We start from the raw sequence: 57,671 nt of genomic DNA on the forward strand, positions 1-57,671 counted from the left end.
TTTTTGAAAGATACCAAACCAGGATAACATTTTCTCAAACCGGGCCGGGCCGGTTATCCTGCGATCTGCAAGCTTCGCCCCAATTGCCTTTTCTGCCCCTTCTCCTGCATACCGTTTTAAAAGTTCATCAACCTTATAAAGACGGTCTTTTCTGATCCTTCTTTGGATGTCATGTGTCAGACCAAGAGCCATGGCCATGCGCAGGCTGCATGATATGCTCCGGTTTTGAAGAAAGGAAAACAGGACGTCTCTGGAATCCATAAGCTTTGTATACAATAAAAAATCAAAGTATTCATAGGATTCTTCCCTGTCATCCTCCTTCGTCAGAAAACGGACCTTCTCCCTTGTGCCAAGAATCAGTCTCGCCGCCTCTTCACAGGATAAAGAAAGGGAGATCTCTCTGGCTCCTTCGTATTCTTCCGTATGCCTTGGGTAATCCCGGCAGGTCTTACAGAGCATCTCCGGTCCGGCCTCCACATACATATCGCAAAGGTTGTCCTTATTTAGAAATGCACACCGGCGGTTATACTGCTTAAAAGAGTTGTTCTTCCAGTCAATGGAGCGGCGAAGCCTCTCTCCAAACTCCCCCTTTTGCGTCCGGTACCGTCTTCTGGACCGGTCATCAATCATAATGAACCAGCCGGCACAGCAGGTATCGGAACAGGCTCCTGCCACACAGTGAAACTTATTATAATAATGAGGTATGGTATACTGCATCAATGGTTACTCCTGTTTTTGATATGGATTATACCGCATTTAAAAATGAGGTTCAACCCCAAAAGAGACAAACCTCATTTTTAATCCCCTATTTACAATTTTCCAAAAGCCAGGAACAAGAACAAAATGCCGCTGACCCAGGACAAATCCCAGTTTTTCCTGGCCGCCAGCTCATGCCCCAGATAGAGACCGAGATACATGACCGAAATTCCCACCAGGAGCGATATAAAAGCCGCCATACCGGGAGATATGAGCAAAAATCCGGATAGACCTCCTGCCACCAGACTGTCAATGGACATGGCCAGAGAAAACATCACAGTTTCTTTCCATGATAAGGATTTTGACTCATCCCAATCCGCTGCAATGGGGTTTCCATAAATATTTATGATGATGCTCAGACCAGAGATGGAAAATGTTAGATCTTTGCGAACATTCACATGATGATTGATGTATTTTTTAATAAAGTAATCCGAAAGTTTCATCACGCCCAAGAAGAACAGGCAAGCAAAGCCCAAACCTTTGGCAAAAGTTTCTGGTACCAATCCATGAAGTACATTGCCAAACATGAGGGCGGCTCCCAGGCAGCCGCTGCAGATAAGATTGACTGCGATCACCTTTGCAGGAGATATGCGGAGCCGGTTTGCTCCATAAGCAACGCTGGCAACAAAGCTGTCTGTAGAAAGTGCAAGCACCAGAATGAATATATCACGCATACGCCAATTAACTTACCTTTTTTCTTTTAATATATTCATTCTTCTTTCTTTTGGCCCCCTTAACATCAATGAATCACTTTGATTCCAGGAAAGTACCGGACCAAAACCTTGGCAAGAATCTTATCCTCCGGCACATACGGGTCCGGCCAATACCTGGCATCAGCAGAATTATTCCGATTGTCCCCAAGCATGAGATAACAGCCCTCCGGCACTTTAAAATGGTAGTCCTCCGTCTCCATCTCCTCCGGCAGATAGGGTTCATTGAGAGGAGTTTCCGAATCATTGATATAAATCCGATTGTTCCGGATATCCACAGTCTCTCCCGGAAGTCCGATGATCCGCTTTACTAAACGGGTTTCTTCCAAACCAGGTCCTGTCTCATGGTCAAAGATAACAATATCGCCCCGTTTGGGATCTTCGCCAAACTTATAAGCCAGCCGGAAGCCGAATATCCGGTCACCGGGCATAATGGTGGTCTCCATGGAGCCGGTAGGGACTCTGCTGTTGGCAATGATAAATGTATTGATGAAAAAAGCGATGGCAGACGCCATTACAATAATCTTAATCCATTCAAAAAGCTCTTTTTTCCAGTTGATCTGCTTATTTTCCTTCATATTCAGCTTGACCTTTCCCTGATCGTTTTTTCTATTGTACCAAATTTAAAATTATGGTTCAAGCATCTTTTCCGAACCGCATCTTTTCCGAACCGCAAAAAGCAGAGACCCGGCTTTGTCCCTGCTTTTGCTTTTTAAACACCATATTTTTTCAATTCTGCTCTCAAACGTTCCAGGGCCTTTTTTTCCAGTCTTGAAACATAAGATCTTGATATTCCCATTAAATCGGCAATTTCCCGCTGTGTATACTCTTTCTTACCGTGAAGGCCATAACGCATGCCAATAATGGTTTTTTCATTTTCCTTCAGGCAGCTGTCAAACGCCTGATACAGTTCCTTGATATCCTGTTTTAAAATAATGGTTTCCAGAGTCTCTTTATTTTCCATTTCAATTACATCAACAAGACTTACGGTCTCTCCATCCTTGTCTACGCCGATGGGTTCAAACAAAGAAACCTCTTTTGAATATTTTTTATTTGCACGAAGAAGCATTAGGATCTCATTTGCTATGGTCTCCCTGCGGCTCCTCTGCTCCAAAGTAATACAGATGTAGGTTCTTCCCATCCCATACTGCCTTTTTCACCAGTGCCCGGACCGCCATACGCTTCTGCTCTACATCCATAATATCTACGGTACTTTGAAAGGATACCAAGGTCTGCTTTACAAGTTCAAATTCCAGGTCGGATAGTTCTTTGCTTACCGCTGCTGCTTCCAGTTCTGCTAATCTCTGACAGTTTGTTTCTTTCTTTTGATGGAGTTCTTCAATCTGCTTTACAATATATTCTTCTGCAGCGGTCCCCCCGGCTTTTTTCAGGGAAGATACAAGACCTGAGATTTCAGCCTCCACATTTTCTGATTCCTCCTTCAGACGCTGGATATGGGATTCCATCTCTTCCTTATCCTCTTTAAAAATTTTTCTGATCTGATTCAGCTGCAGCTGAAATTCCTTCTGATCTTCAGAAATATTTTTAATTTCCTCAAGAACCAGTTGATCCAGAGCATTTCCATTGGGGTTATTCATGCGGCAGCACACCATGCGGCTTTTTTCCTTTGTGGAGCATAAATAAGAATAGATCTGCTCCCCTTTAGAATTAAACCGTCCCGAAAGCTTTGGCCGCATATAATCTCCACATGCTCCGCAAAACAAAATACCGGACATCAGTGCCACATTGCTGCGTGGCTTCCGGTAGTTTTTTGATTTATTCCTGTCCAGCATTTTCTGGACATTAACCCACAAAGCTCCCGGGATTATACCCTCATGCTTTCCAACGGCTACGATCCATTCCTCCATGTCTTTCATCTCATGGGACTTTCCCGGCTTTTGCAGGGTACGGTTATAGGCAATCACACCGGAGGAACCGTCAAATTCCTTTTCCTCCGCAAACAAAGCCACCTTTTTTTCTTTCAGATATGTAAAAGCCTCAGGATCAGCCACCATATAGACTGGATTGGTTAAGATTCCTTTTATGGCAAAACGGCTGAACTGGCGGTTATATTTTGTTTTATATCCGTTTTGAAGCAGATATGTTTCTGTTTTTGTAAGAGAACCGGTTTCCAGAAACTTGTCATAGATTGTCCGTACCAGCTTTGCTTCTTCCGGAATCAGCTTCAGGTGATACGCTTTCTTTACCTTTCCCTCAATGGTTACGGAGGAAATGCTTTCAGACTTATAGCCGGTGGGAGTATTGCCCCCCAGCCATCTTCCGCTTTTGGAAAGCTCATGCATATTATCCCGGATACGTTCTGCAATGGTTTCCCGCTCCAACTGGGAAAAAACAGAAGCAATATACATCATGGCCCTGCCCATGGGGGAGGAGGTGTCAAACTGCTCTTTAATGGAAATAAAGGCTATGTGAAGCTCATTGAGTTCTTCGATCAGACTGGCAAAGTCACCAATGTTACGGCTGATTCTGTCCAGCCGGTAGCAGACAATGGCTGTAAACTTCTTTTTTTTCGCATCCTGCATCATGATTTGAAACTGAGGGCGGTCTAAGTTGCCTCCCGAAAAGCCTTCATCCTCATAGACGTAAGCACGATTGGCAGAATCTTCTCCATAGTGCGAGGAAATATATTGTCTGCACAGCTCAATCTGATTTCCAATGCTTTCTCCTTTTCCTGTAAATTTGGATTTTCTAGAATAGATTGCAAACGGTTGGTTCTTTTCCATTGCTATGCCTCCCTGCTGTCAAATGCTCTCTTTACCCAAAACTCCGTTCCGCAAACATACCGGACACGCAGAACCTCATACATTATAATAACTATATTTCCGAAAGCATTTATCATGAATATGATCGTACACTACCCCAAAGCAGAAGCGGATCAAAAAGATTTGGGGAAAAAAGCAGCACTCATTCATAATCAGGCTGTCCTGCAGTATTTAAAACAGCTTTCTTGTCCCAATTATCAAAAACAAGCTCTTTTAAAAGAGATGTATCCAGATCATTTATAAATAAATAGTAAAAGCCTATCATACCCCACTCGGTTTCTAAAGGGTATGATAGGAGATATCTTTCCAATCCAAATGGAGTTCTTTATTCTGCTGCCAGAGTGCCCACGACCGGGAGAACGCTCAAAACAAGTGCACCAGGATGGCACATCTGAAACTCATAGCTCAAATCCCTTCCCGCAGTTAATCCAAAGAAATGATTTCCTCCAGCCCAAAGGGGATTGTTAGTTACATCATATACCACCCCATTTACCGCCACATAAGCCGGGGAACCATCTTTCCCAGTATATTGGGACAATTCAGCCAAGGTAAATACTCTTGGTTCTTCTGGAACGGTTCCTGCTCCCGGGGTTGTTCCTGCTCCTGGTACGGTTCCTGTTCCTGGGGCTGTTCCTGTTCCTGGTACGGTTCCTGTTCCTGGGGCTGTTTCTGCTCCCGGAGCCGTTCCTGTTCCTGGTACGGTTCCTGTTCCTGGGGCTGTTCCTACTCCCGGAGCCGTTCCTGTTCCCGGTACGGTTCCTGTTCCTGGTATGGTTCCTGTTCCTGGGGCTGTTTCTGCTCCCGGAGCCGTTCCTGTTCCTGGTACGGTTCCTGTTCCTGGGGCTGTTCCTGCTCCCGGAGCCGTTCCTGTTCCTGGGGCTGTTCCCACTCCCGGAGTCGTTCCCATTCCCGGTACTGTGCCTCCTCCCGGAACCATTCCGTTATCCTCTTCCAAGGCAGCCTGATTGATCTGGCTGAAATATTGAATATGGTTTTCAAGCATGATTACCTCACTGCTTATATGATCCAGAATATCATCATTGTTGTAAAGATTGGAATGCAGCTTTTCCACATCCGAATTGATCTTCTTCAAGCTGTTGCCTACATAATTCAAAAACAATTCTAATTCCATATCAATACCTCCATAAAAAGAATACAGGATTATTGCTTGACCCAAAAGGAGTTTGCAGCATTGGTTTAGTAAGATATATGCGGCAGTCTTCCGTTTAACTCTTAAATTCTTCTATTTATAAAAAAGACTTGAGGGTTTTTATTTACGGACTGCTGAAATGCTATAATTGTCCTTTTTCCTGCTTGCTATTGCTATGTATATGAAAATTCGTCAGGAATATTCTCCTGACGATTTTTCAGAGCCGTTGTGATAGGATATCATTTTCCACACATTTGGCTGCATATGTGGCCAGCCTTGAGCCTCTGTCCGGATGGAACGTATTGACGGCTTTGATCAGACCGATGGTTCCTACAGAAAGAAGATCTTCCATATCATAATCTGTATTTTGATATTTTTTCGCCACATGGGCTACCAGACGCATATTCCGCTCGATGAGTGTGGCTCTCGCCTCCTGATCCCCTTCCTGGTATCGTTCCAGACACTCTCGTTCCTCTCGCGCAGTTAAAGGTTTGGGAAAAGTTTTCAAAGAAAGCCACCTTAAACTTACTTACTCTCATTTTATGCCGTCCTTTCCATGAAAGTGCTTTTACAAGAAATATAGGCTGGTACTTCTTTTATTACCAACGCAAATGACACAAAAAAATAACCGGACAAAAGCTCCAGGCATTTCCTGGCTTCCTGTCCGGTTAAATAAAACTCCCTTAATGATGGAACAGACGGATCTCCGTAAACGCCATCGCCATTCCATATTTGTCACAGGTTTCTATCACCTGGTCATCACGAACAGAACCTCCCGGCTGAGCCACATACGTCACTCCGCTTTTAAACGCCCTGTCCACGTTGTCGCCAAATGGGAAAAATGCATCGGAGCCTAAAGAAACACCGGAAAGCTGATCCAGCCAGGCCCGTTTTTCTTCCCTTGTAAATACAGGAGGTTTCACCTTAAAAACCGACTCCCATCTGCCGTCAGCCAAGACATCCATATAGTCCTCACCGATGTAAACATCAATGGCATTGTCCCTGTCCGCCCGGCGGATTCCATCCACAAACAAAAGATCAAGAACCTGGGGTGCCTGACGCAAATACCAGTTATCCGCCTTATTTCCTGCAAGTCTGGTACAATGAACTCTTGACTGCTGCCCGGCCCCGATGCCGATGGCCTGTCCGTCTTTAGCGTAGCAGACAGAGTTTGACTGGGTGTATTTTAAGGTGATGAGGGAAATGATCAGATCCCTCTTTGCAGAGTCGGGAATCTCTTTATTTTGTGTAACCACCTTTGTTAAAAGTCCCTCATTGATCTTTAGTTCATTTCTTCCCTGCTCAAACACAATTCCATAAACCTGCTTTTTCTCAAGTGGTTCGGGCTTGTAATCCGGGTCAATTTCAATCACATTATAATTTCCATTCTTTTTTGCCTTTAAGATTGCCAGTGCTTCCGGTTCAAATCCGGGAGCGATGACACCATCAGAGACTTCACGCTTAATGATTTTCGCCGTATCCACATCACAGATATCAGACAGAGCAATAAAATCACCAAAGGAGGACATACGGTCAGCCCCTCTGGCGCGGGCATAGGCACAGGCCAGGGGAGAAAGTTCTCCCATATCGTCCACCCAGTAAATTTTCGCAAGAACCGGATCAAGGGGAAGACCTACGGCTGCTCCTGCAGGAGACACGTGTTTAAAAGAAGCCGCTGCAGGAAGTCCGGTTGCTTCCTTTAATTCTTTTACCAACTGCCAGCCGTTTAAGGCATCCAAAAAATTAATATATCCGGGACGCCCGCTTAATACCTGGATGGGGAGTTCCTTTTCTCCGGACATATAGATCCGTGATGGTTTCTGATTGGGGTTACAGCCATATTTTAATTCCAGTTCGTTCATCCTCAGCACTCCTGTTATTTGTTCTTATTTATAATTCGGGTTTCATACGTCTGGGTCTTTATATCAATATATCTTACAAACAGAGAAACTTTGTTTTCCTCGTTTAGATTCTCCCAGATCATTTCCGTAAATTCATCCAGATCATTCTTTGTCTCCACAAGCTTTGGTTCTCCTTCAAAACTGGGAAGCGGATTCCCGTCCTGCAGATAGGTATGGATAAAATGTGCCTCCCCTGCTGTGGGATTTTCATAAGCAAAGGTATAGCGGTTGCATGATTCCGGATTTCCATGGTTGCTCTTTAAGATGGACATGGCATAATGGAACTGTCCCCCTTCCATATGCAGAATGCCCGATATACGAGGGGTATAGTTGGGACTGTCCGGTTCAAATTCTCTGCTTCGGAGAGACTGCTCGAAGGTGAGCTGGGAATCCAATCCCTCATAAATGGTATCGGTCTGATCTCCATTGGTAACTATGGTCTTATTTCCCAAAACACGGACCGGTGCATAAATAATCAGGCTGGGGTCTGTCAGTTTGGAAGGATCAAATGCCTGGGTGCGGATGCCCTCCCCCTCTTCCACAAATATGCGGTTTCGGCTGTTCTCACTTCTTCCCATGATAAAATATGCGGCAACTGCCTTTGTTCCGTCCGGGGTTTTTCCGATCACAATTCCTCTTCCCGGATAAGAATTGCTTTTTAAATCGTCCTTTAAAGAAATCAAATTCATAAAATTTGGTCCTCCTTCATCGCTTATACGCAAAAAACCGCCTGGGCATCCCATAGCGGTGCCCAGGCGGTCGGCTTCAATTCGTAACGTGCTCCCCGTGGTTATCTCCACTTATCCGCCAGTCGCACGTACCATGTTAAACATCATATACGATACTTCTCTAAAAAGCAAGTACTTTTTCCAATTCAACTAATCGTTGCGGATCGCAGCAAGGGGACTCAGCTTCATAGCTCTTAACGCCGGAAAAAAGCCTGCCGCCATTCCCACAAAAACAGCAAACCCAATGGCAGTTATGGATAGCCAGGGTGGGATTCTCGACAAATCTCCCGGCATATCCGTCATCAAGCGGCCCGCCAAAAGCTTATTTATAAGGAGTGAAACACCATAACTGAATATAATTCCAGTCACCCCTCCCATAAAGCCTATAAATCCGGACTCCAGAAGAAACATGTTCCTGATATTATTCATATCGCAGCCCAATACCTTTAAAATTCCGATTTCCTTGGTTCTTTCATAAATGGACATCATCATGGTGTTGGCAATCCCAATCGCCGCAACGAACAGAGAAACTGCTCCGATCCCGCCCAAAAGAGCCTGAACCATCTGGGCCTGCTTCTGGGACTGTTCCAGCCATTCCATATTGCTGCTCGCCTGATACCCCATATCCGTAATGGCCTTTTGTACCGCAGATACATTGCTCATATCATCTACCTGAACAAATGCCTGATTATAGATAAAGTAATTATATGGTTTCCCTTTCTTGGTGGTAGGCTGGCCGGGAATGGGCTTTTTCTTAAAAATCTGCTTTAACTGGGTCTTTAAGGCATCAATATCCACATAAACACTGTAGCTGTAGTTATTGTATTCCTCCCCGCTGCCTTCCACCAGGCCGCTGGCAGATAATAAATACTTTTTGGGTGGTTTGACCGGAGTCTTATCATCAGACTCCCCGCCGCTCTGGGTCTGATAATATGCATCCACATCAAAGATAACAAACAGAGGCCGGTTCATAAAATCTATGTCAGGAACGTTAGAGGGATCATCGTAATAATCCACATTGCTTTTGGGATTGGAAAAATTTCTGGCAACCATATTTCCTATTACCATCTCAATTTCTTTTTTTCCTGGTTCCGGAAGCCTCCCCTCCTTTAAAGGAATGTTTTTTAAATACGACTGGCTGACCCCCATCAGGTTGATATTGCCCTGATAGATTCCCTGTTTCATCAGCACATTCATTTCCAGAATCGGTGAAACCCCGGTAACATGATCCAAATGTTCCATCTGCTTGATCACATCATCCGTCATATAACTGGGTTCCTTGCCGTTATCCCCCGGTCCCTGGCCTGCATCGGAATATACCGAAATCTCGGTAAGACTGCCATAGGAAGCAATCTGTTCCATGGTAAGCTGATTAAAACCGATCCCCAAAGACACCATAACCACAATGGAAGCTGTACCAATCAAAACTCCCAGAACCGTTAGAAATGTCCTCAGCTTCCTGCGTCTTAAATTATTCACACTCATGGAAAGCAAATCGCTAAATCTCATTCTCTATATCCTCTTGTTCTGTTTCCTTTTTCTTTTTCCGTCTTTTAAGAACAAGGACGGTACCTGCACCACCAATGACCAAAACTGCGGTCACACAGCCAATGATCACGTTCTTGTATCTTGCCATTCCCTTGGGCTCCGTATCGGCAGGCATTGCCCCGGGATCTTCCGCTCCCGATTCCATTTCCGCAGCCTCCGATACCATAAGGGTGATCTCTTTTTCAACCGGCTCACTGACCACTCCATTTTCATCCTCATAGGTAATCAGGACCTTGATTTTTCCGTCATCCATGGTTGGTGCTGTACCGGTGAGCATGGCATCCACATTGCCGGTCTCACCGGGTTTAATATTTCCCACATAGCTGCTGGTCTGCTGGATGGAGTCACCCACAAAATTAACCATGACATTGTAAAGAAGGACTTTTCCCGTGTTGTTGATAGGGAACATGACATTGGTTTCCGAACCAACGGAAATTGCGTCCGGCATAACATCTATGGTGCCTGTATTCAGCCGGGCAACCTGCCTGACCGGAATATTTACTGTAACTTTTTCTTCCGCATTCTTAAATTCGGGACTGTCATATTTTTCATTGATGGTCAGGGCATAGGTTCTCTGATCCACCCAGGCTCCTGCCCGCATCTTCACCTTGACATCCGTGGTCTGACCGGCAGAAAGCGAATTCACAACAATGGCAGACGAACTGGAATCCGTGGTAAATACCGCACTGTCCGAAACCTTTTCCGATTCCAGACTGAAAAGAATATTGCTGGCCGCTACATCTTCAGAAGCATTTTTCATATGAAGGATCAGTTCAAAGTCATCTCCCGCATAAACAGTCTCCGGATTTGTCTGAAATCCATCTACGATCAGCCTAGCTTTCGTTCTGTCATTGGCATTAAATTCTTTCGTATCTTCTTCTTTTTCCTTATTCTGAACTTTTACATAGAAGGTTCCCTGAGCCTTCTGGATATCTCCATCCGTACTGTCCCGGTACTCGATGGTAAAAGCGATAGGATAATATCCGCTGTAAACATCCTTACGGATGCTCATGCTGTAAGGAACAGATATCTTCTCTCCCCCACCGATCCGGTCATAATGTTTCGTATAGTTTCCATCATTAATGTCAAAAGGGAATTTGGTGCTGTCCGGGTCCACGGTCATTCTGATATTCACATCAAAAGCAGTTATATCAGAGGAATTGCGGACGTTCATATTGTAATTCATCACATCAGGGTAGGTTCCAAAAGGAGTGCTCTGATCCTCTCCCAGTTCAAACTGTATAGTGCCCTCGGTACTGCCTGATGCAGTCGTTCCGGAGGATTTTGTGATCCACACATTGACTTTTTCATAAGAGGCATGGGAACCTCCTACTTTTACTTCTAAAGGAACGGTATAATATCCTTCTGAAATATCTCTGCGTACTCTGGCACTAAGTGAAAAGTTTTTAGAACTTCCGCTCTTTACCTTTCCTAATATCTTTGCGTTGAATGTACTGGAAGTGATTTCAAAAGGAAACATATCACTGGTACGGGTGGTACTGTCCTCATCATCATCTTCAGTTGCCTCATACTCCGCTTCTGCTACAGACCGATCAAAAAGAACTGCCACACCATTCAGGTCATTGCTGGTATCATTTGTAAAAACCATATTAATCGTAATATTTTCTCCCGTCTTTCCGGAGGGAGTTTTCTTAACGTCTATGTATGTATTTTTACTTAAATCATACTGCCCAAACGCCGGCATATGCACAGCAGAAACCATCATGAGAACCGACAGCAGCCACACAATCCCCTTTCTAAACTTGTTCATTCCCATTCTCCTCCTTTGTATCCTCATGATGCTGTTCCTCAATCTTAAATATTTTTCCATCCACGATATGGAATTGCCTGTCCGCAAATTTTGCGATGTAATTGTCATGAGTAACCATAACCAGTGTCTGATTCTGTTCCCTTACAATCTTCTGCATCAGGTTTAAAATCTCTTTTGTTGTCTTGGAATCCAGATTCCCGGTGGGCTCATCGGCAAAGATGATCTTGGGATTCACCGCAAGGGCTCTGGCAATCCCCACCCGCTGCTGCTGCCCGCCTGACATCTCATTTGCCATATGCTTCATCTGCTTTTCGAGACCCACTAACTTTATGTATTCCCTTGCCTTTTCATTTCTGGCCTTTTTGGGGATTCCCCGGAACGAGAGAGGCATTGCAACATTTTCCTCTGCATTCATGGTTTTAATTAAATTGTAAGACTGAAAGATAAAGCCTACATGTTTTCTCCGAAATGCTACTAACTGGTTCTCCGTCAGCTTTTCTATATGATGCCCTCCAATAACGATCTCTCCCTTGGAAGGCTTTTCAAGACCAGCCATCATATTAAGAAGCGTTGACTTTCCTGAACCGGAAGGCCCTACAATCGCACAAAACTCCCCTTTATATATGGTAAAATCCACGCCGTTCAATGCATAGACCTTAGTATTCCCGACTTTATACACCTTGTATAGATCCTTTACTTCAATCATAGGTGTCTTACCTTCTGCCACCCCAGTTACCTCCTGACATTCATTTGCACTCACATTATACAACATGGGTTCCTTTTTGGTCATACTTTATTTTCTTAATCTTCCTTACAGATTCCTTACAGGAAATAGGGGAAAATCCGGATAAAATCCATGCAAAAAGATTATAGCATATTTTGAAAAAAAGTGTGGAAATATTCCAATGAATACTATATAATGGGATAGAATTTGAAACCATAACTCAGTGGATAAAGGAGATTCTTATGAGACATTTACTTAACCCGTTAGACTTTAGTGTGGAAGAAACCGAACGGCTTTTAGATCTGGCAAAAGATATTGAAGATAATCTTCCAAAATATTCCCACGTATGTGATGGAAAAAAATTAGCGACATTATTTTATGAGCCAAGTACAAGAACCCGCTTAAGTTTTGAAGCTGCAATGCTGAATCTGGGTGGGAGCGTACTGGGCTTTTCTTCTGCCGATTCAAGTTCTGCTGCAAAAGGCGAAAGTGTTTCCGATACCATTCGAGTCATTTCCTGCTATGCGGACATTTGTGCCATGAGACATCCTAAGGAAGGCGCACCGTTAGTGGCTGCCAGACATTCGGGAATTCCAGTGATCAATGCCGGCGACGGAGGACATCAGCATCCGACACAAACCCTTACCGATCTTCTTTCCATTCGTTCTTTAAAAGGCCGTTTAAACGATCTGACCATCGGATTATGCGGTGACTTAAAATTCGGACGTACCGTCCACTCTCTCATCAACGCTCTGGTTCGCTACGAGAACATCCGGTTTATCTTAATCTCTCCCCCTGAACTGCGTGTACCTGAATATATCCGGGAGGATGTACTGAGGGCCAATCATATTGAATTTATGGAAATGGACAGCCTTGATGATGCCATGCCGGAACTGGATATTCTCTACATGACTCGCGTTCAGAAGGAGCGTTTTTTTAACGAAGAAGATTATATTCGTTTAAAAAACTGTTACATTCTGGACCGGAAGAAACTGAAGCTGGCAAAAGAAGATATGTACGTTCTTCACCCTCTTCCCAGAGTCAATGAGATTTCTGTGGAGATCGACGAAGATCCAAGAGCCGCCTATTTTAAACAGGCACAATACGGCGTTTACGTGCGCATGGCTCTGATTATGACATTATTGGAGGTGGAAAAATCATGTTAAATATCAGCGGATTAAAAGAAGGAATTGTATTGGATCACATTGAAGCGGGAAAAAGTCTGGAAATCTATTATAATTTAAGCCTGGACAAGCTGGACTGTCAGGTTGCAATTATAAAAAATGTAAAAAGCAACAAAATGGGGAAAAAGGATATCATTAAAATTGAAGGCGGATTAAACCACATTGATTTGGATATTTTAGGCTACATTGACCACAATATCACAGTCAATATCATTCGGAATAATGAAATCGCTGAAAAAAGGGCACTGAGTCTTCCTCAGAAGATCACCAATGTGATCCAGTGCAAAAACCCCAGATGCATCACTTCCATCGAGCAGGAACTTCCTCATGTCTTCTATCTTTCCGATGAAGCAAAAGAAATCTACCGCTGCATGTACTGCGAAGAAAAGTATACCAAATAAAAATTACCCGGTGATTGAACCTGATCGTTCAGGGCACTCACCGGGTTTCATTCATTGATCTTCTTTAATAAAATATCTCTCACAAGGCCACCATACTTTTCTTTTGTCATAACCACTTCATAGCCCTGCCGGATCACATTTTCTTTGCTGTAGACGTTCTCCGGGTGGATGGTGCACATGAGATACCCATATCCCCTTTGTCTTAATTCTTTTTCTGCCGCCTGCATCAGAGCATACTGCAGACCATTCCCCCGATATTCCGGCAGGATGGCAACGGACTCCATATGAGCCACTTTTTCCAGTTCTTCTTCGGGCAATCCCATATCCCAGCCAAGGTTCTCTTCCTGTCTTCCGGGAAATGTGACAACAAATACCCCTGCAATGATTCCAGACTCCTTCACCATGGCCTTGTATCCGATCCCATTTTGGTGCTGCAGCAGATCATGGATAAAATCTGCATGATCCGCTACGAACCAGTCCTTATTTTCAATTTTCTCCCATACTGTATGGATCACATTTGCCAATGCCTGAAAATCCTGTGTTACTGCTCTCTCGATCGAAAATTCCATAAACCGGGCCTTTCCTATGGGGGAATCGCTTATGCATTTCTAGTGAACCGGCAGCTTGGAAAATTGGTACATCCGTAAAAATCACCAAACCTGCCGCTGCGCCGTCTCAATTCTCCTCCGCATTGAGGACAGACCTCTGCGGTCGGATTTCCGGCTCCCAGCAGTTTTCCTATCTGTTCATAACACTTCTGGTTCATGATACAGTCATTCAATGCCCTGTGAGCCCCCTCCGTACTTATATTAAAGTAAGCAGATAAATCCGTCAGCCTGTGGCGTCTCAGCTGAGGAAGACATTGCCTTGCCATATAAAGTGTATCTATGTAATCATTGGGTACATCTTTTTGAAGCAGTTTTTCTGCCGCGTTATAAATAAAAAGCAAATCAAAGGACTGAATATTGTGCCCGACCAGGATCTCTCCTTCAATAAAGGACAGAAAAGCAGGAAGTACCTGGATCAACAGGGGGGCCTCCTTTACCATGTCATCGGTTATGCCGTTTACCTTCGTAGCTCCGGCCGGTATATGGGTCTCCGGATTGATAAGAGCCGTAAATTCTTCCACCGGCTGATGCCCTTTCACCTTGATTGCTGAAATCTCAATTATCAAATCTTCCTGAACGCTGATCCCTGTTGTCTCCAAATCAAATACCACATAGTCTTCAGCGAATTCATTCAGACGTCTGCCTGTAATCTGCCTGACAGCCATAATTTCCTCCGTTCTGTATATAGATATGTATGCTCCCGTCCCTTGCCAGATGGGGAAAATCCCATTTCTCCCCCATGAAAAAGTCTTGGCAATACCTCTATTATACCGTCAGGCACTTGATCCTTCAAGCTTTCCGGCAAAATTCTTTTCTCCTGATAAAGTTCGTCATTAATCTTTTCTCCTTTGGTTCTTCCACCTCTATCCCTTCACCGCTCCTGCCATCATTCCCTCAATGAAATATTTCTGGAATGCTACAAACAAAAGAAATATGGGGATGACGGAAAAAACTGAACCTACGATCAAAAGGCTGTAATTATCCCCGTAAGGGTTGATAAGAGTATTCAATCCCAGCGTCAGCGGATATTTTTTAGAGGTACGGATAACCAGTAAGGGCCAAAGGTAATTGTTCCATGCATTCATTCCATTTAAAATAGCCATTGCAGAAAATGCAGGCTTCATCAGAGGTACGATCAGTCTGAAAAAAATTCCATATTCTGTAGCCCCGTCGATTCTTCCTGCTTCCAGCAGAGTCTGGGGAATACTGAGCAAATACTGGCGGAAGAAAAAGATTGTAGAGGCATGAGCAACAAAGGGAAGGATAATGGCTGTATAGCTGTCCATCAGCTTCCAGCTTGACATTTGCTTATACAGCGGCAGCATAACCACTTCCAGCGGAATGGACAGAATCAGCAAAACGATCAGGAACAATCCTTTTTTCCCTTTAAACTCATAAGCCGCAAATCCATAACCCACAAAGGAACTGACCAGCAGGGTGCTGACTACGGTTATTACCGTAAGGCAAATGCTGTTAAAGAACCATTTCCAGTATTCATGCTGTCCCGTAAAAAGCAGAACGTAGTTATCCAGATTCATTCTGTCAACGTTGATATCCAGGTTGAGTCCATATTGCAGAAGGTCATTTCCTGGCTTGAAGCTTGCCACGAACAGCACCCAGATCGGAAGAACGATCAACAGGGCAAGAAGGGTGAATAAAATCAACAATGCCAAAGAGCTTGCCTTTTTTCCCGCGGTTCTTCTCATATTAATCTCTCCCCTCTTTAAAGGTTCCTGTAATCTTCAGCTGCAGGATGTTGACCAGCATCACAACCACCAGAAGAATCAGTCCCACGGCACACGCATAACCCAAAGCCCTTTTTTCAACTCCCTGCCGGTATAAATACCCCACGATTGTAAGCCCGATGTTATTGGGAGAATTATTTCCCTTGAATAACATATTGCTTTCAAGGAACATAGAAAGCCCCGCATAGATACTGATGGTAAGGACATAGACCGTGGTAGGCTTTACCAGGGGAACGGATATCTTTTTAAACTGCTGCCATTTGGAGGCACCATCAATGGAAGCGGCTTCATACAGTTCGGAAGGAATGCTTTGAAGACCTGCGAGAAAATAAAGGATATTGACCCCCGTCCATCTCCAGCAGGCCAGTAACAAAAGAGCAAAAAAACTGGTTCCCGCGCCTTTCAGCCATTTGACCGGAGCAATTTCGAAATATCCAAGGATCTGGTTAAACAGTGAGGTAGAGGATTCTCCAAACATCAAACGGAAAATAGTACCTGCAACTACAACAGAGGTCAGGGCGGGTATGAAATAAATGGACTTAAAAAAATCCGCCTTCTTCATGAGCTTGCTGTTTAACAGCGTTGCAAATAGCATGGGAAAAGGAATCAGAAGCACCAGCGTTCCCACCATATATTTAAAACTGTTCCATAATGCCTTTAGAAATATTTTATCAGACAGCAGCCGTGTATAATTGTCGAAGCCTACCCATTGCTCCTTCAACACATCCTGAAAGCTTAAAAGAACACCGTTGCAGATAGGAATCAGCCAGAATAACAGTACCGTAATTACAAACGGACCTATAAATACATAAGGAGCTATCTTTTTAGAGTAAAAAAATTTCTTCATATTATATACTCCTTTTTTGATAAAAATATAACAGACGGCTGCAGGAAATTAGTTCTCCTTAAATTCGTTGTTAAGGGTTTCCTGTGACTGTTTAAGTGCCTCTGTCACATCCATTCCGTCTTCAAAAATGCTGTTTAATGTGACATTACAGAATTCGTTGTTGATGGACGGATATTTTTCATCGGTATATGCCTGCAGGATGCCAATGCTGTCCTTGGTATGAAGCAGAGTATCAAACGGATTATTGGTAAAATACTGGATAAACTTGTTTTCAGGATTTTGTGTAAGCGTCTGATCGGTCCAGACTGCCGTATTAACAGGATCAAATCCAAGCACATTCCAGACTTCTTTGTTGGATTCTTCTGAAAGCTTAATGAAAGCCATGACTTCTGCGGCCAGCTCTGCATGTTCTCCGCTTTTTACAATGGCCGTTCCGGTTCCGCCGCCGCCGATGGTCGCAATCTCACCATCCTGTTCCTTCCATACAGGAACATTGGCAATGGCTACCTGTTTCTTGATGTCACTCATATAATTGACATATCTGGAGGTCTGCCAGAACGGCATGATCTGGACAGCATAATCACCGTTATTATAGAAGGGATATGCTTCTTCATTATCCGGCTGGCCTCCTGGGATCGTGGCAAATGCACCGGTTTCCTGCATTCCCTTGATATATTCCAGTACCTCGGTCATCTCTTTGCTTGTCAGATTCAGTTTTCCGTCCTTCTCAATATAGTCTCCGCCCTTTTGAGCCAGCATTAAGTTTACCATCCACTGAGCCGATGTCTCCACACAGGAAAAATATTTTCCCGTAGCTTCGTGATATTTCACTCCGGCTTCCTTAAACTGGTCCCAGGTCTTGATGTCCTCATAGTTGATTCCGGCCTCCTTTAACAGCTTATCATTGTAAAAAGCCACCGTTGTTCCTACGTGTGTCGGAAGTCCATATTCCTTTCCGTCTTTGGAGTAAATATCAAGTCTGGACTGGACGATGTTTTTCCTATATGGTTCAATGGCATCATTTAACTCCATCAAACCGATTTTCCCCACCATAAATGCCGGAAATTTGCCAAGCTCGATATCCACGATATCCGGTGCCCCTTCCCCGGATTCCAGAGCAAGGGATAATTTATTGTGCATGTCATCATAGGGCATATTACTCAGCACCAGTTTTACTTTTTTGTCCGGATGAGCCTCATTCCACTTTTCTGCCATGGCAACATAGAAATCCTGGTGAAGCTCGATGAACGTCCATACATTTAAGGTGGTGACATCATCTCCCCCCACCTCCATGGTTTTCTTTCCGGCAGACAACGCACCTTTGGTGGTTTCCCCCGCATTTCCCCCAGTCGAACTGCTGCATCCTGCAATCATGGATGCCCCCATTGCCAGACACAGCAATGCTGCCAATCCCCTTTTTTTCATTATAAATCCTCCTTTTCGTCTTACAACTATATCAAATCAGATGATACCATCTGTATGACTCTTACCGGATCAGTTCTTTTATCCATACCGTCATCTCTCCTGCCTTCCGGTTCCCCCAGCTGCTGTATGGTACTGCTTTCAGTTTTACATCTTCCAACTTCCTTTTTTCCGTTCCGTAAAGGGATTGACCGCTCCAGTTGTCACTGCTGATTCTTTTGCCTTCCAGTTCTAAAGTCAGCGTTCCGCCCATGACCTCTGGTTCGTATATCTCCTTTATTTCCTGGTCAGCATCCACATAAATGGAAGCCAGATTTTTCCCGTTATCCACCTCTTCCAGGCAATAGACCACCGGTCCTTTCATCATGGCGACTTTTCCGGCGTCTGCTCTGACGTTTGGATTGGCCCGGATAAATCCTGCCTTCTCTTGATAGGCCACAGATAAAACCGTGTCAGCAAACGTTCCGCTTATGTATGCATAACCATTTGATATCTCCGGGGAAAGGATTGTTCCGTTTTCATTCTGAACTTGGAAGTCTTTCCCATAAGCAGGAATACGGAAAGCCAGGGTCTTTTTCTGGTTTCCTTTGCTGTTTATTTTAATTACATACTTTCCCTTCCCGGGAAGTTCAGTTGTAACTTTCACACAAACCTCCTCATTGGAAAGCCGGGTTTTAACCTGACTGCTGACATATAGATTTACATACAGGGTATGGTCATCCTTAAAATAAAGGTATTGCCCAAAAGAAGCGAGTGTCCTGGCAATATTGGGAGGACAGCAGGCACAGCCAAACCATTTCTGCCGCACCGGTTTCACATGTTCTTTTGATGTGCGTGGAATGCAGTTATCGGGCCATACCTCCATGGGATTTACATAGAAGAAATGTTTCCCGTCCAGAGAGATTCCCGATAATATGGTGTTATATAAGGCAAGCTCCACCGTATCCATAAAGGAAGCCTCTCTCGTGATTTCTGCCATCCGTCTGCCAAAAAGTGCCAGCCCAATGGAAGCACAGGTCTCCGAATAGTTGCAGTCATTGGGCAGATCATAATCCACTGTGAACCGTTCCAGTATCCCGGAAGACCCGATTCCGCCGGTCAAGTACATTCTTTTGGTTACTATGTTCTCCCACAACTTCCTGCACACCGTCAGAAGCGTTTCGTCCTGAAATTCATAGGCCAGATCTGCCATGGCACAATACATATAGACTGCTCTGACGGCATGGCCTTCTGCCGTCTTCTGCTGCCTGACCGGGAGATGAGACTGAGAATACTTTGGGTCATATCCTTGAAAATCCGGGAAAAGAAACCGATGGCCCTCTTGCTCCATTTCCCAAAAGAAATAATTTTTCCCCACCCCCCGCTGGTCAATGAAATACTTTGCCAATGTAAGGTATTTCCTCCTGCCGGTGGTTCGGTATAGCTTTACCAGAGCCAGCTCGATTTCCTGATGCCCCGGATATCCATGCAGTTGTTCCTCTTTCGGCCCGAAAACTTCACAAATCAGATCCGCAAGCCTGGAAACGATCTTTAAAAACTTCTCCTTGCCTGTTGCCTCAAAATAAGCCACTGCTGCTTCCATCATATGACCCGCCGTATAGAGTTCATGCCCCTCCATAAGATTCTTCCATCTTAAGTCCGGCTCCTTAACGATAAAATACGTATCCAGATAACCATCCTTCTGCTGTGCTCTTCCGATCAAGTCAATGGTCTGGTCGGCAATCCGTTCCAGCTCCTCATCCGGGTGGCAGAAAAGCGTATAAGCCACTGCCTCCAGCCACTTGGCCACATCGGTATCCTGAAATACCGCCCCCTCAAATTCTCCTTCTGCCTCACCTGCTGCTATCTTAAAATTATGTATGCAATGACTGAGTTCCGCATCTTCTTCTAAATCGTTTAATATTTTCCATTGATATGGAATAATCACTTCTTTAACCAGTCCAATGTATTTGTTCCATGATTCATCGTTGATCCGTATCATATTCAAAGGAATACCAGATAATTTGTTTTTCATCACATTCACCTCGGTTTTGGCTTCTGATTAGATGTTACATAAAGTTTTCGATTTGTTTCTATATGCTTTAAATTTCCTCTCTTTTATAACTGTATTAGCCCTATTTAACAAATATAATTGGATACTATCACATACAAATTATTCTGTAAAGAACTTTTGCACAATAATTTTATATATATAAATATATAATTGTGCAATTTCAACATTATTTTTGTCGTATCCTGTTTGATCGTGGTTTATAAACTGGTTTTTCTGTAATAATTTCTGATAAATAACCGGTATTAAAAACAAAATTATCCGATCCATTATTGATTTACAGACCAGCAGTTTACCAAAGGACCACTCAAAATCCCACAACAAAAAAAGCCCTGAAACCAAAGATTTCAGAACTCTTTTAACACCATGATACTAATTGAATTTTACCATTCATTGTTTAAAGTTTTGAGCAAGACGATAAGCCGGGTTATGTCGTTGAATGGCCATCTATCTAGGCCTGCCGTCACCGACAGGCTCAAGCGACCTACCCGGGAGCAGACGGGCCGCCTTACGCTCCCTGTTCGGTCTTGCTTCGAATGGGGTTTACATGGCCCCTCCTGTTACCAGAAGGGCGGTGGTCTCTTACACCACCTTTCCACCCTTACCGCATGACGCGGCGGTATATTTCTGTTGCACTTTCCCTGGAGTCGCCTCCGCCAGACGTTATCTGGCATCCTGCCCTGTGAAGCCCGGACTTTCCTCACCTGCAGCCTTTCGGCTTTGCAGCTGCGGCCATTTGTCTTACTCAAAACTATAATAGCTTATCATACATTCCTTGTTTTGTAAAGCAATACCTTACACCCGGAAACAGCTGCCGCCGATAAACTCACGTATGATGGAGTTGCGGGGAATGAATTCGCTGTTTACACCAAGAAAATAATCCAGAAATTTCAACAGACGCTTTGCCTCCATATATTCCGGTGATTCTCTGGGAATACCGAAAAGCAATGGCTCTGCAAACTGCTTTAACACAGCCAGTTCATAAACCGTAGCGGAATTAAACATCACATCCGCAGATTCCTGAAACGGAAAAATATAAGATTCTTCTCCATGTCTGACCGTAGGCCACATCCGTATGGTATCCTGGGCAGATGCACCTCTGGTCCTGGCATCCCGCACCATCCGGCGGATCAGACGGCAGTCCGTGGTGGGAATCCGGTTATGCTCATCAATGTTAAGCTGCGTGAGGGCGCTTACGTAGACCCGGAACTTGCTTTCCTTTGGAAGAGAATAGGACAGCTTATCATTCAAGCAGTGAATCCCTTCAATGACCAGAATATCGTCTTTTCCCAGTTTTAAATAATCTCCCCGGTACTCTCTTTCCCCTGTCTTAAACTGATACCTTGGCATTTCCACCGTCTCTCCGGCAAGAAGCGCGGTCATATCCTTATTAAACTGCTCCACATCCAGACTTTCCAGCACTTCAAAATTGTAGCTTCCATCGGGATTTTTCGGACTGTTTACACGATTAACAAAATAATTATCGGCTGCAATAGGATGTGGGATCAGCCCCTGGGCCTTCAGCTGAACGGATAAGCGATGGGAAAAGGTTGTTTTTCCCGAGGAAGAGGGACCGGCAATCATGACGAATTTCTTGCTTCTGTCTGCGCCGATCTTCTCCGCGATTTCAGCAATTTTCTTTTCCTGCAGGGCCTCCTGAATCAAAATAAGTTCGTTGATATTCCCCTCTGCAATCCGTTCATTCAAAGCGCCTACATGAGAGACATTGAGCCGCTCTCCCCATTTCACACTTTCTTTTAATACCTGATAGAGCTTTCTTTTATTTGCCGAATCAAAGACCGGAACCTCTTTGGGACTTTCTTTTTGAGGCAGCATGAGCATAAAGCCATCATCAAACAATTCTAAATCAAAATATTTGATATATCCGGTATTCTGCACCATGTATCCGTAGTAGTAATCTTCAAATCCGCCTATGCTGTAAATATTGACTCTGGATACCCGGCGGTAACGGAACAACCGCTCTTTGTCATACATGCGGTGCTTATGAAATAATTCAATGGCATCATCCGTATTCACGCTCCGTTTCATGATAGGAATCTTTTTACTGACAAATTCCTCCATACGGACTTTTACCCGTTTTATCACTTCCTCTGTCAATTCAAAATCTCCGTGAGGCTCAATATAATAGCCTTTTCCAAGAGAGAAATCAACCGTTACTTTTTCAATATGATCCGTTCCCACCACATCATAGAATGCCTTCATCATAAGAAAAATAGCACTTCTGTGATAAGTCTGGATTCCGGGCTGATCATTTGCAGTATAGAAATGGAGATTGCAGTCAAACTGTACGGATTTATGAAGCTCCCTTAATTTACCGTTTACACCGACCAGCAAAATTTCATTTTCGTATTGAGGCTGGTATTCCTTTGCGATCTCCTGATAAGTCGTTCCAATGGGATACTCTTTTGCCACTCCGTCAATGGTTACAATTGCCATATTCTGCCTCCTTATACTAGTGTTTCAGGAAATACCACTTCCGCCTTTTTGACGGACAGAGCCATACCGGCTTCCTTCTCCAAATAATCCTCCATAAAATCAAGAAACAGGTATTCCAATCCATAATGGCCTGCATCAATGACCGCCATATGATTGGCCGCCGCGTCAATGCCGCTGTGATGGCCGATATCTCCTGTTATAAGCACGCTTACTCCGGCTTTCAGCGCAGAACTGATCATACTCCCTCCTGCACCCGGACTGATGCCTACAAAGTCTACCGTGTCTGAAATTGTATCCTCCCCATATATTGTGAGAAACGGGAGTGAAAACCGCTCTTTGACCAGCGTGGCTACTTCCCGTATCGTCATTTTCTTATTCAAATATCCGGTTTTCCCAATTCCATAGGAAACCTCACCCATCATGCCAGACGGCTCTAAAACCTTTCTGTCCCTAAGCCCCAGCTTTTGTGCGGCTGCATCTGCCATACAGCCCGGTGCTGCATCAAAGTTGGTGTGCATTGCATAATAAGAGATATCGTTTGCTATCAGCTTTAGAATACGCCTTCCGATAAAATCCTGATCATTGATTTTCTTCAATGGTTTAAAAATAAGCGGATGATGGGTAAGAAGCAGATCCGCTCCCCATCTAACCGCTTCCTCCACCACTTCATCCGTGGCATCCACCGCAAGAAATACCTTTTTCACTTCTTTGTCACTTCGTCCGGTTAAAAGTCCTACATTATCCCAGTCACAGGCACAGCTTACCGGTGCCAGCTGTTCCAGTTTTTTCATCAGTTCCACGCATTGCATCTTGTGCCTCCTTATTCCAGGACAGCTCTCTCTCAAGCTCCCTCATTCGTTTTTCTGCGGCCATACTTTCGCCGGCAGAAAGACCGTTTAAGATTCCTTTGATCTGTTCTTCTTCTTTTACCAAATATTCTGTCAATACAGGATTCTTAGTTTGCAAAAGATTTTTTCCGTACCGGTATGAGATTTCGCGGCCGTCGTTTCCATCACCAACTGATTTTCGGACCGCCCTCATGACAACGTAATACTTTCCGTCTTCTTTTATCATAGTTTCCTGTTCGATGAAAAATGCCTGTTCCATAAGGAACCGGCGCATTTTATGAAGCTCTGACTGCGGAGATAATACCCAGCAGGGAACGTGATCCCACAAGCGTCTGCCTTCCTCCAGGATATGTATCATCAGTTCCCCGCCCATTCCAGCGATGACAACACAGTCCGCTTCGTCTTTCTCTAATTTTAAAAGTCCGTCACTCAAACGGACTTCGATTTCATCAATAAGGCCCGCTTCCTGAATATGGGACTGAGCCCTTAACAGCGGGCCAGTCCTCACATCCATTGCTATGGCATGTTTTGCTTTTCCCTCCTGCACCAGATGGATGGGGATATAGCCGTGATCGGTTCCTATATCCGCTATCCTGCTTCCTTCCGGTACAAAAGAGGCAATGGTTTCCAAACGTTTTGATAACTTCATCTTCAACTCCGTCTTGTATCTTTAATCATCCAGATAATCCTTAAGCTTTTTGCTTCTGCTGGGATGGCGCAGTTTACGCAATGCTTTTGCTTCAATCTGGCGGATTCGTTCTCTCGTAACATTAAATTCTTTTCCGACCTCCTCCAGCGTTCTGGAACGGCCGTCATCAAGGCCGAAGCGGAGCTTTAACACCTTCTGCTCCCGTTCGGTCAGCGTATCCAAAACCTCCATCAGCTGTTCATGCAGCATGGTAAACGTAGCTGCATCTGCCGGAACCGCTACCTGGTCATCCTGTATAAAATCTCCAAGATGGCTGTCCTCTTCTTCTCCGATGGGAGTCTCCAAAGAAACCGGTTCCTGGGATACCTTCATGATTTCCCGCACCCGGTCTACCTGCATGTCCGCTCTTGCGGCAATCTCTTCTGCCACAGGTTCCCTGCCAAGCTCCTGCAAAAGCTGTCTGGAAACGCGCACCAGACGGTTGATGGTCTCAACCATGTGAACGGGAATCCGTATAGTACGGGCCTGGTCGGCAATGGCTCTTGTAATGGCCTGTCTGATCCACCAGGTCGCATAGGTACTGAACTTGTAGCCTTTCCGGTAATCAAATTTTTCAACCGCCTTGATCAGTCCCAGATTTCCCTCCTGGATCAAATCAAGGAACTGCATTCCACGGCCCACATACCGTTTTGCAATGCTGACTACAAGGCGCAAATTGGCCTCTGTCAGCCTCTGCTTTGCGTAATCGTCACCCAGTTCTATTTGTTTTGCCAGTTCAATTTCATCTTCACTGGAAAGAAGAGGTACTTTTCCGATCTCTTTTAAATACATGCGGACCGGGTCTTCGACACTGACCCCCTCAGGAACAGATAAATCGATGCTTTCCATATCAATTTCTTCTTCTTCCTCAATGTCCTCTTCAATAAAAAGATCTTCATCCAGCTCCAGCTCTTCCGCTCCGATCTGAAGTACATCCACCTTATTTGATTCTAAAAAATCGTAGATCTGATCCAGTTTATCGGAATCCAGTTTCTCTTCGGCAAAAAAATTAAGGACTTCCTGATTCTCTAATACATTCCTCTTCTTTTTTCCTAACAAAAGAAGCTGGCTTAATTTTTCTTCAAATGCCCCAGCTAATTCCTCTGTCTTTTTCTCTGCAATCTGCTCTTCTTCGGTTTTTCCTGCCCCCACCATCTTATCTGCTGTCTTCTTCACATTTTCGTCCATGTTTTTCCATCCTTCCACAGCCTGCCTATAGTGTACACCCTAATCCAGCGAAATATGCAAATCCCTTAACGCAGCCTGTTCCTTTATAATTCTTTGCAGTTCTTCAATCCCTGCTGCATGACGGCTGGCATGATCCAGACTGTTCTTTTTCACTTTCATAATCGTTTCCGAAAACGCTTTTTTTTGTTCTTCATTATTCAGGGATTCTTTTAAGCTCGCATGAAAAAGACCTGCGACTGCCCGGTATTGATCATCGTCATTAATGAAATGATTTAAAATCTCAGCCGGATTCAAAGTTCCGGCAGCGTGTCCGTCAAAAACCATCCGTGCCACCTTATAATACAGTTCTTCTATAAAATCTTCCGGAGTGATTACTCCCTTAATCTTATCAAATAGTAACGGATTTTCAATCAACCAGGTAAGAAGCAGTCTCTGGGACTGTTTCACACCATCTTCTTTATCCTTTTTTTTCCGATTTTTCAAGCCTTCTTCTTCCCCTCGGGAAGTCTGGCTGACCGGTCCAAAGGAAGCTCCCAGACGGTTTACCAGACGCTTTAAATCTTCGTAATTGATAAAGTATTCCCGGGAAACCGCTTCCAGATAATTATCCCGTTCCAGTGCCTCCGGAAATTCCAGGAGCTTTTTCGCCACCTGGTTATAAAACTCTGTCTTCTGTTCCGGGTCATCCATCTTATAATTTTTTTTCAAAACATCAATTTCAAAAAGAAAGCTGTTCCTCGCCTCCGAAATTCTCTGGCGGAAAGCATCTGCTCCCAAATTCTTGATGAATTCATCCGGATCTTTGTAAGGCTGCATATCAAGCACCCGGATGGACATTCCAACCTCCTTCAGGATCGGAATCGCACGAAGTGCCGCCTTAATTCCGGCCCCGTCGCTGTCATAGGTGAGGACCACCTTATCCGTGTAGCGTTTTAAAAGCTGGGCGTGCTGAGTCGTAAATGCAGTTCCAAGAGAAGCCACCGCATTGGTAAAGCCTGCCTGGTGCATGGCAATAACATCAATATATCCTTCACAGATCAATATGTACTTTTCCCTGGATAATCTTGCATAATTAAGCCCATACAAATTCCGGCTCTTGTCAAAAAGCTTTGTCTCCGGTGAGTTTAGATACTTAGGCTCTCCGGCCCCCATGACACGTCCCCCGAATCCGATGACCCGGTTATTCACATCCATAATCGGGAACATGACACGGTTCCAGAACTTATCGTGGGTTCCACGTTCTTCAATGGTCACAAGCCCGGTCTGCTTTAGGATATGATCCTCGTATCCTTTTCCTTTTAAATACCGGTAAAGGTCATCGCTTGTCTTATTGGAATATCCGAGCCCGAACCGGACGATGGTCTCATCGGTCAGCTTTCTCTCTCTTAAATACCGGTAACCGATCTCCCCCTGAGGGGTTTTAAGCTGATAGTAAAAGTAGCTGGCAGCCAGTTTATTGATCTCTAACAGTGTCGCCCTCAAATCCTCCTGAGCCTTGGCCTCCTTGCTGTATTCCCCAACCGGAAGCTTCACTCCTGCCCGGTCCGCCAAGGCCTTTAACGCCTCGGAAAAGGAGTAGTTCTCATATTCCATCACAAAGGTTATGGCATTACCGCCGGCACCGCAGCCGAAACAGTAATACATCTGTTTGGCAGGCGATACGGAAAAGGAAGGTGACTTTTCATTGTGAAAGGGACAAAGGCCGAAATAATTGCTACCCTTCTTCTGCAGTTTCACATATCCCGAAATCAAATCTACAATGTCATTCTTTAACCGGACCTCTTCAATTACTTCTTCCGAATATCGCATGAAGCCTTAATCCTCCTTCCTTTCTTTCTCTATGGTTTAAATGGCTTTCCATGCCTTCGGAACAAACAGGCTCTCAAATTTATCTATGGCATAGCTGTCACTCATACCTGCGATATAATCACAGACTGCCCGTTCCTTATTCACTCCCCGGTTCTCCATAAAATAACGGTATTCCTCCGGCAGTTTTTCCGGGTTATCCATATAATACTGAAATAGCATGACAATGAGATTCTGGGCTTTCCCTTCTTCCCTCTTGGGAATCTCATTCTTATAAACATTGTTAAACATCCAGGTACGCAGTCCCTGCATGGCTTCCTCCATGTGAGGAGACATGACGATATCCTGTTTTCCATAGCTGTTTCCTATAATATCATGAATGAGATTATTCAGCCTTTCCCGAACGCTGTGCCCAAGTACTCCGGTAAAGCGCTCCGGTAAATCCTCTTCAACAAACATCTTTGCCCGAATGGCATCATCAATGTCATGATTGATATAAGCGATCTTATCAGACAGACGCACGATACAGCCCTCAAGAGTCGAGGGATGGCCGCTGGTACGGTGGTTTAATATCCCATCCCTTACCTCCCAGGTGAGATTTAAGCCCATCCCCCCTTTTTCCAGGACCTCTACGACACGGACGCTCTGCTTGTAATGCTCAAAACCTTCCGAACAGATCCGGTTAAGAACCGCTTCTCCGGAATGACCGAATGGAGTATGTCCCAAATCATGTCCCAAAGCTATGGCTTCCGTCAGATCTTCATTCAAACGAAGGGATTTCGCTATGGTCCTGGCAATTTGGGATACTTCCAGTGTATGGGTCAGTCTGGTGCGGTAATGATCCCCCTCCGGTGCCAGAAAGACCTGGGTCTTATGCTTTAATCTCCGAAATGCCTTACAATGGATGATCCGGTCCCGGTCTCTTTGATAGGCTGTCCGGATATCGCATGGATCTTCCATTCGATCTCTGCCCTTGCTGTCTTTGCTGAAGGAAGCATAAGGGCTCAAATATGCTTCTTCCCACTGTTCCGTGGATTCCCTGATATTCATTCAATCACATCCTTCGCCCAAAGTTATGGTACATTATATCATATTTTCTGTAATTATAATACCCTATATTAAATTATTTGCAATTTTGATTCCCTGTTTCCAGCCATATTTTTCCGATAGGTACTGGGCAGACAGCCATACCGTTTTTTAAATGCCTTGGAAAAAGCTCTGCTGTCTGGAAATCCATGATTCATGGCGATTTCTCCGATTTCATGCTCCGTTCCCACAAGCTCTCTGACCGCATATTTAACACGCAGATCAATCAGATAGGTCCGGTAATTGACCTGCGCATATTTCTGGAAAATCCTTGATAAATAGGTAGGGCTGTAACCAAAACGTCCGGCAACATCCTCAAGCTTTAAATCCTGATCGTAATTATCTCTCATATACTGTGTCACATCCGACAATTTATCGAGCTGCTTTTTCTGCCGCAGGACCTCTTTATCCATGGTCTCCGTTTTAAATTCCGTGATCAGCAGATACAGAAGTTCATAGAACTGGCTTTTTACCTTTAAGCTGTAGCCATACGCCTGTTTTTCATAAATAGAAAACATGGCGGCCACCAGATCCGCCAGCCTTTTATTCTGAACGTCGCTTTTCTTCTCAAAATTCATGTAGCCCTCTTCCCCGGAATACTCTTTGAACGTTTCTCCCGGAATCTGCAGGACAATGGTAATGTTGGGATTGGGGCATTCAATGGAATGGACTTCATTGGAATTTACTAAAACAAAATCCTGCCTGGAAAGGGATAAGTGGCGGTTATGGATATAAAAATCAATTTTTCCTTCCTGAACCAGAAATATTTCCACGGAATGATGCCAGTGTTTTGTAACTTTATAATTTCCTTCCCTGCCCTCAAAAATGAAAAGCCGGAAAGGCAGATCGTCATTGGGGATCACCAGCTCATATCTGACGTCCATGAAACACCTCCCGAAAAATGATGATATTATTATAAATCATTTTCGTTAAATTTCCAATGGTTTTCACAGAGGCTATACCGGGATGCTGTCACTGACACACAAAACGCCGTATCCCAGTTCCGGATTGGGATACTGGGTGATCCCCGGCAGCTTTCTGGTCCCCCGGATCAAATAGGCTTTTACCTTTTCTCCGAATAAAAACGGATCTCTGCCTTCTACGATTCCCCATTGCATGAGGAGAGCAGCACTTCCGGTCACAAATGGAGTTGCAAACGAAGTGCCGGTCACCGTTTCATAGCCGCCGCCGGCCTTTGCCGCAACAATCCCCACTCCCGGGGCTGCCAAATCCGGTTTGACCTGATTGGTTCTTCTGGTATAACCTCTCCCGGAAAAATCTGCATAGGACTGATAGGTGTCATCATAAGCCCCCACTGAAATTACCTTTGCCGCTGTGGAAGGAATGGTAAGGGTCGTTTCCGGGGAAGGCCGCAAAAAACGGGTGGATTCATTAAGTACTCCCGCAGACGGCAGCCACAGATCATACTTTCCTTCCACAATCTGTCTGGGAGTTAAGCGGAACTTCCAGACTCCGCTGTCTATATAGGTATCAAGGGGCAGAAAATCCATATATATTTCCTGCGCCACGCTGTAAGGACCAGGCTTTCCATAGTATAACAAGATCTGGGTATTAGCATAATTAATGGTCTGGGGGCCCAGTCTGCTGCTGATGGGACCGATGACCTCTCCGGGTGGTGTAATAATACTGATATCAAATATATCCGCATAGGATTTCCAAAGCTGAACGCTGAAGCTCTGCTGATACTCCCCCACACTCATTTCTATCTCCTGAGGACCTTGTATGGTGAGCACACCGGAGATATGGCCGCCTGCAACTCCTTCGTTGCCGGTTCCCACCACAATGACTGTCCTTCCATAATTGGATATATCATCAAGAAAGGTTTCAAGAAGGCTGGTGCCGTCATGAGATCCATAGGTATTTCCAAAGCTTAAGTTGATCGCAATGGGCATCTGCATATCCACAGCTTCCTTGACAGCAAAATTAACCGCCCTCATAAGCTCTGTGGTTCTTGGAAATCCGCCCTCCTGCGGGACGCCCAGCTTCACCACGATCAGCGGGCTCTGAAATGCGAGTCCACGGTACTGCCCTCTGTTCTCCCTGCCATTTCCGGCGGCAATGGAGGCAACCGCAGTCCCATGTCCGCTGATATCTACGGAAGGAACCAAAGCTCTTGCCTCTGCCCTTGTTCCGGTTGCAAGAGCCGCATTGATTTCCTCACTGGTGAAAACCCGGTCGAGGGTCTGATCCCAAAGCTTGATGATCCTGGTGGTCCCGTCGTCATTGCGAAAGTCATCATGGTAATAATCAATTCCAGAATCAATGACGGCTACCAGAACTCCACGCCCATCCAGACTATTGGTTCCCTGCTGGACCAAATTGACGCAAGAGGCCGCCTTTGCCTGATTAATGGCAAAGAACAGCCTCTTTGGTTTTTCTACGTATTCGATCTGGGGAAGCCGGCTCAAAGTATCTATGACAGACTCAGGAACTCTAAGGATCGCATATTCATTCACCATCGGTTCCACTTGGATTCCTACCGAAGCTAATCCGCTTATGTCTCCGGAATATTTTACGATCACATCCCAGGACTGTTCCTCCGGATTAAATCCCACATTTAGGTTTGCTGACTTCGCCCGCTCTTCAGGAGAAGCACTGAGAGCAAGGTTCAGCAGATTTTCCAGTTTCTGATCTTGCATATGAAATTCCTGTACTTTTTCTATCATCCTACGCGAAAGGAATCCATCTCATGACTTTCCCTGATTCGCTTCGTGAACTTCCGCACCATGATAGAAGAATTTTAAGATGTCCTCATAGCTTTTCCCCTCTTTTGCCATCGCCTGAGCACCATTCTGGCTCATTCCCACTCCATGGCCATAGCCTCCCCCGTATATGTGAAAGGTAGTAATATTCTTATCATCCACGCCCTGATTATCAATTGCAATATAAGCACTTGGAAGAGATTCAAAATTCTTCATGACACTGCCGTCTTTTTTTGTGAGAACCATGTATTGATTGCCCAGCTTGGCTCTCACCTGGCCTTCCCCGCTGATCGTCATGGTGCCATCAGAACCTTCCACTCTCACTTTTTTGACAATCCCTCCCACGCCTCGTTCCGTGACGGTTATATTCAAAATGGAACCCACTTCCGTGATCTCCTCTTCCAGCTGGCGGTTGGTAACCGAAGTCTCCCACCGGTACATTGGAAATGAAGCGTCATAGGCCGGGTAATCCTTGTTCTTTATAAATTCCTCAAAATCTGAATTGGTGGATAAATTCAAAACGCCTTTGTTGTCCTGCAGCAGGCTGCCATCCAGATAAGGAAACTTGGAAGGGTCTCCGCCCCACACACTTCCGTCCGTCGTGTGGCCGCAGGAGGTGGAAAAATAAAACGCTTCGATGGGTGTTTCCCCGTAAAACAAAAGTTTCCCGTAAGTCTCCCGAACTGCCTCCTGTGTCTTTGCAGCGGTAGGCAGATTGTTATAAACCTGGAACCGGGTGCTGTCATCCACATGAGCCCCGTATTTACTGTAGGAATTGCTCTGTATCTGGCGGTAGGCATAGGTTCTCGCACAGACCGCCTGGGCTTTTAACGCCTCCTTCTCATAGCTGTCAGGCATCTCACTTGGCACTACTTTTGTCAAATATTCTTCCAGATACAGCTCATTGATCAGAAGAAGCCCTTCTTTATCCTTCCGGATCTCTATGGTGCCGCTATAAGCTGGGGTCCCATAGGATCTGGATATGGAATTAACGGTGATGGAATCCCCTTTTTCCAAAGGTGATACGACAATCCGTCCCTCCTTTAACCGTTCATCGGATGGATCAATAACAACCTCTGCTTTTGCAGGCACTTCCACCGACTCCTCCCCATAAGACAGGATAAGTCCGCTCTCTGCGGACAGAGTGACCGAAGGATGAAAAATCGACTGGAAATTGGTATTCATCAGCAAGACACGAATGCTTTTTGCATCAAATTCCCGCACCAGCAATGCGGCGCACAATTTTCCATGAGCCACCACAAAATCCTGGATGTCATATCCTACAAGAATGTCGGATATGGAACGTTCCTCAAACTGTCCATAGAGCCGGTATACTTTAAAGTCTTTGTCCAGTTTCAGATTTCCGTAGCCCTCTATCTCAATCGAATCCTCCCTGACTGCCAGTACCTTGCCGGAGATCCTCTTTTTCTTCATAGTGACCTTTGAAAGACGCCCTTTTTTCAACGTCAGATCCGCCAGATGGTTGGCAAAATCTTCTGGCTGTCCCATGGAAGCTTCCAAAGGAAAGCTGCGCTTTACAGATCCAATATTCACCCCAAAGGTATCACCGTCTCCGGTGGTAAGCCAGACATTCTTATAGGTGACCGAATCGCTTACCGCTTCTCTCATTGCAATAATCTCATTGCCTTTGACAAGGAGCTTCAGTTCCCAGTCTATGTACGAATCAAGGCTGATTCCTTCAAACTGATAATTGCCTTCACTGGTATAGGCCGTCCAGGGAGAAGCCGTCGTAACGTTTTTGGGAGTCCCATAAAGAAGAACATCAAGTTCCCTGATTTTCCCCTCTCCGTCCAGCGTCTTTTGCAATTCCCCATATAGATTCCACCACTCATCTGCAGAGACCTGTCTGTTTCTTTTTTTCTTCCCCACATGAAATTCTTTTCCTGCTCCTGAAACAAGTGCTTCTGCCAGATCTTCTGCGTCTTTATAGGTCAAAAAGCCTTCTGCTGTCTCTTTTTTAGGGGGCACTTTCCCCGAGTCCAAATAACCTCCTGCGTAAAGAAAGCTCATATATTTCACATACCAGTTATTCTTCTCTGCTTCCGGAAAATATTCCTGCTTTTGATCTGCCAGTGCTTTCTCACAGCTTTCCCGGTCCGTAAGAAGAAGAGCCGCAGACTTATAGGCCAACCCTCTTGATATCCCCTCCGGTTCCGGTTCGCTTACCAGAATAATCACTATGAGAATCAAAACCAAAAGAGGAATTCCCGCAACAAATCCAATAAATCTCCTTTTACTCATGTGCTCCTCTTAATTCCTTTTTATTTTCCTATACTCTACCATACTTTTGAGTAAAGTTAAAGCAGCGATTGCTCGCTGCTTTTTTCTTTAGTAACCCCAAAATGCCGGTTCTTACTTATTGACGCCTAGCTTTGCTAGGTGGGCAACCTCACTCAGACTTCTGCCTTCCACTGCGAAGGAGGCCTGACATCCATCTGAAAATATTGGAATCCCATATGTCATAATGTAGGTTCAAAAAAGGTAAGAGTGTCGCGCATTCCAGGAATTACTTCCCGATTGCTTCTATGGTTCTTAGTATACACCACTTTGATCTGATTTTCAAGTTCCTTTTCCTGTCAGTTTGCATTTAATATTTACTGGCAAGCAGTTTTCCATGGTCTACGTACAGTTCCAGATGCTTTAAAAGTGAATCGCAGGAATCTTCCTGGATCATTAATTCCAATCCTTCCACCGTTGCCAGAGAGAGTACGGAAAGCAGTGATTTTGCGTTCACAATGCTGTCACCGCAAACCAAATGCATCCGCTCTTTAAACTTCCCTGCAATCGTGACAAATTCCAGGATGGACTCAATCCCCCAAAAACCGATTTCCACCTTTTTCATCTTAAGTATCCTCCTGAATTATGCGTAAAAATTAAAGCTCATATACCTGATATTCTTTTTCAAAAATGTAACCCAGTTTTTCAGCAAGACTTGCTGATGGTATATTATCTGCATCCCAGCCTGGATTTATTCCCTGTTCCAGACAGGAAAGGATGAGGCTGGCGCTGCAGGCCAATGCAAGTCCTCTGCGCCGGTATTCTTTCCTTGTGGCCACTTTGACGAAAATCATGCCTTCGCTGATTCCGCAAGCGGTACAGCCGGAAACCAAAGAATCTCCATCCAATACGGCAAATCCAAGTCCGTTCTTTAAAAAATCTTCCGCCGAATCAAAATTGGAACAAAAATCACGGCTCCACTCTTCCTGAAACGCCAACTGGTATAATTCCTTGTCCATTTTCTCGATCCGAAGACCGGGCGAAGAAATTTTTGTATATTCTTTTAATGCAGTCTCGGAAAAATGGTTCCGGTCCTTTCTCATGGCATAACGGGACACAATCCGGAATTGACCTGCAAAGGTTTCCTCCACCCATTGTGCCCAACGCACATCGGAAGGTGTGATGAATCCATGGCTGAACTGCAAGAGCAGCTGCTCCTTCAGCTCCATGGAAGGCTCACCTTTCGGACATATGCCGAACAAGTATGCAAAATTACCCAGTTGAATCAAACAAAACGATGGATTCCCAGATTCGGGCACCCAAACCCGGCCCATACGGCCTTCTGCTGCACCGCGGGGAAGCACACTGTCTGCCTCGCTGCACATATGTCTGATGATCTGTCTTTTTTCTTTACCCAGTTCTATCATAAGTTCCTCCTTCCTGAAATCAAAAGGACTGTCCCTTGTTAGAGACCCAGTATAGCACACTACAAAAGATTCTGCAAATCAAAAATCGTTTCTGCAATCAACTCTGCCCCTGCATCCTTTAATTCCTGCCTGCTGCCATAGCCGTAAAGTACCCCGACAGAATCAATCCCAACTTCCTTTGCTCCCAGAATATCATGCTTACGATCTCCGATCATGACGATTTTGGAACGATCCGTCAGCTGGCATTCTTTTAAAACATAACGTATGACATCCGCTTTCCTGCCCCTTGTTCCCTCTAAGTCAGCACCTCCTGCAAAGATAAAGTAGGAGTCCAATTGAAAATGCTCCAATATTGTCCTTACAAATATCTCAGGCTTTGAGGATGCCACATAAAGCTTCTTTCCCTTTTTAAGCAGTGCTTCCAGGACGCTATGCACCCCTTCATACACTTGATTATCCAGCATCCCTTTATCTTTAAAATATTCCCGGTAGGAGATGACGGCCTTTCCGGCCTCTTCTTCCGTAAATCCGTAAAATTCCATAAAACTGTCTTTTAACGGAGGACCAATGAAGCAGAGTAACTTTTCCCTGTCCTCTGCCGGAATGCCAAATGCATTCAGTGCATACTGGACAGATTTGGTAATCCCTTCTTTTGGGTCCGTTAGCGTTCCGTCTAAGTCAAACAACAAATGTTCTTTTTCCATCATCCCTCTTTCCTTACCTTTCAAGTTCATCAACTACCTTCTGTATGGCTTGTAAGGCATCATCAGGCAGTTTGTCATACCCTTCCTTCAGCAATGCGGTGTTGGCAACAAAACGAACCCGTTCTTCCATACGCGCCTTCAGCTGGGTTCTATAAGAAGCATCATTAAGATCGGGTACAAAACCTTCCCACTCAAAAATTTCAATGTCGGAAAACGGTCCCCACTGGACAAACTGTGCGGTACCATCTAAGATTGCTTCAATAATTCCCAGTGTATCCTGGGGCTTGACCTTTTTTCCCATAAAATCGCCGGTGTTAATGATATAACAATCCACATTCTTTTCTTCCACCAGCTTTTTAAATTTTGCATAATCATTGGCCAGAGGATAGGTCCGGAAGGGATTGGCATATGGAACCACTACCAGCGCATCCGCATCGGCTCCAGGAGCCAGCCGCTCCGCAGAAGACCGCTTGGTTGCAAGGGTTGCTCCCATTACAGATGCCAGGGATGCCCCTTTTAACTTGACCACCGGAGGAATGGTAGGATCCTTCATAATCCAGAAAATGGCATTGACCGGTTCGTCGATCTTATCCACACGGTTGGGAGACCATAGCCTTGATTTAATGGCACGCCCGTTTCCGTTTCTGATGTCTTCGGTCACAAGCTGTACTTTTCCGTTCATATCCAGAGTGCAGCCGCAGTTCTGGGCGGTAAGAAGATACTTGTTGTCTTCACAGCCGGCCGGATAATCCTGGGTTTTATCAAAATACGTCGGCTCCAGTGCCACAGACACACAGGTGTCAGTGTTGATGATAAATGCATCGTCATGGAGCACGGTAACCTCATATTTCCCGTCATGCTTTGCATGGGTAAGGGTGGATTTTCCGGAACCTGACAGGCCAAAGACGGAAGCAACGTATTTGGAACCGTCTTTTAACGTATATTTCTTTTGGCCTCCGTGACAGGAAGCATAGCCATTGCGGTTGGCCAGCGCCCATGCCATGGTAAGAGTCCCTTTCTTATGCTCCCCGAAATACCTCATGCCAAGAATGGCAGCGCAGTTATGGTCGGTGTTGAAATAGCACAGGCATTTGGGATCACTGAGGCAGGACAAATCCACGCCGGCGTGGTCCGGTCCGCTCCACTGAGGGTCGGAAAAAAGATAGATGTCCGGCTCGTTTCCCTGGCCCACCGGTTTGGAAGAATGGTACATTCTCACGTATTCGTCGGACATATACTGAAAGTTAAGCATCCAGTTATACATGATGTTCTCTTCGCCCTTCGGGATCAGTAAATGAGCCTTTACCATAAACTCAGGATCAAGACCTACAAAAACCTCCGCATGATATAAGGTCTTCCAGCGGGTCTCATAAACCGCATCCATCAGGATCTTATCCAGAGCCGCACAGTCCACTCCCGGTTCATTTGCGATTTTCCTGGCTGTGGAATAGCGGCCGGTAACTGCACCGTCGTTGAAAAGAAGAACCTTAGCATCCTTATCAAGGCCAAATTCCTGTCCCCGGTAGATGGGAATATCCGTTACAATAGTTCCCGGTGAATTTTTTGCAAGCTCATATGCCTCTTTTAATGTTTGGATCTTTATCACATTATTTCCATAAAACGGAGTTTCAATGATGGATCTGGTTGATGAAAATCCAGGTTTGTCTTTCCTGATTTCCTCCGCTGAATAGTTTGCTTTTGATGACATAGGAATTCCTCCCTGAAGAAATTTTTTCCCATTATCTCACTAGCTTTCTGTAAAGTCAATGTTTTCTATTGCATAATTCGCCAAAATTAAGTATATTTAGTGTATGTTTTGTATTTTGTACACAAGAAAGAGGGGTTATTATGATTCACATCTCACAGGATGGCACCGGAGACTTCAAAAGCATCATGGATGCACTCAATTCTCTGCCGGAAGACAACACTTCCGAACAGGTGCTTTTTATCCATAAGGGTTTTTACGAGGAACAGATTACCGTAACCGTTCCATACGTGACCTTTCAAGGCGAGGAGGCAGAGAGTACCATTCTTTCCTACGGTCTCTATGCCAAGATGGTTATGGAAGACGGGGGGAAACGGGGAACCTTCCGTACCTATTCCAGCCTGATCGATACTCATGATTTTACCGCAAGAAATATTACCTTTGAAAACAGCGCAGGGCCGGGAACAAAAGTAGGCCAGGCTCTGGCTCTTTATGCCGACGGAGACCGTCTGGTCTTTGAAAACTGCCGCCTTTTAGGGAACCAGGACACTCTGTTTACCGGTCCCCTTCCTCCAAAGGAAATGGAGGTCAACGGATTTATCGGTCCCAAGCAGAATTCCCCCCGCATCAACGGACGCCAGTACTACAAAAACTGCTACATTGAGGGAGACATTGATTTTATCTTCGGAAGCGCCACCGCATATTTTGAAGGCTGTACCTTTTTTTCCAAATACACCGGTAAGGAAATCAGCAGCTATGTAACCGCAGCTTCCACACCGGAAGGACAGGAATATGGTTATGTCATGTCTGACTGCCGGTTTGAAAGCAACTGCCCGGCTGAGAACGCTTACCTGGGCCGTCCCTGGAGAGAGTACGCAAAAACAGTTCTCATCAACTGCTATATGGATGACCACATCTGCAAACAGGGGTGGCATGACTGGAACAAGCAAGAGGCTCATGAACACGCCTTTTATGCGGAATACGGCAGCTACGGCCCGGGGGCCGCTATGGATATGCGGCCGGACTGGATCGTCCGTCTGAAGAAAGAGGATTTAAATAAATACACCAGAGAAGCCGTTCTTTCCGGCGGAGATCACTGGACACCATAAAAAAGAGATCCGGCCACACGATTGGACCGGATCTTTTTTTTATTTTTCTTTGATTTTAACAATAACTTTTTTGATTGGTGCCGGTTCGCCGGCAGCTGCCTTTGGTTTATGACCATCCCAAGGATGGAATATCATATATTCTCCAGCCTTTACAACCACCTTTAAGCCTGGATTCTCATTGTCGTAAAATACAACATCTTTTTCTTCGTTATAAGGTACACTTACACGCAACTCATCAATCGGTGCATATGTCATGGTCTCAGTACCACGTATCATATACTGGATATCCGTATAATCCCGGTGAGTTTCAAATTTTGCTTCCTCCCAGGGAATCGTTGTATATTCTTGCACGTTGGCAAAAACATTCTTGCCGTCAATCTCATACTTACCTGGCGCCAGCTTCTCTAAGTCGGTGTTTTTCAGAAAATCAATCGCTTTCGCATATCTTCCTTCCACCCCAAGGTTTCTGTAAAAATCAAGGTTCTTTGCTGAGTCAAAAATCATAATCCCACTCTCCTTTAGTGTATCGTATCGTTCGACAGCAGTCCCCGTGGGAACCTGCAGTTAGATCTAGTATACACCTAAAGTAGATTATTTCACAATGTTTTTTATACTTTTATTTAAAAAATTCGTGGTTTCCATGCTGGAATAAATAGGTCAGACGTGAATCAAACCAGCGGACTGCCCCGCTCTTTGATCCTCTGCGGTTCATGAAATACAACGCTCCTTCCGAATAATCTTCTCCAGCCAGCGCACGATCGACACATTGTGTGGTATCGGCTGTTACTTTTACGGTATTGATCCTGCCGTTTGATACCGGCGAGAACTGGGAGGGTGAATAAACCACACCTCTTACCGTATTCGGAAATTTACCGCTCTTTACGCGGTTTAAAATTACGTTTGCTACAAGAATCTTGCCCTTATCATCACAAACTCCTGCTTCTGCCTGAACGATCCTCAACAGGACCTGATAATCATCCTGTGACACAGACATTGCATTGACCGCCTTTTCTTCTTCGGCCTTTCTGGCTGCTTCTTCTGCTGCTTTTTTCTCTTCTTCTGCTTTTTTAGCTGCTTCTTCCGCTTGCCGCTTCGCCTCTTCTTCCATGGCGATCTGAGTATTAATGAGCTTTATACGGGCCTGGGATTCCTCTTCCAGTTCCTGCTTCTGAATAACCTCTTTAACCAGTAGATTACCGGCTAACTGCTGTGCCTGTATCTTGGCGTCGGTAAGCGCAAGTTGTATTTTTGCTTGTGCAACTGTTTCCTCTTCTTCAGCATTTTCCTCATCAGCAGCATCACTTGGCGCGGGCGTTTCTGCAAACGCTGTCAGCGCATTCTTTCCGCTGCTTCCAAACCCTGTGGAGGTAAAGGCTATTACAGTAATGACAGCCGCTCCCGTCATGAAAACTGCGGATGAACGATACATCTTCTTTGTGACCTTAATGGCCATCCCTCTGAAGAATTGACAAATCTGCTGAAGGATAGAGCGTAGTGTAAGCATACATACTCCTCTTCTCTAATCTCACTTGCCTTGGCTGTGAACACAATCCACAACCGTTTCCGGGTGACAGCCGTTATTATAGAAGAAGCATGTTAAAAAAGTCAATGGGGATTTAACATTTTTGTGATATTTTGACTTTTGAATTTTATTGTATTTTTATTTTTTGGAATAATCGTACCATAATTTAGCATTTATACCCCTGATAATTGTGCTTTTTCACCTTTTACCTTTTACAATAATGTTACATTTCTGTTAATTATTTATTTTTCCAGCAAAAGCCAGTCCACTTATTTTTTAATTTATGTAAACTAATCTTGAGTCAGCTGTGTAAATTTGCCTTTAATATAATCCACCAGACTCTGAGGAGAAAGGGTAATCTGCTGACCTCTTACCCCTCCGCTGACCGCAATTTGAGGATATTTGAGGGCAGATTCATCGACAAATGTAGGATAAAGCTTTTTCATGCCGACAGGGGAACAGCCTCCGCGGATATAACCGGTAATTTTTTGTAAATCTTTCACAGGAATCATTTCCACCTTTTTATCTCCGGCAGCTTTCGCCACTTTTTTTAGGTCAAGTTCCCCATCCACCGGAATACAGCATACCAGATATCCTGTTTTTTCTCCTTTTAATACAAGAGTTTTGAAAACACTTCCATGATCCACTCCCATCATATCGGCCGCATGACTGCCGGATAAATCATGTTCGTCCACTTCATACTCCTTTGTTTCATAGAGAACGCCTGCTTTATCAAGCATACGCATTGCATTTGTCTTCACCATAATATTCCACTCCCTGTATTTTTTTCTAATTATAATACGGCTCTCTTGGAATTTCAATGGCCCAAAGCAAAGGGTCCGCAGCTGTCAGATACAATATCTGACAATTGCGGACTCTTTTTCCATGGAAATTACATCTATTTCTTCTTATTAATATAGGGGAACAGCCCACCGGCTGAAATGATCTCCTGCATAAAAGGAGGAAATGCCTGACCTTCAAAAGTCTCTCCTGTCGATTGATTGGTAATAATGCCGCTGTCAAAATCCACCGAAACCTGATCACCGGCTTTGATGGCTTTTGCCGCCTCCGGACACTCTATAATAGGAAGTCCGATGTTAATGGCATTGCGGTAGAAGATCCTTGCAAAGGTCTCAGCGATTACGCAGCTGACTCCCGCACACCGAATGACTAAGGGAGCATGCTCCCTGGAAGACCCGCAGCCAAAATTTTTATTGGCAACGATGATATCTCCTTTTTTTACCTGGTTCACAAAATCCTTATCAATATCTTCCATACAGTGCTTCGCCAGTTCATCGCCATCTGTAATATTCAAATACCTTGCCGGTATAATCACATCCGTATCCACATTGTCACCATATTTAAAAACAGATCCACATGCCTTCATCTTTGATATCCTCCTATAATCCCAATTCTTCCGGCGCCGATATCCGTCCGGTGACTGCACTTGCTGCGGCTACTGCAGGACTTGCAAGATAAACCTCTGACTCCACATGCCCCATACGTCCCACAAAATTCCGGTTGGTGGTGGATATACACCGTTCCCCTTTTGCAAGGATTCCCATATACCCGCCCAGACACGGGCCGCAGGTTGGAGTGCTCACGATGGCCCCGGCTTCGATAAAGATTTCCAAAAGGCCTTCCCGCATGGATTGGAGATAAATTTCCTGGGTTGCAGGAATCACGATACAGCGCACATTTTTAGCAACTTTACGGCCCTTTAATACGGCCGCTGCAACGCGCATATCATCAAGCCGGCCGTTGGTACAGGAGCCGATTACCGCCTGATCCACCTTTACCTCGTCAAAATCGCCGAAGGTCCTGGTATTTTCAGGAAGATGAGGGAAGGAAACCGTAGGCTCTAACTTTGACAAGTCAATGGTATAGACCGTTTCGTATTCCGCATCTTCATCTGCTTCATAGACCTTAAAATCACGTTTGGAGTGTTCCTTTATGTACTGGACCGCCAACTCATCCACCGGAAAGATTCCATTCTTGCCGCCGGCTTCAATGGCCATGTTGCAGATGGTGAAACGGTCATCCATGGTGAGATTTTTGACTCCGTCACCGGTAAACTCCATGGACTTATAAAGAGCACCATCCACTCCGATCATTCCGATGATATGAAGAATCACATCTTTGCCGCTGACCCATTTGGAAGGTTTTCCGGTCAGTTTAAATTGAATGGCAGAGGGTACTTTAAACCAGGCTTTTCCAGTTACCATCCCTGCTGCCATGTCCGTACTTCCGACTCCGGTGGAAAATGCGCCCAGTGCACCGTAGGTACACGTATGGGAATCTGCTCCGATGACTACATCCCCGGCAACGACCAGTCCTTTTTCCGGAAGCAGCGCATGTTCAATGCCCATTTGTCCAACGTCGAAATAATTTGTAATTTCATGACTGCATGCAAAGTCACGGCAGCATTTGCAATTCTCCGCAGATTTTATGTCTTTATTTGGTATAAAATGGTCCATCACCAGGGCAATTTTATCTTTATCAAAAATTGTTTCCTTATTAAATTTTTCCATCTCTTTGATTGCAACCGGTGATGTAATATCATTTCCCAAAACCAGGTCTAAATCCGCTTCGATTAACTGTCCTGCCTTTACTTCACTAAGCCCCGCATGAGCTGCCAGAATTTTCTGGGTCATCGTCATTCCCATAGTCTGCGTCCTCCTGTTATTTCCTTGAAATGAACCTCTGTCATTTTACTGCTTTACATTCTAGCACACTTATTGATATAATAGAAATACATAATACGAATATTTTATATAATAATTAGTTATGAAACGAGAGGATGTCGAACCATGGAACAAAACTTATCCCAATATAAGATTTTCTTTGAAGTTGCAAAAGCCGGTAACATTTCAAAAGCGGCAAAAGAGCTGTTTATCAGCCAGCCGGCCATCAGCAAGTCCATCAGTAAACTGGAAGGAAATCTGGGTGTTTCCCTATTTACCAGAAACTCCAGAGGGGTACAGCTTACGGATGAGGGAAAACTTCTATATAATCATACAGAAGCCGCCTTTGAAGCACTGCTTCAGGGAGAGCAGGAATTAAAGCGCATTAAGGAATTTCACATCGGCCACTTGAGGATCGGTGTCAGCAATACTCTGTGCAAATATATTCTTCTTCCTTATTTAAAAAACTTCATTGAGAAATACCCTCATATTAAGATCACCATTGAAAGCCAGTCCACAGCGCATACGGTCACCATGCTGGAGCAGCATAGGATTGATCTGGGTCTGATTGCAGAGCCTTCCACCCGCCGTCCCCTTTTATTTACTCCGTTGATGGAAATCCAGGATGCCTTTGTCGCAACAAAATCCTATCTCAACAACCTTTATTTAAGAGAAGGCCAGGATGCGGACATTTTTCAGACGGGGAACATTCTGCTTTTGGATAAGAACAATATGACCAGAAAATACATTGACGAATATTTAAACGAAAACCAGATTGTACCCAAACAGCTTCTGGAGGTGACTACCATGGATTTGCTGATCGAATTTGCTAAAATCGGTATGGGAATCGGATGTGTGATCAAGGACTTTGTTCAGAAAGAACTGGACCAGGGGGATCTTGTTTTGATTCCTTTGAAAAAAGAGATCAATAAAAGAACCGTAGGCTTTGCTTATAACTCAAACGGAATGACTACGGCTATGGAGAACTTTTTTGATGCAATGGAAGCCGGTATGAACGGCAAATAAACCCCAAAAAGAACAGGAGGCCCGGATAGGCAAAGCCCATTCCAGTCTCCTGTTCTTTTTAAGTGCAGCAATTGCAGCAATGCAGCTTAGTTATCAATTAATTTTCCGCCGTCGTTCCAGCTGTAAAGCTTACGGAGCTCTGCTCCTACCTGCTCTAACTTATGAGATGCTTCTTTGTTTCTCATGGCATAGAAGTGAGTACCATTCACCTGGTTTTCTAATAACCAGTTCTTTGCAAAGGTTCCGTCCTGGATATCCGTAAGTACCTGCTTCATGGCTTTCTTTGTATCGTCTGTGATGATCTTCGGTCCGGTAATGTAATCGCCGAACTCAGCCGTATTGGAAATGGAGTATCTCATTCCGGCAAATCCGCTTTCAAAGATCAGATCGACAATCAGCTTCATCTCATGAATACACTCAAAGTATGCATTCTCAGGAGCATATCCAGCTTCCACCAATGTTTCAAATCCGGCTTTCATAAGAGCACATACACCGCCGCATAATACAGCCTGCTCGCCGAAAAGATCTGTCTCTGTCTCATCTTTAAAGGTAGTCTCAAGAACACCTGCTCTTGCGCCGCCCAGTGCCAATGCATAAGCGAGAGCCTTGTCCTTTGCCTTGCCTGAATAATCCTGGTGAACAGCAACCAGACATGGCGTTCCTCTGCCTACCAGATATTCGTTACGTACGGTATGACCAGGAGCCTTTGGTGCGATCATGGTAACATCAACATTCTTTGGAGGAACAATCTGTCCAAAATGAACCGCAAAACCATGAGCGAACATAAGCATGTCGCCATCCTTTAAATTAGGCTCGATGGATTCCTTGTAAAGAGCCGCCTGTTTCTCATCGTTGATGAGGATCATGATGATATCAGCTTTCTTTGCAGCATCTGCTGCGGAATAAACGGTTAATCCCTGTGCCTCAGCCTTTGCCCAGGAACTGCTTCCCTCATAAAGTCCCACAATGACATCACATCCGGACTCCTTTAAATTAAGCGCATGAGCATGACCCTGGCTGCCGTATCCAATCACTGCAATGGTCTTACCCTCCAGTAAGGATAAATTGCAGTCTTCCTGATAGTAAATCTTTGCCATCTTTTATTTCCTCCTCATAGATTGACTCGTAATATATTTTGTTAAAGGAACCATGCCGACGACTCTCTGTCCGTCTTTGGCAATACCTCTAGCTAGCAAATTGCATTATGGCAGATAACGGATGTCGCCGGACCCTCTGGATAAACCGGTCAAACCAGTCCTGGCAAGTTCCAAAATCTCATAATCTTCAAGCAGGTTAATCAGAGCGTCAAGCTTAGACTGATCACCGGTCAGCATGACGGTCAAAGAATCTTTGCCTACATCAACAATGGTGGCTCTGAAAATATCAGCAATGGCGCTTACCGCCTGGCGTTCCCCGGAGTTGGCACGCACTTTGACCAAAATAAGCTCTCTAAATACGGAACATCCTGGTTTCAGTTCTTTAATATCCCTTACATCTTCCAATTTCCTAAGCTGATTTTCGATCTGGTCTAAGATTTCCTGATCTCCGATGGACACTACTGTCATTCTCGAATATCTCTCATCCGCAGTCACACCTACCGTCAGGCTTTCTATATTATAACCGCGGCGGCTGAACAGGCCTGCCACACGGCTTAAAACGCCGGAGGTGTTATCAACCAACAATGATAATACGATTCTTTCCATCCTTATCCCTGCCTTTTTATATAGTGATTTTAATCATAGCAACCGAACTTCTATTTGTCAATTAAATAAAAGGAATGTGTATTATAATCTAAAGTTATATCAGAGACATGCCGGGTATTCAATTATCCAATATTCATACCCATTGACTACAGTTGTATCTCCGTATTGGTCGATCCTCTTAAAAGAACTCCCATAATTGGCATGAACATGCCCATGCAGGAAATACCGGGGGCTATACTTATCCAGCAGATCCCGAAAACAGGAAAACCCCTTATGCGGAAGATCGGGCAGATCATTTAACTGATAGGCCGGAGCGTGAGTGACTAAAATATCAAACCCCTTATTCTTTTTAATCTTCCACCACATACGACGGATTCTCTGTTCCATCTTCCGTTCCGTAAATTGATAGGGAGCATCCGGTATATATTCCATGGAACCTCCCAGCCCCATAATCCGAATCCCTTTGTATGTCACAATGTTATCCTCAATGCAGATACAGCCCTCCGGCGGACATTCCTTATATTGGCAGTCATGGTTTCCATGGACATAGAACACAGGAGCGCGGGAAAAGGTTGCAAAAAAGGATAAATATTCTGCTCTTAAATCTCCACAGGAAATAATCAAGTCTATGTCTTTTATTTTTTCCGGTGTAAAGTATTCATAGAGCGACTTTGACTCTTGGTCAGCCAATACCAGAATCTTCACGCACCTGTTCCTCCATATCCGTATTCTCGTAGATCGTCTGGCCCTGGAGCCGGACCAGGGACCTGGCCTCCTCCGTCAGTTCCTCGAAGTCCGGTATCCTGCCAACTACATTCTCTGCCAGCCAGTTCATTGTGGTAATTTCTTCTGGAGTGAGACTTTCGTCTTCCTCACACCGGGTCTTTCCATCCTGAGAATAAATGATTCCCACAAACGGCTGGAAACTGCCTGCCCGAATGGAATTCTTTAAAAAGTTAAGCAGACGCTGGGTCCCATGGGGCAGATTGTTGGAACAGATCACATCAATTACATCGGCGGACATCCCCCACCAGTAATTTATCGCCTGCTTGCCTTTCAGCTCTTTTCTGTCGGAGGCTCCATGACAGGTAATATTAACCAGCCTTTCATAGAACTTTCCCCAGTGGCAGATGGGAGTCGCCAGATTTTTAAGAGTACCATCGGGGAGCTTCTGATGAAGCCCGTATTCTCTTGTGGGCATACTGGGTGTGATCATATCGTCACCGGAAATAAAGGTGATCCCTTCCTTCTCAAGCTCTGCATGAGCGTCCCGTTCTTTGACCCTGGACCATTCTAAATGCACCTTTGCATAGGGATTGATCATCTTGGCCCCTAAGGCAAACGCATTGATGTTGGCTATGGTGCCGTAAATGGGGTAGTTGGCAATATATCCCAGCTTATCATCCTTTGACATGGAAGCAGCCAGTGCCCCCATCAGAAATTTGGATTCATACATTCTGCCGTAATATGTACAGATAGAGGAATAAGACATATTGACAGAACAGTTAAAGATCTTCACCTCCGGATGGTCGATGGCGGTCTTTACCGATTGGTTAATCATCGTTGAAGCGGTTGTAAATATCATGTTGCAGCCGGCCGCCAGTGCCTCCTCCAGTGCGTCTGCCGTCTCTTCGTCGGAATCCGCGTGGAAAAATGCCATGGTTTTCATGGTCCCTTCAAAAGCCTGCTCCAAATGCATTCTCCCCAGCTCATGCCCATAGGTCCAGCTTGAGGTTTCTGCAGTCTTTGCATGGATAAAAGCAATTTTAAGCATCTGGGGATCAATGATCTGAACCGGGAGGAGCCAGTTGATGATCTTCATAGGACCGCTCTCTGCCATATCCTCAACCTCTTCCGGCTGTTCCAGCAAAGCGATCTTATTTCCTCTGGACGCAAGCAGAAGCTCATCCTTTATTTTCACTAAATCCCTTTTCATCTGTCTCTCGACCCGGTCCTTTACGGTGGGATAGCCAAACAATTCCACATAAATAAGGAAAGCATCCGAACAGGTCATGTCATAGTCATCACCGCCAAATGCATGAAACGCCTTGGAAAAACGGTCGTATGCCGATTTAAAAACCAGCCGTTCTTCCTCGTTCCATTGTTCGCCGGGATTCTTGTTCATGGCTTTTATAAGCCTGTCATAGCTGCCCTCTTTGCTGAACCAGATATCACAGTTATAGGATACCTGGTAAAAATCCAGGAACTCATAATACAGCCGGTTATTTAAATCATCGGTCCTTCTTGGAATCAGACGTATGACAGAAGCGGCAATGCTGAACGCGTCTACATACTTTAACACGCTGACACGTTTGTTGCCCTCCTGAACATAATACTGGTTCATGAATTCATAGACCACAATGGGGTCATGAATGCCCTCCTGGATCTGATGATCATAAAGATAAGCCCACTTCGCTCCAAACTCTGATTTTTCAGATAAAAGGGGCATAAAATTATTGGCAAAGGCATTGGTCCGCCCCTCGGTCTTTGTGCCTACGATCTTTTCCAAAGGGATGTCCATGATCCCCAGATTCACTTCCGAAACAATATCGGTATAAGACAAAACATCATCAAGAACCGGAAGATACGGATACTCTCCCTTTGCCACAGAAGCCTGATACTGCTTTCGTCCCCTTCTTAATGCCCCTACATAATCATATAGTGCCATCCGCTTCCCCTCCCCTAAATTTCTGCGGTTTTTATGTTGCTGAAACTACGGTCTGTCTGCAATTATAAATTACGCACCTTAAATTCCCGTTCCAGTTCTCTTTTCTGATCCTTCTTGGCAATGTCCTCTCTCTTATCATAGAGTTTTTTACCTCTGGCTAGACCAATCTCCACCTTTACCAGACTTCCCTTAAAATATACCTGAAGAGGTACCAGCGTGTATCCTTTCTGGGCGATCTTAGCCTCAAGCTTCCCAATCTCCGACCGATGAAGCAAAAGCTTTCTGATGCGTAAAGGATCTTTATTAAAGATATTTCCTTTTTCATAGGGGCTGATATTCATTCCATAAACATAAACCTCCCCTTTTTCAATCCTTACAAAAGATTCTTTGACATTGCACTTTCCCATGCGGATGGATTTCACTTCCGTTCCCGCAAGTTCTATGCCTGCCTCATATTTTTCATCAATAAAATACTCATGATATGCCTTTTTGTTGTTGGCAATGAGCTTAAATTTCTCTCCCAAATCTATTAACCTCCGTCATTACGTTTCATTTATGATACTACATTGTCCATTTTTAGTAAAGGTCTAACGGACAAATCCTTTCATAATAAAAGATCCTCCCGGCCCCATGTTTTTTTCCACATGGATGCGGGAGGATCTTTTACTAATGTTTGTCGATATGCAGAATCGTGTTTAAAAGAACGTTGGCTCCTTTTAAACAGTTTTCCACCGGCGTATATTCAATTTCGCAATGGCTGTGTCCGCCTACGCTTGGCACAAATATCATGGTCGCAGGAACCAGATCAATGGCGAACTGGGCATCATGGCCCGGACCGCTGTAGATCCTCCGATTGGAATAACCGCATTCCTGTGCACTTTTTTCCACATAATCAACCAGTTCGGTTGTAAAGCCTACGGTCTTGCGCGACCATGCTTCCTCATAGCTGACCTTGCATTGCTCCACAACACCTGGAATCCGCTTAATCACTTCAAGTACCTGTTTGATCACTTTAGGGTCCTGATGTCTGGCATCCAGGGTGATTTTTACTTCATCTGGTATTATGGTATGAATGTTTGGATGGGCAGAGATTTTACCTGTGGTATAAACCAGCTTGCTGTCCAGCTGGTCTAACTCATCGTGAAGGTACTGAATGGTCTTTACCGCTGCATAGAGTGCATCCTTGCGGTATTTCATGGGGGTCGTTCCTGCATGACCTGCCTGCCCTTTAAAGGTAAATTCGTAATTGATCATACCGCAAACACCTTCTACAACTCCAATATCAATCCCTTCCGCCTCCAGTACCGGCCCCTGTTCAATATGAAGCTCCACCAGTGCCTTTGTTTTCAATGGGTCCAGGCGGTTTTCTTCCTTTCCCTTATAACCGCTTTCCTCCAAAGCCTCTCCAAACGTATATCCGGGAATGTCTTTTGCCTCTGAATTTAGCATAGCCTCCTTGTCGAACTTTCCGCAAATAACGCCGGAAGACATCATTGCGGGTTCAAATCTGGCGCCTTCTTCATTGGTCCAGACCATGACCGTAATGGGATGCCTGTGCGGTATTTTTTCTTTTACAATGGTCTCCGCCACTTCCATTGCGGTCAAGACACCTAAAATCCCATCATAGTTCCCCCCCTGCCGCACAGAATCTATATGGGAACCTGAGACAATGGCAGGCAGATCTTCAGTTCCGGCAATGGTTGCATAGATATTTGCCATATCGTCCGTTACGACGGTGGCCCCCAGTGCCTCCATGCGCGTTACAAATTCCTTTCTTGCGGCTAACGCTTCCTTTGATAAGGAGAACCTTGTAATTCCCCCTTTTCCTGTATCCCCAAATTGGCTGAAGGTTTTTATCTTGTCTTCCATTCTTTCATAATTGCACTGTATCATGTCATTTCCCTCCTATTAGGTTCTTTTTTACCCTGGTGCCTGCGGAAATAGCGTCTACCGGACACACCAATGCGCAAAGATGACAGCCAACGCATTTTTTAGCGTCCATTACCGGTTTCTTTGTATCTTCTGCCTGTTTCAGCGCCTGATGCCCACCGTCGTAGCAGGATAGATAGCATCTTCCGCAGCCCACACATTTTTTCCGGTCAAATTTAGGATAACAGATGGAATCCCGTTCCAGTTCATCCGCCGGTATGGTGTGGTCCAGTGCTTTCCCTACGATTTCCCTTACGCTGTGATAACCGCGGGAGCTTAAATAATATTCCATTCCTTCGATCATATCCTCGATCACCCGGTAGCCGTATTGCATGACTGAGGTCGTAACCTGTATGTTTTCACAGCCAAGCGCCATAAACTCAAAGGCATCTCTCCAGGTTTCGATTCCGCCCATTCCGCTGATGGGAACACCCGCCAGTTCCGGATGACTTTTCATGGCGTGGATAAAACGAAGCGCAATGGGTTTTACTGCTTTCCCGGAATAGCCTCCCACACTGGTTTTGCCTTTCACAACAGGACCGGAGACAAAGGTGTCCAAATCCACATTCATAATACTCTTTATAGTATTGATGGCTGCAATGCCGTCTGCACCTGCCTGGACTGCTGCAAGGGCCGGTATTTCCATATTTCCGATATTGGGTGTCATTTTTGCCAGAACCGGGAGATGAGTCCCTTTTTTCACTGCTTTTGTATAAGCAGAAACCAGCTCGGGATTCTGGCCTACATCAGAGCCTAATCCATCGGCAGCCATATGAGGACAGGAAAAATTACACTCGATGATATCCGCACCAGCTTCCGTTACCACCTGCGCAAGATAGGTCCACTCTTCCTCTGTCTGGCCCATAATCGAAGCAACGAATATTTTGGTGGGATAATCTCTTTTTAAATCTCTGATAAACGCAAGGTTTTCCTCCAGCGTATGATCTGATATCTGTTCTATATTTTTAAATCCCACAAAAGGAAGGGCTTCTTTTTTCAGAGCATCAAATCTGGGAGAGACTTCCTCAGGGACAAACACACCAATGGTCTTAAAGGCAACACCGGCCCAGCCCATGTCAAAGGCCTTTGCTACCATTTCATAATTGCTTCCCACTACGGAAGAGGATAGAAAGAAAGGATTTTCACATGGAATCCCGCAGAAATCTATGGATAAATCCACGTTCTTCTTCTCCGCTTTTATATAAGAAGAAAGTTTTTCAAACATATCCGGGATCGGTACCGGTGTATTAATCCTTCCCTTTAAACAGGCCGACAGACAAGGCTTATCCTCACAGCTTTGACAGGGCAGTTCTTTGGGCAGGCGGTTTACGGCACCGGACTTGTTCTCAAAACGGAAGCACCGTATGATTTTGTCTGTTTCCAGCCCATTAGGACATGCCTTGGCACAGGGGGCGTCATTGCACAAAAGGCACCCGCCGGCTTCCTCTAAAAGAGAAGTTTCCTTGTATAATAAATTATTCATTCTATCACTCCAAACCATATTTTTGAGGTTCCCGCTTTACAAAGGTCCCATACCCCGGAGTTCCTACAAATTCCCCATGATCATATACCAGTGCCCCTCTCACATAAGTCTGAACCGGATACCCATGCACTTGAATACCCTCCCATATGGTGTGGTCATAATCGGAATGCATGTTGTCCACGGAAATGGTCACCTCTTTATCTCTGTCATAGATCACGATATCCGCATCTTTTCCAACCGTTAAGGACCCCTTCTGGCTGCAGCCAAAGATTTTCGCCGGATTCGTGGCGCAAAGCTCCACCGCACGATTGAAGCTTATTTTTCCTTCATTGGCTTTGGATAACATATAAGGATACAGATTCTCGATTCCTGCACAGCCGTTAGGGATTTTTGTAAAATCATCCTTTCCCCAATCCTTTTCATAGCTCTGGAACGGGCAGTGATCCGTTGCCACCGTATCAATGCTTCCGTCCGCAATTGCCTTCCAGAGTGCATCCTGGCTCTCCTGATCCTTCATCGGAGGGGAACATACAAAGTTTCTGCCGTCCTCTCTTTTGTACACATCACAGGTAAATTCCAAATACTGCGGGCAGGTTTCAATATAAACCGGATAGCCGTCTCTCTTTGCGGCGACCGCTGCTTCCAGCCCTTCCTTATCCGCCATATGCACGATGTAGAGAGGTGCGTTTACGGATTTTGCCCAATGCACCGCCCGTTTGTCAGCCTCCGCTTCCACATATTCCGGTCTGCTCAAGTAGTGGTACCAGGCGGAGGTTTTTCCTTCTGCCTTAAACTGCTCGATATTTAAATCAATGACATCCGGATTTTCCGCATGGATATTTGTGATGGCTCCTGCTTCCTTTGCTTTTTTCAGTATTCGGACCAGGGTCCCGTCATCCACCATCATACCTTCTTTTTTGTAGACCAGGAAGCATTTAAAGCTGGTGATGCCATAATCCACAGCCGCTTTAAATTCATCTAAAATGGCACCTTCATTCAGATCCGTGATACAGCAGTGAAATGCATAATCGATACAGGCTTCCGGATCACACATTTCCTTCCGTTCCTGAACGGTTTCTATGATTCCCTTTCCCTTTCTTTGAATGGGATAATCAAATACTGTGGTCACACCGCCGCACGCCCCTGCTCTTGTTCCAGATAAATAGCCGTCTGCGGAAACCGTACCGCCAAAAGGCATTGCCAAATGGGTATGTACGTCAATTGCTCCAGGTAAAACCAGCTTTCCGGAGGCATCTACTACCTTTTTTGCCTCAACCGATAAATCCCTTCCAATGCATAAGATTTTCCCGTCTTTTACTCCAATATCGCCTACAAATGTTTCCTCTGCCGAAACAATCGTTCCATTCTTAATCAATAAATCCATGGTCCTTCCTCCTCGTAACAGACTTGGGGTGCCGACGGCACCCGCGATTTCTGCATCCATCTGGTGGCTTTCCCGTTCTTAAACGGTACTTTATTCGTTTATCTTATATACAAGCACCAATCCTGATCTCTGGTAAACCTGTGATACTGCGATCAAATTCATGCCTCCGGCATTTGCCGCAATCAGGTTTGCATCCCAGGTCACGCCAAAATCTACCTGACCGGAATTAACGGCAGTCGTTTCTCCGATATCACCGCCGCCTGGTGTAATGGTTACATTTAAACCGGCATCCTTATAATAACCTTTTGCCTCTGCCACATAATATCCCATGAACTGGGCCTGAGGCAGCCATTTTAACTGAATGGATACATCTGTTTTTTCCGGTGCCCCCAGTGGTACATCACTCATTGCATCGGTCCAGTAAGATGCATCCCGGAAATCATCCAGGGTTAATGTCTGTAATTTTTCTGCTGCGGCACTGTCATCTAATTTGATGTATTTTTTGGCCAGATCAAGGGTCTGCTGCAGTGCTTCATCATCCAGTTTTCCAAGGTCTGCGACTTGATTGCCCTTTGTATCTGTTTCCACCAATTTCTTAACCTCTTCTGCCATATAAGCCTGATGCTCACTGGATACGGAAGAACCTGCATTGAATACGATCTCAGCGGCTTCCTCAGGATTTGCACAGGCATATTCCCAGCCTTTCATGGATGCCCGTACAAATGCTTTGACTGTGTTTGGATTTGCCTCTGCAAATTCCTTTGTGGTAAAGATATTATCCTCAAGCATTGCTACGCCTTCGTCATTCATATCAATGTACTTTACAGAATCTCCATAGGAATAACCGCCTTTGTAACTGTTCTTTATCAAGCCAAGCTCGTTATAGGTCATGGCAGAAGCCAGAAGAATGGAGTCATCATCAAAGCCATCCATGTCAAATGCCTGACTTAAAAAATCGGTGCTCTGACCGTATTTGGTCAAAAGAGCCTGAACCTCATACTCATTGCCAAGCCCCCAGTTGCCTACCTTACCTTTGCTGGCGGCATCCACAACGATCTCTTCCGGTGTGGCATCGGCAGAATAATATTTTCCTGTATTCTCTGCCTGTGTGGTGCCGTTTTCTTTGCCTGTCGTACTCTCAACTGCCGCTGCCTGAGTTGTCTCTTTCTCCGGTGCACCCGAACACCCCGATAATGCGGCGGTGGTAAGTGCAAGGGTCAATGCTGCTGCGGTTACTTTTCCTGTTCGTCTTTTCATAAATGTTTCCTCCTCAAATAAAAGTTGTTGTCTATTTTCTTCCCTTCAGCAGGATGCCTTCTGCCAGAAGTAAAAATCCATACATGATGATTCCGATTGCACAGGCGACTACAATGTACGCCCAGGCAGTTGCATACTGGGCAAGCACGATATTTTCCCGGATCTGCCTTCCCACTCCTATAATAAACTCGGCAAAATACTCACTGACCAGGGCACTGATGATGCTTGCAGGTACACTGACTCTTAAAGCAACAAATATATAGGGTACGCTGTTGGGAATCCTCAGTTTTAAAAAGACCGTTTTCTTGCCTGCCGCATAACTGTTCATCAAATCCAGGGAAAACGGCTTTAATTCATTTAACCCTCTGTAAGCATTGATGCTCATGGATACCGTACAGGTTATTGTAACCACAAGGGTCTTAGCCAGCATACTTCTTACATTGGCATCATCGCTGAAATCCTTTGTCAGGTTATTTAAAATAGGGGCAATGGCTATGATTGGAACCGCACTGACAGCAGATGCAATGCTTAAACCTCCGGCACCCCATTTGGGAAAGACGGTTGCAACGATGCCCAAAAGGTATCCGAATACAGAACCGCAGAGCAGCCCTCCGGTTGCCACCAGTACGGTTGCCTTTACATTTTTTAGAATCGCAGGCCCGTTATCTAAAATGATCCTGAGAATCCGTCCGGGAAGAGGAAGTGCAAATGTATCCGCTCCCAGCATCTTATGCAAAAGCTGTGTCTGCCATAGTACCAGCAAAAGGATGCCAAACAGCACCGGATAAAGGACTGTGGCGGCAGACTGTTTCTCCCATCTGAAATATCTTTTTTTCTTCATGTCCTCTCCTTCTACTATTTTTTCCTTTTCTTATACGGGGATATGGTCCGTTCCAATAAGACCATAAAATAAAAGCTTAAAATTCCAACGATTGCGCTTAAAAATACAATCTGCCAAAAAATATAAATGGTAGTGGCATGCTTTAAGGATTGGGAAAGCGCGGTCCCAAGTCCGGCTCCTCCCTGCAAGGTATCAACAAGAATCGCCGCTGTGATCGCCATGGGTGCCGATATTTTTAAACCGGTAAAAAAATACGGCAGAGCAGACGGAATCAATAACTTTTGGTATACCTGGTATTTACTGGCCGCCAGGGAATACATCAGCTCATGCTTTTCCTTGGAAACGGATTTAAAACCGGCCAGCGTGTTAGTGGCGACCGGATAAAAGGTCAGGATTGCAGCTATGATGATCCGGCTTTTGTTAATGTCTTTTGTAATGGCAAGAACGATGGGCGCCATACCAAGGATAGGAATCATCTGTATCATCATCAGATAAGGAAACAGGATCTTTTCAACCGGTAAAAACAAGTTCATGAAAAGTGCCAGTAAAAATCCGACTCCCGCTCCAATGACAAAGCCGATTCCTGCCCGGAGAAAGGTAATACCCGCATTGCCAAGTACCATTTCAAATGCGGTCTGGGTCCCGTTTACCTTATTGGTTTCAAATACAGATCCCAAAATCTGATACAGGTGAGGCAGCACATTCTCCGGTGAGCGTTTCGTTCCTTCTATTATGGTGGCCCCTGTCTCCCAAAGGATTATAAGGCCGATCACCCACACAATGGTTACCATGTACTTGGAAGATAGTATTTTTTTGACTGAAATCATACTCATACCCCCTCAAAGCTGTTTCTTACCTTGGATACCAAAGCGTTAAATTCCTGGGTCTCCTTCATCTCAATGGGTCTTGGTCTTGGAAGATCAATGTCCACCACGGCGGATACGCGGCCCGGATGAGGGGAAAGCACTACCACCCGGTCTGACAGATACACGGCTTCCTGAATGTTATGGGTAACAAAAAGGATGGTTTTATTGGTTTTCTGCCAAATGCGTAAAAGGTCCTCATGAAGCTTTTCTTTTGTAAATTCATCCAAAGCGGAAAACGGCTCATCCATCAAAAGAATCTCCGGACGGATGGCCAAAGCTCTCGCAATATTTACTCTCTGCTGCATCCCTCCGCTCAGCTCATGAGGGTATTTTTCTCCGAACTCCATTAGCCCTACCAGCTCCAGCATTTTTGTAACTCTTGCCGTCCGGTCCTTCTTCTGCATACCGAGAAGCTCCATGGGCATACAAACATTCCTTCTTACCGTTCTCCATTCATAAAGCACCGGTGACTGGAACACGATTCCGTATTTCTTTTGCAGGCGGATCTCTCTTGGTGATAAGCCACGAACGGAAATGGTTCCTGACGTCTTTTCCTGTAAATCGGCAATGGTTCGGAGCAAGGTCGTTTTTCCGCATCCGGAAGGTCCCAGAAGAGAAATAAATTCTCCCTGCTTAATCTCCAAATTTACATTAGACAATGCCACAATGGGTTCACCGCCGTTTTTGTCAGGGAATTTGACACTTAGATTTTCAATTTTTATTTCAGTTTCTCTTGGGAGTGATGCATCTCTTTCTTTAAATTCTTCGTCTATGATCTCTACGTTCACCATTAATGTCCTCCTTCTGCAAACAAGGGCGTAAAGCTTTCGCCTTACGCCCTTGTAAGTATCTTTCTGTTGGTAGGAAGTTTCATGATTTAAAACAATCTACTGTAAATTTTCAATAAATCTTCTTTGGAAATCTCTTTTCTTGTATTGGAAGGACTTCCGCTGGCCATGGCATCCTCTGCCATCTTCTCTGAAACCGTTTCAAATTCTTCTTTTTGTATCCCATAATCTTTCAGGGTGGGGATCTCACATTGGATGCAAAGCTTTTTTAATGCTTTAAAAAAGGCTTCACACGCTTCTTTTTCCTCCGTTTCTTCCGTGGCTGCGCCGATGGCTCTTGCCATGTCGGCAAATCTGCCGTAACAGCCATCCGCCACATAAGACAGACATTCCGTGATCAGCATGGCATTTGAGATGCCATGAGGGATATGAAATAAGGCTCCGATTGGCCGGCTCATTCCATGGACAAGGGTAACTGAGGCATTATTGATACAGACACCTGCTTCAAATGCGGCAATGGACATCTCCTCTCTTGCTTTTTTATGAGTTCCATCTTCATAAGCAAGAGGCAGATACCGAAAGATACGCTTAATTGCAGATAAAGCATAAACATCGGTCAGGACATTTGCCTTTTTGGAGATATAAGATTCCACCGCGTGAGTTAATGCATCCATCCCGGTTGCTGCCGTAATGCTTTTTGGCGCTGTCACCGTAAACTCCGGATCAATGATGGCGATCTCAGGAAGTAAATCATCGCCTTTTAACAGCATCTTCACCCCTTTTTTGGTATCCGTTATCACCGTAAACCTGGTTGTCTCTGAGCCGGTCCCGGCAGTTGTGGGTATCAGCACCAGCGGCGGGAAATTTCCTTTTAACTCCACTCCCATATAATCTCCAAGGGTTCCATTTAACGTTGCCATTGCACCGATTGCTTTGGCACTATCCAGGGGACTTCCGCCGCCGATTCCAATCAAAAAATCACATCCGGATTCTTGATACGCCTTTACTCCGGCAAGAATCATTTCATCGGTCGGTTCCCCTGTTATGTCGTTAAACACCTTATAACTGATATTCCACCGGTCAAGATAACAGGTAAGCAAAGACACGGTCCCTATTTTTGTCACGATTTTTCCGGTTACGATAAACGCCTTTTTTCCTAATCCCTTGATTGCATTTTCACTGCTTTCTAATGCTTTTTCTCCAAAAATAGTCC

52 protein-coding genes, 2 other RNA genes, 2 pseudogenes and 1 riboswitch (2 of these 57 only partly in view) are annotated in these 57,671 nt (G+C 44.9%); of the genes and pseudogenes, 5 read left to right on the forward strand and 51 right to left on the reverse strand.

What is annotated here, in order from left to right; translation table 11 throughout:
* The 5 genes and pseudogenes from fliB to VIG27_RS09375 form a co-directional block, all read right to left on the reverse strand.
* Window positions 1–717: the 5' portion of a flagellin lysine-N-methylase gene (gene fliB / locus VIG27_RS09355; RefSeq protein ID WP_394522230.1), read on the reverse strand. 444 nt of this gene lie to the left of the window's left edge; 717 of the gene's 1,161 nt are visible here — the first part of the coding sequence; its start codon is at window positions 715–717; its stop codon lies off the left edge, out of view.
* Between the two features lie 92 nt (window positions 718–809).
* Complete coding sequence (locus tag VIG27_RS09360) at window positions 810–1,430, reverse strand: manganese efflux pump (RefSeq protein WP_394522231.1); 621 nt, start codon at window positions 1,428–1,430, stop codon at window positions 810–812.
* Window positions 1,431–1,495: 65 nt separating this feature from the next.
* Window positions 1,496–2,044: a signal peptidase I gene (gene lepB, locus VIG27_RS09365; RefSeq protein ID WP_394522232.1), complete on the reverse strand. Its 549-nt coding sequence runs from the start codon at window positions 2,042–2,044 to the stop codon at window positions 1,496–1,498.
* A gap of 134 nt (window positions 2,045–2,178) precedes the next feature.
* Window positions 2,179–2,553: pseudogene (locus VIG27_RS09370) on the reverse strand (sigma-70 family RNA polymerase sigma factor); the annotation flags it as partial.
* Window positions 2,543–4,210 carry a recombinase family protein gene (locus tag VIG27_RS09375; RefSeq protein ID WP_394522233.1) on the reverse strand — a complete coding sequence of 556 codons (1,668 nt, stop codon included), beginning with the start codon at window positions 4,208–4,210 and terminating at the stop codon, window positions 2,543–2,545. The pseudogene VIG27_RS09370 and the gene VIG27_RS09375, both read right to left, overlap by 11 nt.
* A gap of 114 nt (window positions 4,211–4,324) precedes the next feature.
* Between VIG27_RS09375 and VIG27_RS09380 the strand changes: the two genes are divergently transcribed.
* On the forward strand, window positions 4,325–4,492 hold the full coding sequence (locus VIG27_RS09380) for a hypothetical protein (RefSeq protein WP_394522234.1): 168 nt from the start codon (window positions 4,325–4,327) through the stop codon (window positions 4,490–4,492).
* 82 nt (window positions 4,493–4,574) lie between these two features.
* On the opposite strand, the gene VIG27_RS09385 is transcribed toward VIG27_RS09380, so the two are convergent.
* From VIG27_RS09385 to VIG27_RS09415, 7 genes and pseudogenes are all read right to left on the reverse strand, one after another.
* The gene (locus tag VIG27_RS09385) at window positions 4,575–5,381 is read right to left on the reverse strand and encodes a cytochrome b5 domain-containing protein (RefSeq protein WP_394522235.1); all 807 of its coding nucleotides are present in this window, start codon (window positions 5,379–5,381) and stop codon (window positions 4,575–4,577) included.
* A 250-nt stretch (window positions 5,382–5,631) separates the two neighbouring features.
* Window positions 5,632–5,907 (reverse strand): annotated as a pseudogene (locus tag VIG27_RS09390) (sigma-70 family RNA polymerase sigma factor); the annotation flags it as partial.
* Between the two features lie 175 nt (window positions 5,908–6,082).
* Window positions 6,083–7,261, reverse strand: a complete 1,179-nt coding sequence (locus VIG27_RS09395; RefSeq protein WP_394522236.1) for a phosphoribosylaminoimidazolecarboxamide formyltransferase — start codon at window positions 7,259–7,261, stop codon at window positions 6,083–6,085.
* A gap of 14 nt (window positions 7,262–7,275) precedes the next feature.
* On the reverse strand, window positions 7,276–7,989 hold the full coding sequence (locus VIG27_RS09400) for an IMP cyclohydrolase (protein ID WP_394522237.1): 714 nt from the start codon (window positions 7,987–7,989) through the stop codon (window positions 7,276–7,278).
* A gap of 53 nt (window positions 7,990–8,042) precedes the next feature.
* A riboswitch (ZMP/ZTP riboswitch) is annotated at window positions 8,043–8,125 on the reverse strand.
* A gap of 53 nt (window positions 8,126–8,178) precedes the next feature.
* Entirely contained in the window at window positions 8,179–9,537 is a 1,359-nt protein-coding gene (locus VIG27_RS09405; RefSeq protein ID WP_394522238.1) for an ABC transporter permease, read from the reverse strand.
* Window positions 9,527–11,353 (reverse strand): COG1361 S-layer family protein, encoded by a 1,827-nt coding sequence (locus VIG27_RS09410; RefSeq protein WP_394522239.1) that lies wholly within the window; start codon window positions 11,351–11,353, stop codon window positions 9,527–9,529. Before VIG27_RS09410 ends, VIG27_RS09405 begins: the two co-directional genes overlap by 11 nt.
* The gene (locus VIG27_RS09415) at window positions 11,334–12,053 is read right to left on the reverse strand and encodes an ABC transporter ATP-binding protein (protein ID WP_394527470.1); all 720 of its coding nucleotides are present in this window, start codon (window positions 12,051–12,053) and stop codon (window positions 11,334–11,336) included. Before VIG27_RS09415 ends, VIG27_RS09410 begins: the two co-directional genes overlap by 20 nt.
* Before the next feature lie 260 nt (window positions 12,054–12,313).
* Here VIG27_RS09415 and pyrB point away from each other — a divergent pair, with 260 nt between their 5' ends.
* Together pyrB and VIG27_RS09425 are read left to right on the forward strand one after the other, a co-directional pair.
* A complete protein-coding gene (gene pyrB, locus VIG27_RS09420) occupies window positions 12,314–13,237 on the forward strand; it encodes an aspartate carbamoyltransferase (RefSeq protein ID WP_394522240.1) in 924 nt (307 codons plus the stop codon).
* Window positions 13,231–13,656 carry an aspartate carbamoyltransferase regulatory subunit gene (locus tag VIG27_RS09425; protein WP_394522241.1) on the forward strand — a complete coding sequence of 142 codons (426 nt, stop codon included), beginning with the start codon at window positions 13,231–13,233 and terminating at the stop codon, window positions 13,654–13,656. Before pyrB ends, VIG27_RS09425 begins: the two co-directional genes overlap by 7 nt.
* 47 nt (window positions 13,657–13,703) lie before the next feature.
* Here VIG27_RS09425 and VIG27_RS09430 read toward each other — a convergent pair whose 3' ends face one another.
* From VIG27_RS09430 to VIG27_RS09530, 21 genes are all read right to left on the reverse strand, one after another.
* Window positions 13,704–14,225 (reverse strand): GNAT family N-acetyltransferase, encoded by a 522-nt coding sequence (locus VIG27_RS09430; protein ID WP_394522242.1) that lies wholly within the window; start codon window positions 14,223–14,225, stop codon window positions 13,704–13,706.
* A 29-nt stretch (window positions 14,226–14,254) separates the two neighbouring features.
* Window positions 14,255–14,929 carry an exonuclease domain-containing protein gene (locus VIG27_RS09435; protein WP_394522243.1) on the reverse strand — a complete coding sequence of 225 codons (675 nt, stop codon included), beginning with the start codon at window positions 14,927–14,929 and terminating at the stop codon, window positions 14,255–14,257.
* 198 nt (window positions 14,930–15,127) lie between these two features.
* A complete protein-coding gene (locus VIG27_RS09440; RefSeq protein ID WP_394522244.1) occupies window positions 15,128–15,970 on the reverse strand; it encodes a carbohydrate ABC transporter permease in 843 nt (280 codons plus the stop codon).
* A gap of 1 nt (window position 15,971) precedes the next feature.
* Window positions 15,972–16,856, reverse strand: a complete 885-nt coding sequence (locus tag VIG27_RS09445; RefSeq protein WP_394522245.1) for a carbohydrate ABC transporter permease — start codon at window positions 16,854–16,856, stop codon at window positions 15,972–15,974.
* 48 nt (window positions 16,857–16,904) lie between these two features.
* A complete protein-coding gene (locus tag VIG27_RS09450; RefSeq protein WP_394522247.1) occupies window positions 16,905–18,281 on the reverse strand; it encodes an ABC transporter substrate-binding protein in 1,377 nt (458 codons plus the stop codon).
* Between the two features lie 61 nt (window positions 18,282–18,342).
* On the reverse strand, window positions 18,343–20,292 hold the full coding sequence (locus VIG27_RS09455) for a glycoside hydrolase family 127 protein (protein WP_394522248.1): 1,950 nt from the start codon (window positions 20,290–20,292) through the stop codon (window positions 18,343–18,345).
* Between the two features lie 438 nt (window positions 20,293–20,730).
* Window positions 20,731–21,076: RNase P RNA component class A (gene rnpB, locus VIG27_RS09460), an RNA gene on the reverse strand.
* A 47-nt stretch (window positions 21,077–21,123) separates the two neighbouring features.
* Window positions 21,124–22,785, reverse strand: a complete 1,662-nt coding sequence (locus VIG27_RS09465) for a nucleoside kinase (protein ID WP_394522249.1) — start codon at window positions 22,783–22,785, stop codon at window positions 21,124–21,126.
* A gap of 11 nt (window positions 22,786–22,796) precedes the next feature.
* Window positions 22,797–23,594: a Nif3-like dinuclear metal center hexameric protein gene (locus tag VIG27_RS09470; RefSeq protein ID WP_394522250.1), complete on the reverse strand. Its 798-nt coding sequence runs from the start codon at window positions 23,592–23,594 to the stop codon at window positions 22,797–22,799.
* Window positions 23,533–24,282, reverse strand: coding sequence for a tRNA (adenine(22)-N(1))-methyltransferase (locus VIG27_RS09475; protein WP_394522252.1), 750 nt, complete (start codon window positions 24,280–24,282; stop codon window positions 23,533–23,535). The genes VIG27_RS09470 and VIG27_RS09475 overlap by 62 nt, the downstream gene beginning before the upstream one ends.
* A 21-nt stretch (window positions 24,283–24,303) precedes the next feature.
* The gene (gene rpoD, locus VIG27_RS09480) at window positions 24,304–25,476 is read right to left on the reverse strand and encodes an RNA polymerase sigma factor RpoD (protein WP_394527471.1); all 1,173 of its coding nucleotides are present in this window, start codon (window positions 25,474–25,476) and stop codon (window positions 24,304–24,306) included.
* A gap of 72 nt (window positions 25,477–25,548) precedes the next feature.
* Window positions 25,549–27,318 (reverse strand): DNA primase, encoded by a 1,770-nt coding sequence (dnaG, locus tag VIG27_RS09485; protein WP_394522253.1) that lies wholly within the window; start codon window positions 27,316–27,318, stop codon window positions 25,549–25,551.
* A gap of 36 nt (window positions 27,319–27,354) precedes the next feature.
* Window positions 27,355–28,365, reverse strand: coding sequence for a deoxyguanosinetriphosphate triphosphohydrolase (locus tag VIG27_RS09490; RefSeq protein ID WP_394522254.1), 1,011 nt, complete (start codon window positions 28,363–28,365; stop codon window positions 27,355–27,357).
* Between the two features lie 68 nt (window positions 28,366–28,433).
* Window positions 28,434–29,285: an AraC family transcriptional regulator gene (locus VIG27_RS09495; protein WP_394522255.1), complete on the reverse strand. Its 852-nt coding sequence runs from the start codon at window positions 29,283–29,285 to the stop codon at window positions 28,434–28,436.
* Window positions 29,286–29,357: 72 nt separating this feature from the next.
* Window positions 29,358–31,061 (reverse strand): S8 family peptidase, encoded by a 1,704-nt coding sequence (locus VIG27_RS09500; protein ID WP_394522256.1) that lies wholly within the window; start codon window positions 31,059–31,061, stop codon window positions 29,358–29,360.
* Window positions 31,062–31,109: 48 nt separating this feature from the next.
* Window positions 31,110–33,386 (reverse strand): SpoIID/LytB domain-containing protein, encoded by a 2,277-nt coding sequence (locus VIG27_RS09505; protein ID WP_394522257.1) that lies wholly within the window; start codon window positions 33,384–33,386, stop codon window positions 31,110–31,112.
* A gap of 89 nt (window positions 33,387–33,475) precedes the next feature.
* A non-coding RNA gene (gene ssrS / locus VIG27_RS09510) (6S RNA) lies at window positions 33,476–33,654 on the reverse strand.
* A 78-nt stretch (window positions 33,655–33,732) separates the two neighbouring features.
* The gene (locus VIG27_RS09515) at window positions 33,733–33,987 is read right to left on the reverse strand and encodes an HPr family phosphocarrier protein (protein ID WP_394522258.1); all 255 of its coding nucleotides are present in this window, start codon (window positions 33,985–33,987) and stop codon (window positions 33,733–33,735) included.
* Between the two features lie 31 nt (window positions 33,988–34,018).
* Entirely contained in the window at window positions 34,019–34,789 is a 771-nt protein-coding gene (locus VIG27_RS09520; RefSeq protein ID WP_394522260.1) for a GNAT family N-acetyltransferase, read from the reverse strand.
* A 59-nt stretch (window positions 34,790–34,848) separates the two neighbouring features.
* On the reverse strand, window positions 34,849–35,523 hold the full coding sequence (locus VIG27_RS09525) for an HAD family hydrolase (RefSeq protein WP_394522261.1): 675 nt from the start codon (window positions 35,521–35,523) through the stop codon (window positions 34,849–34,851).
* A complete protein-coding gene (locus tag VIG27_RS09530; RefSeq protein ID WP_394522262.1) occupies window positions 35,507–37,201 on the reverse strand; it encodes a phosphoenolpyruvate carboxykinase (ATP) in 1,695 nt (564 codons plus the stop codon). The genes VIG27_RS09525 and VIG27_RS09530 overlap by 17 nt, the downstream gene beginning before the upstream one ends.
* A 140-nt stretch (window positions 37,202–37,341) precedes the next feature.
* Between VIG27_RS09530 and VIG27_RS09535 the strand changes: the two genes are divergently transcribed.
* Window positions 37,342–38,307 (forward strand): pectinesterase family protein, encoded by a 966-nt coding sequence (locus VIG27_RS09535; protein ID WP_394522263.1) that lies wholly within the window; start codon window positions 37,342–37,344, stop codon window positions 38,305–38,307.
* A gap of 39 nt (window positions 38,308–38,346) precedes the next feature.
* Here VIG27_RS09535 and VIG27_RS09540 read toward each other — a convergent pair whose 3' ends face one another.
* The 5 genes from VIG27_RS09540 to leuC form a co-directional block, all read right to left on the reverse strand.
* Window positions 38,347–38,811 carry a YhcH/YjgK/YiaL family protein gene (locus tag VIG27_RS09540; RefSeq protein ID WP_394522264.1) on the reverse strand — a complete coding sequence of 155 codons (465 nt, stop codon included), beginning with the start codon at window positions 38,809–38,811 and terminating at the stop codon, window positions 38,347–38,349.
* A 112-nt stretch (window positions 38,812–38,923) separates the two neighbouring features.
* Window positions 38,924–39,811: a cell wall hydrolase gene (locus tag VIG27_RS09545; RefSeq protein WP_394522266.1), complete on the reverse strand. Its 888-nt coding sequence runs from the start codon at window positions 39,809–39,811 to the stop codon at window positions 38,924–38,926.
* A 308-nt stretch (window positions 39,812–40,119) separates the two neighbouring features.
* Window positions 40,120–40,593: a Cys-tRNA(Pro) deacylase gene (ybaK, locus tag VIG27_RS09550; protein WP_394522267.1), complete on the reverse strand. Its 474-nt coding sequence runs from the start codon at window positions 40,591–40,593 to the stop codon at window positions 40,120–40,122.
* A gap of 134 nt (window positions 40,594–40,727) precedes the next feature.
* The gene (leuD, locus tag VIG27_RS09555; RefSeq protein ID WP_394522268.1) at window positions 40,728–41,216 is read right to left on the reverse strand and encodes a 3-isopropylmalate dehydratase small subunit; all 489 of its coding nucleotides are present in this window, start codon (window positions 41,214–41,216) and stop codon (window positions 40,728–40,730) included.
* 13 nt (window positions 41,217–41,229) lie between these two features.
* Window positions 41,230–42,495 (reverse strand): 3-isopropylmalate dehydratase large subunit, encoded by a 1,266-nt coding sequence (gene leuC, locus VIG27_RS09560; protein ID WP_394522269.1) that lies wholly within the window; start codon window positions 42,493–42,495, stop codon window positions 41,230–41,232.
* A 144-nt stretch (window positions 42,496–42,639) separates the two neighbouring features.
* Here leuC and VIG27_RS09565 point away from each other — a divergent pair, with 144 nt between their 5' ends.
* On the forward strand, window positions 42,640–43,539 hold the full coding sequence (locus VIG27_RS09565) for a LysR family transcriptional regulator (protein ID WP_394522270.1): 900 nt from the start codon (window positions 42,640–42,642) through the stop codon (window positions 43,537–43,539).
* Window positions 43,540–43,625: 86 nt separating this feature from the next.
* Here VIG27_RS09565 and ilvC read toward each other — a convergent pair whose 3' ends face one another.
* The 13 genes from ilvC to VIG27_RS09630 form a co-directional block, all read right to left on the reverse strand.
* Window positions 43,626–44,636: a ketol-acid reductoisomerase gene (gene ilvC / locus VIG27_RS09570; protein WP_394522271.1), complete on the reverse strand. Its 1,011-nt coding sequence runs from the start codon at window positions 44,634–44,636 to the stop codon at window positions 43,626–43,628.
* Window positions 44,637–44,741: 105 nt separating this feature from the next.
* On the reverse strand, window positions 44,742–45,242 hold the full coding sequence (ilvN, locus tag VIG27_RS09575) for an acetolactate synthase small subunit (protein ID WP_394522272.1): 501 nt from the start codon (window positions 45,240–45,242) through the stop codon (window positions 44,742–44,744).
* Window positions 45,243–45,341: 99 nt separating this feature from the next.
* The gene (locus VIG27_RS09580) at window positions 45,342–45,947 is read right to left on the reverse strand and encodes a metallophosphoesterase family protein (protein ID WP_394522273.1); all 606 of its coding nucleotides are present in this window, start codon (window positions 45,945–45,947) and stop codon (window positions 45,342–45,344) included.
* Window positions 45,925–47,910 carry a BMP family ABC transporter substrate-binding protein gene (locus VIG27_RS09585; protein ID WP_394522275.1) on the reverse strand — a complete coding sequence of 662 codons (1,986 nt, stop codon included), beginning with the start codon at window positions 47,908–47,910 and terminating at the stop codon, window positions 45,925–45,927. Before VIG27_RS09585 ends, VIG27_RS09580 begins: the two co-directional genes overlap by 23 nt.
* A gap of 62 nt (window positions 47,911–47,972) precedes the next feature.
* Window positions 47,973–48,434 (reverse strand): SsrA-binding protein SmpB, encoded by a 462-nt coding sequence (gene smpB / locus VIG27_RS09590; RefSeq protein WP_394522276.1) that lies wholly within the window; start codon window positions 48,432–48,434, stop codon window positions 47,973–47,975.
* A gap of 142 nt (window positions 48,435–48,576) precedes the next feature.
* Window positions 48,577–49,803, reverse strand: coding sequence for a Zn-dependent hydrolase (locus VIG27_RS09595; RefSeq protein ID WP_394522277.1), 1,227 nt, complete (start codon window positions 49,801–49,803; stop codon window positions 48,577–48,579).
* A gap of 1 nt (window position 49,804) precedes the next feature.
* Window positions 49,805–51,322 carry an NAD-dependent dihydropyrimidine dehydrogenase subunit PreA gene (gene preA, locus VIG27_RS09600; protein ID WP_394522278.1) on the reverse strand — a complete coding sequence of 506 codons (1,518 nt, stop codon included), beginning with the start codon at window positions 51,320–51,322 and terminating at the stop codon, window positions 49,805–49,807.
* A 4-nt stretch (window positions 51,323–51,326) separates the two neighbouring features.
* Entirely contained in the window at window positions 51,327–52,706 is a 1,380-nt protein-coding gene (hydA, locus tag VIG27_RS09605) for a dihydropyrimidinase (RefSeq protein ID WP_394522279.1), read from the reverse strand.
* Between the two features lie 90 nt (window positions 52,707–52,796).
* Entirely contained in the window at window positions 52,797–53,963 is a 1,167-nt protein-coding gene (locus VIG27_RS09610; protein ID WP_394522280.1) for an ABC transporter substrate-binding protein, read from the reverse strand.
* A gap of 31 nt (window positions 53,964–53,994) precedes the next feature.
* Window positions 53,995–54,804 (reverse strand): ABC transporter permease, encoded by an 810-nt coding sequence (locus VIG27_RS09615; protein ID WP_394522281.1) that lies wholly within the window; start codon window positions 54,802–54,804, stop codon window positions 53,995–53,997.
* 14 nt (window positions 54,805–54,818) lie between these two features.
* Complete coding sequence (locus tag VIG27_RS09620) at window positions 54,819–55,631, reverse strand: ABC transporter permease (protein WP_394522282.1); 813 nt, start codon at window positions 55,629–55,631, stop codon at window positions 54,819–54,821.
* A 2-nt stretch (window positions 55,632–55,633) separates the two neighbouring features.
* Complete coding sequence (locus VIG27_RS09625) at window positions 55,634–56,461, reverse strand: ABC transporter ATP-binding protein (RefSeq protein WP_394522283.1); 828 nt, start codon at window positions 56,459–56,461, stop codon at window positions 55,634–55,636.
* An 86-nt stretch (window positions 56,462–56,547) separates the two neighbouring features.
* Window positions 56,548–57,671, reverse strand: the 3' portion of a protein-coding gene (locus VIG27_RS09630) for an iron-containing alcohol dehydrogenase (RefSeq protein WP_394522284.1). Its footprint extends 28 nt past the window's final position; only the last 1,124 of its 1,152 coding nucleotides appear in the window; its start codon lies beyond the right edge, outside the window; it ends in the stop codon at window positions 56,548–56,550.

It is taken from the genome of Lacrimispora sinapis (assembly GCF_043633585.1).
Lineage (GTDB): Bacteria > Bacillota > Clostridia > Lachnospirales > Lachnospiraceae > Lacrimispora > Lacrimispora sinapis.

Coding starts and splice junctions, on each gene's coding strand:
- VIG27_RS09520 (WP_394522260.1), bottom strand. CDS start 34,789: ATGATAGAACTGGGTAAAGAAAAAAGACAGATCATCAGACATATGTGC.
- VIG27_RS09495 (WP_394522255.1), bottom strand. CDS start 29,285: ATGGACGTCAGATATGAGCTGGTGATCCCCAATGACGATCTGCCTTTC.
- VIG27_RS09620 (WP_394522282.1), bottom strand. CDS start 55,631: ATGATTTCAGTCAAAAAAATACTATCTTCCAAGTACATGGTAACCATT.
- VIG27_RS09525 (WP_394522261.1), bottom strand. CDS start 35,523: ATGAACTTGAAAGGTAAGGAAAGAGGGATGATGGAAAAAGAACATTTG.
- VIG27_RS09475 (WP_394522252.1), bottom strand. CDS start 24,282: ATGAAGTTATCAAAACGTTTGGAAACCATTGCCTCTTTTGTACCGGAA.
- VIG27_RS09500 (WP_394522256.1), bottom strand. CDS start 31,061: ATGCAAGATCAGAAACTGGAAAATCTGCTGAACCTTGCTCTCAGTGCT.
- VIG27_RS09490 (WP_394522254.1), bottom strand. CDS start 28,365: ATGAATATCAGGGAATCCACGGAACAGTGGGAAGAAGCATATTTGAGC.
- VIG27_RS09455 (WP_394522248.1), bottom strand. CDS start 20,292: ATGAAAAACAAATTATCTGGTATTCCTTTGAATATGATACGGATCAAC.
- VIG27_RS09585 (WP_394522275.1), bottom strand. CDS start 47,910: ATGGCACTATATGATTATGTAGGGGCATTAAGAAGGGGACGAAAGCAG.
- VIG27_RS09445 (WP_394522245.1), bottom strand. CDS start 16,856: ATGAAGAAATTTTTTTACTCTAAAAAGATAGCTCCTTATGTATTTATA.
- VIG27_RS09505 (WP_394522257.1), bottom strand. CDS start 33,386: ATGAGTAAAAGGAGATTTATTGGATTTGTTGCGGGAATTCCTCTTTTG.
- ilvN (WP_394522272.1), bottom strand. CDS start 45,242: ATGGAAAGAATCGTATTATCATTGTTGGTTGATAACACCTCCGGCGTT.
- VIG27_RS09380 (WP_394522234.1), top strand. CDS start 4,325: ATGAATATGATCGTACACTACCCCAAAGCAGAAGCGGATCAAAAAGAT.
- ilvC (WP_394522271.1), bottom strand. CDS start 44,636: ATGGCAAAGATTTACTATCAGGAAGACTGCAATTTATCCTTACTGGAG.
- hydA (WP_394522279.1), bottom strand. CDS start 52,706: ATGGATTTATTGATTAAGAATGGAACGATTGTTTCGGCAGAGGAAACA.
- VIG27_RS09400 (WP_394522237.1), bottom strand. CDS start 7,989: ATGAATTTGATTTCTTTAAAGGACGATTTAAAAAGCAATTCTTATCCG.
- VIG27_RS09515 (WP_394522258.1), bottom strand. CDS start 33,987: ATGAAAAAGGTGGAAATCGGTTTTTGGGGGATTGAGTCCATCCTGGAA.
- VIG27_RS09360 (WP_394522231.1), bottom strand. CDS start 1,430: ATGCGTGATATATTCATTCTGGTGCTTGCACTTTCTACAGACAGCTTT.
- VIG27_RS09545 (WP_394522266.1), bottom strand. CDS start 39,811: ATGCTTACACTACGCTCTATCCTTCAGCAGATTTGTCAATTCTTCAGA.
- VIG27_RS09625 (WP_394522283.1), bottom strand. CDS start 56,461: ATGGTGAACGTAGAGATCATAGACGAAGAATTTAAAGAAAGAGATGCA.
- VIG27_RS09470 (WP_394522250.1), bottom strand. CDS start 23,594: ATGCAATGCGTGGAACTGATGAAAAAACTGGAACAGCTGGCACCGGTA.
- dnaG (WP_394522253.1), bottom strand. CDS start 27,318: ATGCGATATTCGGAAGAAGTAATTGAAGAGGTCCGGTTAAAGAATGAC.
- lepB (WP_394522232.1), bottom strand. CDS start 2,044: ATGAAGGAAAATAAGCAGATCAACTGGAAAAAAGAGCTTTTTGAATGG.
- leuD (WP_394522268.1), bottom strand. CDS start 41,216: ATGAAGGCATGTGGATCTGTTTTTAAATATGGTGACAATGTGGATACG.
- VIG27_RS09435 (WP_394522243.1), bottom strand. CDS start 14,929: ATGGCTGTCAGGCAGATTACAGGCAGACGTCTGAATGAATTCGCTGAA.
- leuC (WP_394522269.1), bottom strand. CDS start 42,495: ATGGGAATGACGATGACCCAGAAAATTCTGGCAGCTCATGCGGGGCTT.
- VIG27_RS09440 (WP_394522244.1), bottom strand. CDS start 15,970: ATGAGAAGAACCGCGGGAAAAAAGGCAAGCTCTTTGGCATTGTTGATT.
- VIG27_RS09540 (WP_394522264.1), bottom strand. CDS start 38,811: ATGATTTTTGACTCAGCAAAGAACCTTGATTTTTACAGAAACCTTGGG.
- preA (WP_394522278.1), bottom strand. CDS start 51,322: ATGAATAATTTATTATACAAGGAAACTTCTCTTTTAGAGGAAGCCGGC.
- VIG27_RS09565 (WP_394522270.1), top strand. CDS start 42,640: ATGGAACAAAACTTATCCCAATATAAGATTTTCTTTGAAGTTGCAAAA.
- VIG27_RS09450 (WP_394522247.1), bottom strand. CDS start 18,281: ATGAAAAAAAGGGGATTGGCAGCATTGCTGTGTCTGGCAATGGGGGCA.
- VIG27_RS09535 (WP_394522263.1), top strand. CDS start 37,342: ATGATTCACATCTCACAGGATGGCACCGGAGACTTCAAAAGCATCATG.
- VIG27_RS09465 (WP_394522249.1), bottom strand. CDS start 22,785: ATGGCAATTGTAACCATTGACGGAGTGGCAAAAGAGTATCCCATTGGA.
- VIG27_RS09385 (WP_394522235.1), bottom strand. CDS start 5,381: ATGGAATTAGAATTGTTTTTGAATTATGTAGGCAACAGCTTGAAGAAG.
- VIG27_RS09430 (WP_394522242.1), bottom strand. CDS start 14,225: ATGGAATTTTCGATCGAGAGAGCAGTAACACAGGATTTTCAGGCATTG.
- VIG27_RS09415 (WP_394527470.1), bottom strand. CDS start 12,053: ATGATTGAAGTAAAGGATCTATACAAGGTGTATAAAGTCGGGAATACT.
- VIG27_RS09530 (WP_394522262.1), bottom strand. CDS start 37,201: ATGTCATCAAAAGCAAACTATTCAGCGGAGGAAATCAGGAAAGACAAA.
- rpoD (WP_394527471.1), bottom strand. CDS start 25,476: ATGGTGGGGGCAGGAAAAACCGAAGAAGAGCAGATTGCAGAGAAAAAG.
- VIG27_RS09615 (WP_394522281.1), bottom strand. CDS start 54,804: ATGAAGAAAAAAAGATATTTCAGATGGGAGAAACAGTCTGCCGCCACA.
- VIG27_RS09610 (WP_394522280.1), bottom strand. CDS start 53,963: ATGAAAAGACGAACAGGAAAAGTAACCGCAGCAGCATTGACCCTTGCA.
- ybaK (WP_394522267.1), bottom strand. CDS start 40,593: ATGGTGAAGACAAATGCAATGCGTATGCTTGATAAAGCAGGCGTTCTC.
- VIG27_RS09375 (WP_394522233.1), bottom strand. CDS start 4,210: ATGGAAAAGAACCAACCGTTTGCAATCTATTCTAGAAAATCCAAATTT.
- VIG27_RS09425 (WP_394522241.1), top strand. CDS start 13,231: ATGTTAAATATCAGCGGATTAAAAGAAGGAATTGTATTGGATCACATT.
- pyrB (WP_394522240.1), top strand. CDS start 12,314: ATGAGACATTTACTTAACCCGTTAGACTTTAGTGTGGAAGAAACCGAA.
- VIG27_RS09395 (WP_394522236.1), bottom strand. CDS start 7,261: ATGAACGAACTGGAATTAAAATATGGCTGTAACCCCAATCAGAAACCA.
- VIG27_RS09595 (WP_394522277.1), bottom strand. CDS start 49,803: ATGATACAGTGCAATTATGAAAGAATGGAAGACAAGATAAAAACCTTC.
- VIG27_RS09410 (WP_394522239.1), bottom strand. CDS start 11,353: ATGGGAATGAACAAGTTTAGAAAGGGGATTGTGTGGCTGCTGTCGGTT.
- VIG27_RS09405 (WP_394522238.1), bottom strand. CDS start 9,537: ATGAGATTTAGCGATTTGCTTTCCATGAGTGTGAATAATTTAAGACGC.